The 57,671-nt window shown below is 34.8% G+C and carries 45 protein-coding genes and 1 riboswitch (1 of these 46 running past the window's edge); of the genes, 19 read left to right on the top strand and 26 right to left on the bottom strand.

The features are described 5' to 3' along the window. Nucleotides 1-56: 56 nt before the first annotated feature. The 7 genes from PL77_RS30030 to PL77_RS00035 all read right to left on the bottom strand — a co-directional run bounded on the left by PL77_RS30030 (nt 57) and on the right by PL77_RS00035 (nt 7,639). A complete protein-coding gene (locus PL77_RS30030; RefSeq protein ID WP_052444043.1) occupies nt 57-836 on the bottom strand; it encodes a hypothetical protein in 780 nt (259 codons plus the stop codon). Nucleotides 837-948: 112 nt separating this feature from the next. Beyond that, entirely contained in the window at nt 949-1,593 is a 645-nt protein-coding gene (locus PL77_RS00010) for a hypothetical protein (protein WP_044200447.1), read from the bottom strand. Nucleotides 1,594-1,662: 69 nt separating this feature from the next. Then, nucleotides 1,663-2,424, bottom strand: a complete 762-nt coding sequence (locus tag PL77_RS00015) for a hypothetical protein (protein ID WP_044200449.1) — start codon at nt 2,422-2,424, stop codon at nt 1,663-1,665. Between the two features lie 79 nt (nt 2,425-2,503). After that, nucleotides 2,504-3,103: a hypothetical protein gene (locus tag PL77_RS00020; protein WP_044200451.1), complete on the bottom strand. Its 600-nt coding sequence runs from the start codon at nt 3,101-3,103 to the stop codon at nt 2,504-2,506. A 54-nt stretch (nt 3,104-3,157) separates the two neighbouring features. Next, the gene (locus PL77_RS00025) at nt 3,158-4,066 is read right to left on the bottom strand and encodes a tyrosine-type recombinase/integrase (RefSeq protein WP_052444044.1); all 909 of its coding nucleotides are present in this window, start codon (nt 4,064-4,066) and stop codon (nt 3,158-3,160) included. A 175-nt stretch (nt 4,067-4,241) separates the two neighbouring features. Beyond that, nucleotides 4,242-5,186: a hypothetical protein gene (locus tag PL77_RS00030; RefSeq protein ID WP_052444045.1), complete on the bottom strand. Its 945-nt coding sequence runs from the start codon at nt 5,184-5,186 to the stop codon at nt 4,242-4,244. 281 nt (nt 5,187-5,467) lie between these two features. Beyond that, nucleotides 5,468-7,639: a SpoIIE family protein phosphatase gene (locus PL77_RS00035; RefSeq protein WP_172665776.1), complete on the bottom strand. Its 2,172-nt coding sequence runs from the start codon at nt 7,637-7,639 to the stop codon at nt 5,468-5,470. Between the two features lie 148 nt (nt 7,640-7,787). On the opposite strand from PL77_RS00035, the gene PL77_RS31980 reads away from it, so the two are divergent. From PL77_RS31980 to PL77_RS00055, 5 genes are all read left to right on the top strand, one after another. Continuing rightward, nucleotides 7,788-7,949, top strand: coding sequence for an ROK family protein (locus PL77_RS31980; protein WP_172665777.1), 162 nt, complete (start codon nt 7,788-7,790; stop codon nt 7,947-7,949). A 35-nt stretch (nt 7,950-7,984) separates the two neighbouring features. Beyond that, nucleotides 7,985-8,701 carry an ROK family protein gene (locus PL77_RS00040; protein ID WP_253273948.1) on the top strand — a complete coding sequence of 239 codons (717 nt, stop codon included), beginning with the start codon at nt 7,985-7,987 and terminating at the stop codon, nt 8,699-8,701. A gap of 1,447 nt (nt 8,702-10,148) precedes the next feature. Further along, nucleotides 10,149-10,706 carry a phosphoribosylglycinamide formyltransferase gene (locus PL77_RS00045; protein ID WP_044200455.1) on the top strand — a complete coding sequence of 186 codons (558 nt, stop codon included), beginning with the start codon at nt 10,149-10,151 and terminating at the stop codon, nt 10,704-10,706. Between the two features lie 121 nt (nt 10,707-10,827). Next, complete coding sequence (locus PL77_RS00050; RefSeq protein WP_044200457.1) at nt 10,828-11,559, top strand: YebC/PmpR family DNA-binding transcriptional regulator; 732 nt, start codon at nt 10,828-10,830, stop codon at nt 11,557-11,559. Between the two features lie 200 nt (nt 11,560-11,759). Beyond that, nucleotides 11,760-12,377: a hypothetical protein gene (locus PL77_RS00055; protein WP_156152190.1), complete on the top strand. Its 618-nt coding sequence runs from the start codon at nt 11,760-11,762 to the stop codon at nt 12,375-12,377. A gap of 75 nt (nt 12,378-12,452) precedes the next feature. Here the strand turns inward: PL77_RS00055 and trxA are convergent, their stop codons facing one another. Both trxA and PL77_RS00065 read right to left on the bottom strand, forming a co-directional pair. Next, on the bottom strand, nt 12,453-12,773 hold the full coding sequence (trxA, locus tag PL77_RS00060; protein ID WP_044200460.1) for a thioredoxin: 321 nt from the start codon (nt 12,771-12,773) through the stop codon (nt 12,453-12,455). Between the two features lie 165 nt (nt 12,774-12,938). Beyond that, nucleotides 12,939-13,523 carry a nitroreductase gene (locus tag PL77_RS00065; RefSeq protein ID WP_052444047.1) on the bottom strand — a complete coding sequence of 195 codons (585 nt, stop codon included), beginning with the start codon at nt 13,521-13,523 and terminating at the stop codon, nt 12,939-12,941. Nucleotides 13,524-13,694: 171 nt separating this feature from the next. Here PL77_RS00065 and PL77_RS00070 point away from each other — a divergent pair, with 171 nt between their 5' ends. Beyond that, on the top strand, nt 13,695-14,873 hold the full coding sequence (locus PL77_RS00070; protein ID WP_044200462.1) for a proline dehydrogenase family protein: 1,179 nt from the start codon (nt 13,695-13,697) through the stop codon (nt 14,871-14,873). Nucleotides 14,874-15,288: 415 nt separating this feature from the next. Here the strand turns inward: PL77_RS00070 and PL77_RS00075 are convergent, their stop codons facing one another. After that, a complete protein-coding gene (locus PL77_RS00075; protein WP_044200463.1) occupies nt 15,289-17,817 on the bottom strand; it encodes an ABC transporter permease in 2,529 nt (842 codons plus the stop codon). Nucleotides 17,818-17,930: 113 nt separating this feature from the next. Here PL77_RS00075 and PL77_RS00080 point away from each other — a divergent pair, with 113 nt between their 5' ends. Beyond that, entirely contained in the window at nt 17,931-19,334 is a 1,404-nt protein-coding gene (locus PL77_RS00080; protein ID WP_044200465.1) for a voltage-gated chloride channel family protein, read from the top strand. Between the two features lie 73 nt (nt 19,335-19,407). Here PL77_RS00080 and PL77_RS00085 read toward each other — a convergent pair whose 3' ends face one another. After that, on the bottom strand, nt 19,408-21,615 hold the full coding sequence (locus PL77_RS00085) for a caspase family protein (protein WP_172665778.1): 2,208 nt from the start codon (nt 21,613-21,615) through the stop codon (nt 19,408-19,410). A 320-nt stretch (nt 21,616-21,935) separates the two neighbouring features. Here PL77_RS00085 and PL77_RS00090 point away from each other — a divergent pair, with 320 nt between their 5' ends. Together PL77_RS00090 and PL77_RS00095 are read left to right on the top strand one after the other, a co-directional pair. After that, nucleotides 21,936-24,125, top strand: coding sequence for a 7TM diverse intracellular signaling domain-containing protein (locus tag PL77_RS00090; RefSeq protein WP_044200469.1), 2,190 nt, complete (start codon nt 21,936-21,938; stop codon nt 24,123-24,125). A 9-nt stretch (nt 24,126-24,134) separates the two neighbouring features. Next, complete coding sequence (locus PL77_RS00095; protein WP_044200471.1) at nt 24,135-25,754, top strand: S9 family peptidase; 1,620 nt, start codon at nt 24,135-24,137, stop codon at nt 25,752-25,754. Between the two features lie 34 nt (nt 25,755-25,788). Here the strand turns inward: PL77_RS00095 and PL77_RS00100 are convergent, their stop codons facing one another. The 11 genes from PL77_RS00100 to mce all read right to left on the bottom strand — a co-directional run bounded on the left by PL77_RS00100 (nt 25,789) and on the right by mce (nt 38,368). After that, nucleotides 25,789-26,622 carry an MBL fold metallo-hydrolase gene (locus tag PL77_RS00100; protein ID WP_044200472.1) on the bottom strand — a complete coding sequence of 278 codons (834 nt, stop codon included), beginning with the start codon at nt 26,620-26,622 and terminating at the stop codon, nt 25,789-25,791. A gap of 85 nt (nt 26,623-26,707) precedes the next feature. Then, entirely contained in the window at nt 26,708-27,667 is a 960-nt protein-coding gene (locus PL77_RS00105) for a quinone oxidoreductase (protein WP_044200475.1), read from the bottom strand. A 131-nt stretch (nt 27,668-27,798) separates the two neighbouring features. Next, nucleotides 27,799-28,440, bottom strand: coding sequence for a hypothetical protein (locus PL77_RS00110; protein ID WP_156152192.1), 642 nt, complete (start codon nt 28,438-28,440; stop codon nt 27,799-27,801). Nucleotides 28,441-28,531: 91 nt separating this feature from the next. Further along, entirely contained in the window at nt 28,532-29,407 is an 876-nt protein-coding gene (locus tag PL77_RS00115) for an esterase family protein (protein WP_044200477.1), read from the bottom strand. A gap of 319 nt (nt 29,408-29,726) precedes the next feature. Then, nucleotides 29,727-31,877: a methylmalonyl-CoA mutase gene (gene scpA / locus PL77_RS00120; protein WP_044200479.1), complete on the bottom strand. Its 2,151-nt coding sequence runs from the start codon at nt 31,875-31,877 to the stop codon at nt 29,727-29,729. Nucleotides 31,878-31,921: 44 nt separating this feature from the next. Next, nucleotides 31,922-33,760: a methylmalonyl-CoA mutase family protein gene (locus PL77_RS00125; protein ID WP_044200481.1), complete on the bottom strand. Its 1,839-nt coding sequence runs from the start codon at nt 33,758-33,760 to the stop codon at nt 31,922-31,924. A 144-nt stretch (nt 33,761-33,904) separates the two neighbouring features. Then, the gene (locus tag PL77_RS00130) at nt 33,905-35,218 is read right to left on the bottom strand and encodes a sodium ion-translocating decarboxylase subunit beta (protein WP_253273945.1); all 1,314 of its coding nucleotides are present in this window, start codon (nt 35,216-35,218) and stop codon (nt 33,905-33,907) included. Nucleotides 35,219-35,245: 27 nt separating this feature from the next. After that, nucleotides 35,246-35,665, bottom strand: coding sequence for a biotin/lipoyl-containing protein (locus tag PL77_RS00135; protein ID WP_044200482.1), 420 nt, complete (start codon nt 35,663-35,665; stop codon nt 35,246-35,248). An 11-nt stretch (nt 35,666-35,676) separates the two neighbouring features. Further along, nucleotides 35,677-36,051 carry an OadG family transporter subunit gene (locus PL77_RS00140; RefSeq protein ID WP_044200484.1) on the bottom strand — a complete coding sequence of 125 codons (375 nt, stop codon included), beginning with the start codon at nt 36,049-36,051 and terminating at the stop codon, nt 35,677-35,679. A gap of 12 nt (nt 36,052-36,063) precedes the next feature. Continuing rightward, nucleotides 36,064-37,626: an acyl-CoA carboxylase subunit beta gene (locus PL77_RS00145; RefSeq protein WP_044200486.1), complete on the bottom strand. Its 1,563-nt coding sequence runs from the start codon at nt 37,624-37,626 to the stop codon at nt 36,064-36,066. A gap of 337 nt (nt 37,627-37,963) precedes the next feature. Beyond that, the gene (gene mce, locus PL77_RS00150; protein ID WP_044200488.1) at nt 37,964-38,368 is read right to left on the bottom strand and encodes a methylmalonyl-CoA epimerase; all 405 of its coding nucleotides are present in this window, start codon (nt 38,366-38,368) and stop codon (nt 37,964-37,966) included. Between the two features lie 604 nt (nt 38,369-38,972). On the opposite strand from mce, the gene meaB reads away from it, so the two are divergent. The 3 genes from meaB (at nt 38,973) to PL77_RS00165 (ending at nt 41,389) form a co-directional block, all read left to right on the top strand. After that, nucleotides 38,973-39,998: a methylmalonyl Co-A mutase-associated GTPase MeaB gene (gene meaB / locus PL77_RS00155; RefSeq protein WP_044200490.1), complete on the top strand. Its 1,026-nt coding sequence runs from the start codon at nt 38,973-38,975 to the stop codon at nt 39,996-39,998. Continuing rightward, nucleotides 39,979-40,317, top strand: a complete 339-nt coding sequence (arsC, locus tag PL77_RS00160) for an arsenate reductase (glutaredoxin) (protein ID WP_044200491.1) — start codon at nt 39,979-39,981, stop codon at nt 40,315-40,317. The genes meaB and arsC overlap by 20 nt, the downstream gene beginning before the upstream one ends. Nucleotides 40,318-40,483: 166 nt before the next feature. Further along, nucleotides 40,484-41,389, top strand: a complete 906-nt coding sequence (locus tag PL77_RS00165) for an Rpn family recombination-promoting nuclease/putative transposase (RefSeq protein WP_044200494.1) — start codon at nt 40,484-40,486, stop codon at nt 41,387-41,389. Between the two features lie 94 nt (nt 41,390-41,483). Here the strand turns inward: PL77_RS00165 and PL77_RS30035 are convergent, their stop codons facing one another. After that, nucleotides 41,484-42,725: a hypothetical protein gene (locus tag PL77_RS30035; RefSeq protein WP_052444048.1), complete on the bottom strand. Its 1,242-nt coding sequence runs from the start codon at nt 42,723-42,725 to the stop codon at nt 41,484-41,486. A gap of 75 nt (nt 42,726-42,800) precedes the next feature. Here PL77_RS30035 and PL77_RS00175 point away from each other — a divergent pair, with 75 nt between their 5' ends. The 4 genes from PL77_RS00175 (at nt 42,801) to PL77_RS00190 (ending at nt 48,082) form a co-directional block, all read left to right on the top strand. Beyond that, entirely contained in the window at nt 42,801-43,658 is an 858-nt protein-coding gene (locus tag PL77_RS00175) for an N-acetylmuramoyl-L-alanine amidase-like domain-containing protein (RefSeq protein ID WP_044200495.1), read from the top strand. A gap of 64 nt (nt 43,659-43,722) precedes the next feature. Then, nucleotides 43,723-43,920: riboswitch (cobalamin riboswitch) on the top strand. A 19-nt stretch (nt 43,921-43,939) separates the two neighbouring features. Continuing rightward, nucleotides 43,940-45,106, top strand: a complete 1,167-nt coding sequence (locus PL77_RS00180; RefSeq protein ID WP_063768985.1) for an ABC transporter substrate-binding protein — start codon at nt 43,940-43,942, stop codon at nt 45,104-45,106. Between the two features lie 3 nt (nt 45,107-45,109). Continuing rightward, a complete protein-coding gene (locus PL77_RS00185) occupies nt 45,110-46,981 on the top strand; it encodes a TonB-dependent siderophore receptor (RefSeq protein ID WP_044200499.1) in 1,872 nt (623 codons plus the stop codon). A 12-nt stretch (nt 46,982-46,993) separates the two neighbouring features. Further along, a complete protein-coding gene (locus PL77_RS00190) occupies nt 46,994-48,082 on the top strand; it encodes a DUF5074 domain-containing protein (RefSeq protein WP_044200502.1) in 1,089 nt (362 codons plus the stop codon). Between the two features lie 213 nt (nt 48,083-48,295). Here the strand turns inward: PL77_RS00190 and PL77_RS00195 are convergent, their stop codons facing one another. After that, a complete protein-coding gene (locus PL77_RS00195) occupies nt 48,296-48,754 on the bottom strand; it encodes a T9SS type A sorting domain-containing protein (RefSeq protein ID WP_082026330.1) in 459 nt (152 codons plus the stop codon). A 12-nt stretch (nt 48,755-48,766) separates the two neighbouring features. Beyond that, entirely contained in the window at nt 48,767-53,239 is a 4,473-nt protein-coding gene (locus PL77_RS00200) for a di-heme oxidoredictase family protein (protein ID WP_172665779.1), read from the bottom strand. A gap of 464 nt (nt 53,240-53,703) precedes the next feature. Here PL77_RS00200 and PL77_RS00205 point away from each other — a divergent pair, with 464 nt between their 5' ends. Together PL77_RS00205 and PL77_RS00210 are read left to right on the top strand one after the other, a co-directional pair. Further along, on the top strand, nt 53,704-54,645 hold the full coding sequence (locus PL77_RS00205; protein ID WP_044200508.1) for a nitronate monooxygenase family protein: 942 nt from the start codon (nt 53,704-53,706) through the stop codon (nt 54,643-54,645). A gap of 97 nt (nt 54,646-54,742) precedes the next feature. Then, nucleotides 54,743-56,248 carry a bifunctional ADP-dependent NAD(P)H-hydrate dehydratase/NAD(P)H-hydrate epimerase gene (locus PL77_RS00210; RefSeq protein WP_044200510.1) on the top strand — a complete coding sequence of 502 codons (1,506 nt, stop codon included), beginning with the start codon at nt 54,743-54,745 and terminating at the stop codon, nt 56,246-56,248. Nucleotides 56,249-56,331: 83 nt separating this feature from the next. Here the strand turns inward: PL77_RS00210 and PL77_RS00215 are convergent, their stop codons facing one another. Next, the gene (locus PL77_RS00215) at nt 56,332-56,988 is read right to left on the bottom strand and encodes a hypothetical protein (RefSeq protein WP_044200512.1); all 657 of its coding nucleotides are present in this window, start codon (nt 56,986-56,988) and stop codon (nt 56,332-56,334) included. Nucleotides 56,989-57,098: 110 nt separating this feature from the next. Between PL77_RS00215 and PL77_RS00220 the strand changes: the two genes are divergently transcribed. Continuing rightward, nucleotides 57,099-57,671 carry the 5' portion of a hypothetical protein gene (locus PL77_RS00220; protein WP_156152193.1) on the top strand. 303 nt of this gene lie beyond the right edge of the window, so only the first 573 of its 876 coding nucleotides appear in the window; the start codon lies at nt 57,099-57,101; its stop codon lies beyond the right edge, outside the window.

Consider the following 57,671-nt stretch of genomic DNA (forward strand, 5'->3'; position numbering starts at 1 on the left):
CTGAAGACCAAACTAAGCCCTAATTATTGTAGCCAGTTTTTATTGTTCTTAATCATTTATTTATCTGTCCAATCTGGTGATTTGCAGGTACCACCAATTATTTTCCAACTCCTAGTTTGATTATCATAAACAAATCTAAAATCAGGTCTATATCCATTTGTTCCACCACAAGCAAGTGAATAATTTGCTTCTCGGAAATGCAGTCCATTTTTAAAGAAAATTCCTTTTTTTACTTTTAATGCTAAATCCCCGAAGTTTATATCAACCGTATCTTTTGAAATCTGTTTATGTGTAACTCTATATAACTTTAATGTCTTGCCATGCTTATAGGCATAATCAAATAATTCATCGTCTGAAAGAAATTTATAAACACTATTCTTGTCAAAATCATTCTTAATCCTATCAGTCTGCTCATTTGGTTCAATGAATTTTTGTCCGCTCGATAATAGCAAATCAAATCGGCTGTTTAAAGCTTTTATATAGATACTATCCAATGTCAGTTTGTCAATTTGCTCTTGATTATTCGGAAATTTTTCAAGCAGTAATTTAATCTCTTCGAAATGCTCTGTCTTAGGATAAATCAAAACAATTCCATTACCGTTTCCATAAATATTTTTTTGCTCCTCACTTTTAATTACTTCAATTTTCTCTATCCAGTCTGGATTAATTGAATCTGGAACAGTATCTAAAAGATATTCTGTTTTGTCCATTTTGATTACAAACTTGGGCAAAGAATCAGGTGGTACATTAGTAATTCGAACAGCAAAACCATCCAAATCCTGTCCAAAAGTTAAAAATGAAATCGAAAAAATCAGTATGGTAAATATGTATCTCATTTGCACTTCGGTTTCTTAAATTGGCTACAACGTAATTGCTAAACTACGACCAGCGGGCGTGTCGACCGGTGGATGGAGATTAGCTAATGTTATAGCCTTTTTAAAATTTAAATTAATCTTGCGAATCATATAACTCATTTTTAATTTCCCAAATACCATTCACTTTATTTAGAAATACAAACTTTCCAAATCCACACATGCCAACACAATTATTTTGAAAATAAAGGCAAGCTTTATCCTTACCCTGATTATATATAATTCTTGAATAAGTAATTATTTTCTCACCAAATTTTCGTTTTACACTTTGATTAATATCTACTGGAATCAGTTTATAATCCCCGATATTATTAATTCTTTCTACATCTAGTTTAACACTAAAGTTCTTTTTTAAGGAGAACTCTTTCCCAAGATTCCTAAATTCTATGTCATCTAATTTTAATAAGCGTTCTTCAGATATTCTTAGTTTACGATGTCTCTCTAAACTATCTAAAGTTACTAAATATTGAGTGAAATATATCTTATAACGGCCATCTTTTGGTAGATCCTTCTCGTCATATAAAAAGTTATCATAACCAAATTCTCTTTCAATTCCTTCAAGAGTTACAGGAGCAGGAATAGTCAGATGCACAAAAGTCGAATTGATAATTTTATAATCATCTTCACTTGGAATATAAACATTATTATTTTTGTCGTTGTCAGAATTTGAGTTACAACTCAGTAATATTAGTGCACTAAAAAAAAATAGATAACTTCTCATTTTATATTTATTGGCTATAACGAACCATGTAAAAGCAGTTAGCTATCCCACGGGGTAGCTAATTGACTTTTACAATTTGTTATGCTTAGTTTTTTTATTTGATGGTTTAATTTCTTTTTCAATTAATTTTCCATATTCATCAAAGTATTTTACAATTTTTCTTTTCTTCCTCCTTTGGTAAACTTCTATCTTTTCTATATTTCCAAGTGAATCATAATATTCTATTTCTTGTTTTCTTGGTGAGTTAATTTTCAATTCTTCAAGACTTCCAGAATCATTATAATATTCTGCTTTTTGAAAATCAAAATCACCAACTTTATAATAATACTTACTATAAATAATTCCATTTCTTCTGTATTCAACTAGCTCATATGGTTTTCCATCTATGAATTTACCTTCAATATGTTTGTTACCATTGAAATAATAACTAATTTCTTTTCCATTGCTCAAATTATTACAATTAAAATAATTCCAATTTGAAGAATGTAGAGCAGTAGAAAAAGTTCGACGAATTTTTGGAATACAGACTGTATCAGTGTAAAAGTTTGTGTCCTCAATAAACAAAAAACTATTAGACTCACTTATTACATAACTTAAATAATCAGTATCGGTACTGACAATATTAGCATCAAGCATATAAAATCCTTTTGAGGGCAGAATTACTTTAAATTCATTGGATTTATAAGTAGAATCATTTGCAAAATCATAAATCTCATACTCAAGGTTTATAACTGAGTCTAAACATTCGTCCCAAAAAGATAATTCAACTTCAACTTGAGCATTAGTAGAAGTAAATGAAATTAATAATAATATAGTTAATATTTTATTCATAGATTAAGCATAACGTGATGACTAAACTCGTGAGCGGTTGCGTCAACCGTGATTGGAGTTTAGTTGATGTTAGCAATATTTACTTTTCAAATTTGTTTTTAAGTTTCTGAAATTCTGTCCAAGTATTGTATGAGTCATCATAAGAAAGATTAATACGTTCAAAATTATCATTTATGTTTGAATCTCTAAATCCTAACCTTGCAGAGTATTTTCGACCCGCATGAAATGGAATATCAAATTCAAGACTTTTTTTCATTAATTTTTTTAAATATCGTTTAAAGTATCGTGTTTTATTTTTTGATACTATATATGTTTTAGAAGTAATCACTTTTGGTTTTGGATAATTATTTTCATCACAACTTTTTGAATATATTGTTATTTTAGTTTTAAATTTTTGATCCTCTCTAAATAATTCAATCACCTCTTCATGTCCCCCAAATTCTCCACAATCGTCAAAATACCCCTTTAAAGTCAAAATATATCTATCAGTAATAGATCCAAATGGATGTTTTTCTATTTGAGAAAATGCTTGAATACTTATAAGTAGAAAAATTAATGTTTGTATAGTTTTTTGCATGATAATTATTGCTAACATTTGATAAACACCACTGTTCACTTTATTCCCAATAATGTGACCTAGTGGCGTATATACAATAGTAAAATAGTTTACTTCTTTCAAGGTAGGAAAGAAATTCTAACAATCAAACGCAATACATTATTATTCTAATACATATTACAAATTATCAAGAGGACTTTGTATTTCACGTACTACTTTAGTACTCACGTGAGTATAAATCTGTGTTGTCATTGATGAATTGTGACCTAATAGTGATTGTATGTATCTTAAATCGACTCCATTTTCTAACAAATGTGTTGCAAAACTATGACGAAGAGTATGGACCGTCACTCGTTTCTGAATTTTGGATTTTATGACAGCACGTTTAAGGATTTTAGATACTGAAGTTCTACTATATTTCATTCCTTCCTTTTCCCCTTCAAATAGATACTTTTTCGGACGATAATTTTTAAAATACTCTCTTAAGATCAATAAGTTCTTTTCAGAGAGAAGTGTATTTCTATCTTTATTTCCTTTTCCTTCTACTACCCTTATCAACATCCTCTTTGAATCGATATCCTTTATCTCCAAATTGATTAACTCTCCTATTCTCAGGCCTGCAGAATAAATAGTCATCAATATCGCTTTGTGTTTAATATTTCTTGTATTCGTAAAAATTGATTTTATTTCTCCAGTACTCAATACAACGGGTAAACGTTCTTTTTTCCTTGGACGCTGCACATTATAATAACAATAGTCCCTTTCCAGCACCCTTTCTAAGTAAAATTTTACTGCATTCAGTGCTTGATTTTGGTAAGAATCAGATCTTTTTTCAACGGAAACAATATGAAAAAGGTATTGTTCTAATAGTGTCTTTGATAATTGTCCATCTTCTATAGTTCTTATATCCTGATATCCTTTACGGTATAAATGATCGAGGTATTTTTGTAACATTGAAGTATAAATCTGAGCGGTATTTAAAGCATATCGATACAATTCAAGCTTTTTGACTAATGCTATCAGATGTATTGCTTTGTATTTGGGATAGAGTTTGGGAATTTTCTTGTAGAATGACTCATAACTCAACTCTTCAGATTCAGTTAAAGCTTCTTTGTTATTACTCTGAAAAACAGCCTTTGTATCTACCCATGCTATTCCTATAAAAGTAGTAAAAACAGAAAGATACTAAGAAAATAGACTCTATAGCATTTATATTATTCAGTAGTATATCAAAACAGGTTTAGATTGTTAGGCACTAACTTTATCTACTTTCTAGTTTTTCTAATCTTTTTTGAAGTTTAAGAAGTTTTTTTTCGAATGTTTCTAACTTCTCAATTTTTTTAGCTTGTTCTATAATTTTCTTGTCTTGTTGAATTATATATAGAGTCAATTCTTCAATTTTCTGTAACAGCTTAGAATCCATCTCTCCTAAAAGAATTCCATTTTCTTTAACTTCACTCTCACTCGGAATATCTTTTAAATGTCCTTTTTCTTTAATATGGCTTTCAACCTCTTGAAGTGTTGGTAACTTATAATTTTCATAAAAAACAAAGTCAGACCATCCCGTTTCAACTTTAATTTCTTTAGCTCTAATTTTTCCATTTACAGCAAGTTTCCATATACCTGGATTATAAGTACCTATTCCAACATTTCCATTTTGTTGTACCCATAAAGTATATTGGTTATCATCTGTCCCCAAGTAAATACCTCCATCATTAGCTGTCCCATATCCTATGTGTGCTTTTTTTTCTAAGCCAATTCTCTCAAAACCAATAAATTTAGTATTCCCATTTTTAATTGATAATTTAGTTGAATAATTTGTCGTTCCAATTCCTATAGTTCCACTAAAATAAGTTTGGGTAGAATAAATTTGAAAATCGTCTAGATTACCAGACGTTGTTTGATATTTTGAAATCCTTAATTTAGACAATGCTACACCTCCAGATTGAATGTAAGCATACCCTGTACTATGACCACCCCATAATTTCAAAGCAGGCATCAATGAATTGTTATTATCTCCAATAATTATATTTGTTCCACCACCAAAAACATGAAATTTAGCCTCTGGGTTATTTGTTCCGATTCCAACATTTCCATTTTTATAGATAAAATCATTCTTTAATCCAGTTTCAGTCTGAATTTTTTCTTGTGCTTTTATTTTAAAACTTATTCCTATCAAAGCTATTATTATAAGTTTTATTTTCATATTTTTTAAAATTTAGTTCTTGATGCTTGTACCCAATATTTAATCAACACCATACTCCACTTTATTCTAAATAATGTGAAAGTGGCATTTGTACAACAATAAAATAGTTTACTATCTTGAAAGATAAAAAAGATACTCTAACTTTCAAATACAATATTTTACTATTCTATTATAAATGACGGAGGGTGTGATTTTTGAAATAATGTTATACTACATTTAGTTATATAGTTCTAATCTTTAAAAAGGTCCTATTTATATAAGAATACTTCAAAAAAGAAAAATTAAAACTTGATACCAACGATCAACATATCATCAACTTGTTCCCAATTTCCAATACTTCTCCAATTATTGATTGTAATGCCTAATTCTCTTTTCTGTTCTTCTACAGTTTTCGAGGATACTTCCAATAAAGTTTCTCTAAATTTCTTCACTAGAAATTTTTTCGCATTTGGTCCTCCGAATTGGTCTTGATAACCGTCAGTCGCCATATACAAACAATCTCCGGCTTGAATTTCCCAATGATGCTCTTCGTAAGAAAGGTTAAGCTCACCTCCGATTGATTTTCGGGTGGCCTTCAACTTGTGGATTTCGTTGTCACGTACCAAATAGATAGGGTTTTTGGCTCCTGCACAATACAATTGATTCCCATTAACGGCAATGATAGACATATCCATACCGTCATTGTTCATTGTTTTTTCTTGTTGAAGATTTCTAACTACAATATTGTTAAGTTCCTTGAGAATTTCTGAAGGAGAAAATATCCTTTTTCCTCTGACAATTTCATAAAGTGAACTTGCTCCCATCATGGACATCAGTGCTCCTGGTACCCCGTGACCGGTACAATCGATACAAGCATAAATTTTCCAATCATCTTGTTCTGTAAACCAATAGAAATCGCCACTAACAATATCTTTGGGTTGATTGAAAATGAAATTATTAGGAAAGGCATGATCAATCACTTGTTGCGACGGTAATATAGAAGACTGTATCAGAAGGGCACTTTTGATACTATTAGAAATTTTCTGATTTTGATAATTTAATTGTTTTCCTTGTGCCTCAGAGTGTTCTAATGTCTCTTTGAGAATATCATTTTTCTTTAATAATTCCTCATTCACATTTTCGATCTCAATATTGGCCATCTCAATCTTATCCAATGCTGAAGTCAGCTTAAAGTTCAGCTTTTTGGTTTTCCTTTGATTGAGATAAATATAGTAGAGAAAAACTAATAATATCAGTACAATAATAATGGTAAAATAGATGAACTTTTGCTGAGCATCTAAACGATTACTTGATTTTAGTTCAATTTCTCTCAATACATCATTTTCATCTTTCTGATCTTCCACTTCGTGAAAGGCTTGCATATCAGCGACAGCTTCACTCTTTTGAATATCAAATAAACTATCAGAAAGGATTATACTTTTCTCGTAAAAATATATAGCTTGATCTTTATTTAAACTCTTCAGTGTTTCGGCTAACTTCAATGAGACATCGTATTCAAAATCCAATAATTTGTTTGATTTCGTGATCTTGTAGGCCCTTTCAAACACCTCATACGCTTTATTGAATTGTTTTCTTTTGAGATAATAATCTCCAATAGCTAAATAAGAATTTAATTTCGGTAATGGTAAATCTTTCTTATTTGCTTCTTTTACGGTGATCAAAAATATTTTTCTAGCCAAAGAGTAATCTCCCTGACTCATTGCAAGCTGTCCTTTTAGAATGGAAAATAAAACATAGGATTCAAAGTCATTATTTTTAGTAAACAACTTCAGGTCATTAATCCTTGTCAATACTTTTGACAGTTCATCGTATTCTTTAAATACAAGGTGTATATCAGCAATGTTCAACAAAGCAGTGCCTTTTATTCTATCTAAATAAACGTTCGTCGAATCGATTTCCAGTTTTAATATATCTTCAAAAACCTCAAAAGCTTGAACATATTCTTTATGCTGCAAATAAATGTAACCAATGTTATTCAACGTATAGGCTAGATCTACCTTATCTTCTCTTTGCTTATCAATTTCATAAGCAATTTTCAAGAGGTTTAGTGCAGTAGCTGTTTTTCCTTGAGCCGTATAAACGGTAGCGAGGTTGGTATGCCCTGATGAAATCAATTGAAGTTCATAGGCTTCTTCTGCCACATCAATGGCTTTTTCACAATAATATTCAGCAGTATCAATTGCCCCTAAATACTCATAGTAAGCACATAGATTAGAATAAAAGTCAAAAATCCGATGATGATCATTTGAAACCTTTACACAGTCCGACTCTATGTCCAACCAAGCCTTGGCACTATCTAGTTTACCTAGAGTTAAAGATTCACTAATTTTTCCTGCTATATATTGTCCCTCGTCAAAAGTGGAGTCATTACTTAAAAGTATACTATCATCAAGTTTAGCAAAAGAACATATATGAACGAATAAAAAAAATAGTAGTACTGCTACTTGTTTCAAAAATTTCTTCAAGAACATATTTTAAATAAGAGTATCAGCCAAAAATACGAAAACACATCAATAATTCTGTATAATCCACGAGGAAAAGTAAAAATGATTTATTAAAATTAACCTTAAAGAATTTTAACGTGATTAAAAGTAATTGATTATGAAGCAATTTTTGGGTGTAGACATCGGTGGTACAAACGTCAAATTTGGTGTTGTAGATTCCGATGGCAACATTATTAAGAAAAAAAATACCCTACTGCGGAAGTTTCTGAAGGTGGTGACTTCTGTGGTAATTTCTCAAAATTACTCGCCAAAAGACTAAAAAAATACCCTGATATTGCTTCTGTAGGTATAGGTATACCTGGTACTATCTCAGCAGACGGAACTTCAACACTTGATTTACCCAACGTACCTGCGTTAGGTAATCAACCTTTAGTGAAAATCCTGAAAAAGGATTTCCCATCACTTCCTATTGCTATGGACAATGATGCCAATGCAGCTGCTCTCGGTGAGCTTCACTTTGGTCTGGAAAACATCCCTGATACTTATCTATTCATCACACTAGGAACTGGTGTTGGTGGAGGTTGTGTAATCAACGGACAAGTGTTCAAAGGTGGTGATGGCAACGGACTTGAAATTGGTCATGTGATGTCCAGTACAGGACATACAATTGAGCAAAACATCGGTAAAGCGGGCATCATCAATATGGCCCAGGATTATATACAAGAAGGGAAACTTTCGACGACTTTATCTGGTGAGTTTGATGCCAAAATGGTCGCTACTGCCGCTCATGAAGGCGATGAACTTGCCTTACAGGTTTATCATGATATGGGTAAATATGTTGGTGAGTTGATTGTTTCCGTGGTCAGAGTGTTAGACATCAAAACAATTCTTATTGGTGGTGGTGTTTCTGAAACTTTTGATTATTTGAAAGGAAACATGTATGAAGTCATCAATGCTTTCTTACCTGAGTATTATACCAATGCTTTAGATATTCGTTTGGCTACTCTAGGCAATAATGCAGGTATTTTAGGTGCAGCTTCATTAGGTATTAATGCAATTGAACTAAAATAATAGTTACTACATTAAAAACCACGATTGATTGTTGATGATAAATTTCGTTCAATAATCAATCGTGGTTTTAATGATTCATTTGAACATTGTATGTAACATCATTATACATAACTATTATTCGAACCTCTATTGCTAATACACTGTAAACTAAATTTCCGTCAATTCATTTAATTTCTCTTATAAAGGATAAATGGTAGTGTATTATGGTTCGCGAGGACGTTTTACTAAAACGTCCCTACATAACTACATTTTAGAAGATGATTAAAAAACCTTTGTCTTTTGACATGTAATCAGACATCGTCTAGTAGTATCTCCCTCGGCCTTGAAGGGAAAAGCGTTAAGAATTTCATGAATTGAGCTGTTAAAAATGATTTTCTTGTTTGAGCAAAGCGAGTTTAAAATCATTGAGGCGAGAGGAATGTAATTTAGCTTTTGACTTCTAAGCCTAGGTTTTTTGCTTCGTTTTTCATCAATGGAAAAATGAAGAAGAAAGAAGCTTGAAAGTAGATTCTATAAATGTTTTTATAAATATCAATTGAAAGTTGACGAAAATTTATGGCATTTAGAAATCAGGAGATTTCTGATGATCTGAATGACACGAATGACGCTATCGCTTAACATTCGCGCCAGTGGTCTTTCTACTCAATTCGTTAGGTAGTACTTCCTTTGGCCTTGAAGGGAAAAGCGTTAAGAATTTCATGAATTGAGCTGTTAAAAATGATTTTCTTGTTTGAGCAAAGCGAGTTTAAAATCATTTAGGCGAGAGGAATGTAATTTAGCTTTTGACTTCTAAGCCTAGGTTTTTTGCTTCGTTTTTCATCAATGGAAAAATGAAGAAGAAAGAAGCTTGAAAGTAGATTCTATAAATGTTTTTATAAATATCAATTGAAAGTTGACGAAAATTTATGGCATTTAGAAATCAGGAGATTTCTGATGATCTGAATGACACGAATGACGCTATCGCTTAACATTCGCGCCAGTGGTCTTTCTACTCAATTCGTTAGGTAGTACTTCCTTTGGCCTTGAAGGGAAAAGCGTTAAGAATTTCATGAATTGAGCTGTTAAAAATGATTTTCTTGTTTGAGCAAAGCGAGTTTAAAATCATTGAGGCGAGAAGAATGAAATTTAGCTTTTGACTTCTAAGCCTAGATTTTTTGCTTCGTTTTTCATCAATGGAAAAATGAAGAAGAAAGAAGCTTGAAAGTAGATTCAATAAATGTTTTTATAAATATCAATTGAAAGTTGACGAAAATTTATTTTACAGTGCATTTAACTTTTGAATTCAAAGGCTTGCAGAAATTTCAATTGATGGTGTACGATAATTTACCCCAAAAAGGTGATTTACCCTTCCTCCTTCTCCTCACACCATAAACTATCAAAAGATAGTACTCAATTTACTGTGTTTAATTGAATACCTGTTTATCTTTGCAGAAACTAAATTAGCACCATGAAAAAGATAGGTATTTTTGCATCAGGTACAGGATCGAATGCTTTCAAAATCATCAAACATTTTGAAGGAAATGATAACGTTGAGTTTGTTGTTCTTTCTAATAATAAAGATGCAGGCGTATTAGAAAAAGCGGCCTCACTGGGAATCCCTCATTATAGTTTCTTGAAAAAAGAATTTTCAAATGGAACTGTTTTAAATTTTTTAAAGGAAAACAATGTTGACCTCATTATCCTTGCAGGGTTCCTTTTATTAGTAAGTGAAGATATTATAGATCACTATCCTAATAAAGTCATTAATATCCACCCAGCACTATTACCAAAATATGGTGGCAAAGGGATGTATGGCATTAACGTTCATCGTGCAGTTGTAGAGAATAAAGAAAGTATTTCTGGTATTACCATTCATTATTGTAATCATGAATACGACGAAGGACAGTTTATCTTACAAGCTACAACACAGTTAGCGTCTACAGATACTCCTGAGGAAGTGGCTGCTAAGGTGTTAAAGTTAGAGCATTTTTATTTTCCAAGAGTGATTGAAAATATCCTAGGATAGTATAAAAGGTAAAGGCACTATTTTGTATCTCTATTGAAAGTTTTAAATTAGTGCTTTCAAAAAAATAACGATTTACTTTTTGGTACAGCATTATTCCAAATTGTAATAAAAAAATAAAATAATGGGAAGAGCATTCGAATTTAGAAAAGGAAGAAAATTAAAAAGATGGGCACATATGGCAAAGACCTTCACCCGTCTAGGTAAAGATATTGTAATTGCAATTAAAGAGGGTGGTTCTTCCGATCCTGATTCCAACTCAAGACTACGTGCGGTATTACAAAACTGTAAGGCTGAAAACATGCCGAAAGAGAATATCGAACGTGCCATCAAAAGAGCAACAGACAAGGATACTTCTAGTTATGATGAAAAACTATTTGAAGGTTATGCGCCTCACGGTATTGCTGTTTTGGTAGAAACTGCCACTGACAACAATAATAGAACAGTAGCTAACGTTCGTAGTTACTTCAACAAATGCAATGGTAGCTTAGGTACTTCTGGCTCAGTTGAATTTATGTTTGAGCATAAATGCCACTTCAAAATCGCCAAAGGCGAATTAGATATTGAAGAACTTGAGTTAGAATTGATCGACTTCGGTGCTGAAGAGGTTTTCGTTGAAGAAGCGGAAAACGATGAGGATGTTGAGAAAATCATGATCTATGGGGAATTCAAAAGCTTTGGTTCATTACAGAAAGCATTGGAAGATATGAGCATTGAAATCATCAGTTCTGGTTTAGAAAGAATTCCAACTACAACGAAGAAGTTGACTGCTGAACAAGAAGAAGAAGTAGACAAACTGATCGAAAAACTAGAGGAAGATGATGACGTACAACACGTTTATCATACAATGGGATAATTTTGTAGTATGAATTAAAGAGGTAACGTATATACATACCTCTCACATTATACACACCTTAAAAGCCATCTTTTTATGAAAATAAAGGGATGGCTTTTCTCATATTCAGAATCTTATGGATTTTTCGAAGAGAAATACCACTTTTTATACCACAGTTCTCTAAATTTCAATTGCTAAATATTAATAACCCATTTTTAGTTATGAAAATTTTAAATCTATTAATGTTGATCGGAATCTCGATCTTTGTACTTTCTTGTAGTGATGATGAAACAACATCTGGGAAAGACGTCAATCCTATCTATTTCTCTTTCGGTGAATCACTAACACTAAGTGATGAATTAGATATTGAAAACATCCAGGTATCATTTGATCATAGTACCAACAAAGTACGTATTGTCTCTCAGCTTACAACAACAATTGATGAAGCAAGCGTTGATGTAGTTTTTGATGCAACACTTAACCTAACAGGTTCGTCAAAGACAGATGATTACAAGTACACTATCATGGCTGATTCTGGTGCTACTTATTCACAAAGTTTACAGCTAGCTGCTGGTTGTTTGAATGTCAACCCAGACCCAGGGTTTGGTGTTGGTGTTGTACAAGAAGACTATGTGTATGAAAACTTTGTACAATGGGATGATTCTGCTTCGAAGTACTATATTTCTACAGCAGAGTTTATTGTATTCATGCTTGGTTTAGTTGATCCTGAGTTCTCATTACCTCCAGGAGTAGATCCAGGTTTTGGCCAATTCCCAAAAATCTGGCAAGCAGATGGATCGATTAAAGGATGTAGTGAACTACCTACTCTATTCAATTAGGAAATCCGGTTAATGGAGCAAAAAAAATAGCCTTAGTTTAAAAACTAAGGCTATTTTTTTTGGATATAGTTAAAACTAGATTTGAGCAGTTACTTTTGCTTCTAGTTCTTTTTTCGCTACTGCACCAATGATTTTATCCACTGGCTCACCACCTTTGAATACTAACATTGTAGGAATAGAACGGATACCGAATTTAGCAGCTGATTGAGGGTTAGCATCAACGTCTAATTTACCGATTACTGCGTCTGTCAATTCTACCGCTAGCTCGTCGATTACTGGAGCCATCATTAAACAAGGTCCACACCAAGTTGCCCAAAAATCAACTAAAACTGGTTTATCTGAATTTAATACAACTTCTTCGAAGTTAGCATCTGTGATTTCTACTGCTTTTCCCATTATAATATTATTTTATGTATGAACAAATTATCATATTTTCAATTACGTATATATAAAACGACGCTTACGTAATTTGGTTGCACAAATGTAGTAAAAATAAGAGCATAGTTACAAAGATTAAATCTATACCCTTATAGTTTTTATTTATACAGAAATGTAAGTGGTTTATCTTACCCAAGTTACCTTTTCCTCGATATCTTTTCTCTTACCAATTTTATTTTCACTAGGTATCTTACCCATATAAAATAAACCTAAAAACTCATCCTCTTCTCCCAAACCGAAAAACTCTTTCGATTCTTTGAATTTGACCATTCCTCCTGTACTCCAATAGCCACCATAACCTAAAGCTGTTACCGTTAATGCCATGTTCTGTACCGCACAAGCTACTGCTTCAATTTCTTCTACTTTAGGAATTTTGGGGTTACTTCCTCTTTTCATGATAATAGCAATCACATGTGAAGACTGTAAAGGCAACTTGACCAATTTTTCATAACGTGCCTGATCAAACTCTTCTTCTGAAGTATTGTCTTTATATATATTCCCTTGTGCCTCAGACAAAGCCTTTAACCCCTCTTTTTCAAAAACAAAGAAACGCCAAGGTTCAGTCAAGCCATGATTAGGAGCCCAATTTGCATTTTCTAAGATTAAATCAATGTGTTCATTAGGTATTTCTCCCTCTATATATTCATGAGGATAAAATGATCTTCTATCTTTTATTAGATTTGAAATGAGTTCAACTTTATTCATCATTAAGTTTTATTGTCAATTATTAGCTTAAAATTGAATACAATATTATAAATATATTTAAATGATGTATAAAAAAACTCTAACATTATTCTATTTTTGTTGTTACAATACACATACTATGGTTTGGAAAAAACCGACTACTTCTTGCATCGAAATATATTTAAACTTAAAAAAATGATAGACACAACTACCGTAAATTTTGAAGATACAAAAACGGCTTTTGAGTGGAGAAATGACAATGAATTGAAGCAAACGTATGCTTTATTTGCAATGATGCACTCCCCTGGTTTGGTGAAAGTTGGCACAACAATGTTGAACCTTGCTTTCAAATTAAGTTTACCTATTAAAGGAATAGTAAAGAAAACCTTATTTAAACAATTCTGTGGTGGAGAAACAATCCAAGACAGTAATGACACTATTGCTACATTAGGTAAATATAATATTGGGTCTATCTTGGATTACTCTGTAGAAGGTGCTCAAAATGACAAAAGTTTTGATACCACTGAGGCTGAAATTATTGAAACAATAAAAAAAGCAAGCCAAGATAACAATGTTCCTTTTTCTGTTTTTAAATTAACAGGTATTGCCGCTGTAAGTCTTTTAGAAAAAGTACATGCAGGCGAGGTGTTATCAGATGAAGAAGAAACACAATGGTCCAAAGTAGTCAAAAGGGTTGAAAACCTTTGTAAAACAGCTTATGAACATGATGTACGTATTTTCATTGATGCTGAAGAAACTTGGATGCAAGGTCCAGTTGATCAATTAGCCTACGACATGATGGTAAAATACAATAAGCAAAAAGCAATTGTTTACAATACTTACCAAATGTACCTACACAGCAAATTAGGCCAATTAAAATCTGATCTGGCAAAGGCTCAACAAGAAGGTTTTATTCTTGGTGTTAAATTGGTAAGAGGTGCGTACATGGAAAAAGAGGGAGAAAGAGCTCAAAAAATGAACTACCCTACTCCTATCCAACATACAAAGGAAGCTACTGATAGAGATTTCGATAAAGCACTTGAATTTATCATGGAAAACCATAATGATTTTGCTTTATGCGCAGGTTCTCACAACGAGAAAAGTAATCAACTATTAGTAGAACTAATGAGTAAATATAATGTAAGTGACAACAATCCGAATTTCTTCTTTGCTCAGTTATTTGGAATGAGTGATCACATTTCGTTTAACCTTTCTAAAGCAGGTTTCAACGTTGCAAAATATTTGCCTTACGGTCCTGTAAAAGAAGCGTTACCTTATTTATTCAGAAGAGCGGAAGAAAATACTTCAGTAGCTGGTCAAGCTAGTAGAGAATTAACTTTAGTTTCAAACGAGATAAAAAGAAGAAACCAATAGTAACTTTCTTAAGCAGTTGTACAATTAAAATTGCTTATTTGGAGTGTTGGGCAGTTGACGTTAACTTTTTGAAGTTCGACAGCTTTGACCTTCATATAGAGTACACATTGGACTTGTCTTTACATAAATTAAACTCTTAATGGGCTTATTAGGCCGATTAAGAGTTTTTTTTACATTTTTAAACACCTCAATGTTAATATTTTAATAAATAATTATATATATTGCTGATGATTATTAGATTAACGCATACAACTACTTACAACATGAAAGCAAAATTACTATTTTTTTTCGTCGGCTTATTTTTTTTAGTCTGTGCACATCATATAATGTCTGCCAAAAATTCTGAAAACGAGCAGAGTGAAGCCAATGTTAAAGTAATTTCTTTGGATCACAGTACTACTGTTCAAGAGTAGGTTTATTCTTCTTTCAAGACTTCTACTGAAGGAACTTTCGAAAGTGATCGCATAAACAATACTCCTATCAATATCGTCATAAGAATAACAATTCCACCCAATATTATGCTTTCCTTGAATGCAATATAAAAGGGTAAATCAAAGACAAAATACGCTAAGCACCAGGATCCAATCCAACCTAATATAATTCCTGTCAGGGTTGATATACTTCCAATAGAGAAGTATTCAATCAGGGATATACGTATTAGGTGTTTTTTCTTTGCACCTATCGCTCGCAGTACGCCGGCTTCTTTCTTTCTTTGGTATTTTCCGATGGACATAAAGCTCCAAAGTACCAGCAAGCCTGTAAATATACATAGGCCTCCCAACCAACGGAACACAAATGATACCCTGCCCAATATTTCATTGATTGAATTAAATATCAATCCTAAATCAATGGCTGACACGTTAGGGAATTGAGCAATTACCCTATTCTGTATTTGAGCAATTTTTGCCTTTTCTTTTATATTAAGTGCAAATACATAAATACTTGGTGCAGCTTCGAGAACACCTGATGGAAATAAGACTACAAAATTGGCTTCCATTCTAGCAAAATCCACTTTCCTGACATGTGCAATTTTAGTTTTCAATTCAAAACCTTGTACATTAAAGATTAAGATATCTTCAAATTGCAATCCCGAAGACTCCATAAAACTTTCTGACACTGAAATAGGCACCACTTCATTGATACTGGACTTCCCTACAAATTCGCCTTTTACGGTAACCTCATTTGGTTTTAGGTGATCACGATAAGTCACTCTATATTCCCTGTCAAAAATCCATCTCTTGATATTCTTCGTGGAATCTTTTAAAGCTACCTTCTTTGTTTCTCCATTAAGGTATTCCAATGACATGGTCACTACCGGAGCTTCTTGTTCTACAGCTAGTTTTTCGCTATTAATCATATCCAACAGCTTTGCCTTCTGTGATTTTTGAACATCATATAAGATAAGGTTTGCACTTCCATCATTTCCTACATCACTTACTTTATCCATTAAAATTCCTCTGATGGAAAGCATACAAATAATCAGAAAAACACCTAAACCTATGGTAGTTCCTAATAAAAGCGTCTGATTGTTGGGTCTAAACAATTGAGAAATTCCATATTTTAAGCTAAAAGACAATTGGTTTAAATCTCTCTTTTTCAAAACGGTAATTAGAGAAAAACAGATTCCACCCAAAATCAAAAGTACGACCAAGATCGCAAATAAAAATAGGAATGATTTGGTAAGATCCTCTAATAACCAATAAGAGAAAAATAAGACAAAACCACTAATGGTGACAAATAAGAGAAATGTCAACTTTTTATTATGCACTGTATTTCCTTCCAGAAGAAAAGACCTCAAGACATAGATTGGTGAAACATTTAAGATTTGCAATAACGGATACCAACCAAATAAAATAGAAATGATGACACTCAATAATATTCCGATGGCAATAGCTTTGAAAGAGATAGAGTTACTCAATTCTACCATCAATAAATCTCCAAATAATACAGGAAAACTAAATTGTGCTACAACACCAATAGCTGAACCAATCACCCCGCCAATCAACCCTAAAAAGAGAATCTGAAGTAGGTATATCATAAAGGTTTCCATAGCAGTGGCACCCAAGCAGCGTAATATCGCTATGGATTTCAGCTTACTTTTGACATAAATAAAAATTCCACTCGAAACTCCAATACAACCTAAGAGTAAGGAAACAAAAGATATTAATTTGAGAAAAGCATCAATATCGTTAAAGAAACGACCAATCCTTGCCGTATTATTTTCAGAAGTAACTGCTCTCACACTTTCTTCCTCCAATAAGGCATCTTGCTGATTGATCAAGTTTTGAATATTTGTTGTATCATTATAGGCTAAAAAATAACGATAATTGACCCTACTTCCTTTTTGGATTAAGCCCGTTGAATCCAAATATTTAAATGGAAAGTAAACAATAGGAACAGCGGCCGCCATAATGGCACTTTGTCCTACCCCTTTTTTTATAGTTCCTGCTATTTCAAATGTTGTCTGTCCAAAACGTAAAGAATCACCAATAGACAGGTTCATTTGATACAGCACAGCACTATCTACCAATGCAATTTTCTCTTCGTTTTCCCATCTTTGCCATGCCGATAGAGGGGAAAGTTCAATATTACCATAAAAAGGATATCCCAATTCCAAAGCTCTTAAGTCTACCATTCTTGAGGCTTGACGTTTGGGAGAAAAAGCCATGGAAGCGAAGTTGTATTGTTTGGCTAATTCACTTTCTTCTTTCTCAAAAATTGTAAGAAGGTCGTCTGATATAAGATGATTTGCTCTTAATTCTAGGTCGGCCCCCAACATTTCTTTCGCTTGACTATCAATATCTTTGACCACATTTTCAGAAAAGTTGATCATGGCAACAAGAGTGCCTATTCCAATGATGATTGAAATGATAAAGGGTCCTATTTTATAAATGCTATTGAGTAAATCTCTTCTAGCATTGTTAATTACAAATTGAATTCTCACTTTTATTTGCTTAATGAATCCTCAAAAAAGATAAATATTCCAATTATACCACATAAATTGTGACCATAGAATAATATGACAGTTTAATTTAAATAAAATTTAGTTAAAAATTTATGGCATCTTTTCTTGGTTACACCCATGAAGACCTACCTGATTGGGTAAAGAAAGTAGAGCAATTTCCAGTGGTCTTGTATGTACTCAAGTGGGCATTAATCGGTACACTAGTTGGTGGTTTAACCGGTATTGGTTCAGCTCTTTTTTTATGGGGATTACATGCGGCTACCGAATGGAGAGAACTTCACAAATGGATCATTTTTGCACTTCCCGTAGGTGGTTTCTTAATTGGAGCTTGTTATTATTACTTAGGGCAAGATGTTGTAAAAGGAAACAATCAACTATTGGATGAGATCACTAAACCGAATAGAATCATTCCTTTGAAAATGGCACCTCTTGTAACAATTGCTACTATTGCCACTCACCTCTTTGGTGGTTCTGCCGGACGAGAGGGCACTGCTGTACAAATGGGTGGAGCGATTGCAGATCAGTTTACCAAAATATTCAAATTGGATAAATATGATCGTAAAATCTTGATTATTTCGGGTATTGCAGCTGGTTTTTCTTCAGTTTTTGGAACTCCACTTGCTGGGGCTATTTTCGGTTTAGAAGTGTATATTATTGGTAGAATGAGATATGAAGCGATTTTCCCTTCTTTCTTTACTGCCATCGTCGCTAATTATGCAACTCATACTTTTGGTCATCACTTAGGAATTACACATACCGAATATCATATTCCAATTGTTCCTGAGATGACATTACAAAATCTATCTTTATGTGTAGTGGCAGGTATTGCTTTTGGTTTGACAGGGATGTTGTTTTCAAAAGCTTGTCATTATTGGGGAGGTTTATTTAAATCGAAGATCTCATATGCACCTTTACGTCCTGTAATTGGAGGTATTGTATTAGCTTTAGGGATTGTAGCGGTGAACTATAATCACGGTCTCGACTACAGCAATTATGATTTAAAATACTTTGGATTGGGTGTACCTACTATTGTTGCTGCATTTGATACTCAAATGCATTGGTATGATTTCTTGATGAAGACATTAACGACATCATTTACTTTAGGAGCTGGATTTAAAGGTGGTGAAGTGACACCTCTATTTTATATTGGTTCAACATTAGGCTCTTTCTTATCCAATCATATCTCTTTGCCAGTTGCTTTATTAGCAGGAATGGGCTTTGTGGGTGTGTTTAGTGGTGCGACCAACACACCAATGGCTTGCACTATGATGGGTATTGAATTATTTGGTGCCCCTTCCGCAGTCTTCATAGCAGTAGCATGTATTACAGCTTATATGTTCTCTGGTCATACTAGTATTTACTCCTCACAAATTGTTGGTTCTGCCAAAAACCAAGTCAAAGAACATGAGAAAGGAAGTACGTTATCTGAAATTGAAGTGATACGAGAAGCAGAGAAAAAACATCTAAAGAATAGAGAAAAAGGAGAAAATAAATAAACTGCATTCTCATTTCTAACATAAAAAAACACCTCATCATTTAGCTTGATGAGGTGTTTTATTTTATAGTAACTTATTGTGCATTTGTTCCGAAAAAAGTATGTCTTTCCAAATACCAATTGCTTTGATGTGAACTTCTTTCCTCTTCTTCATCAATTAATTCATCAAGAGCAAATTCTCCACTTCCACGCTCTCGAACACCATCTTGATTAAAAATAGAAGTATCCGTGATTGCGGTCACAGTACTTAACATTAAAATATTATCAGTGGTGTAAGGAGGCGAGACACTCAAGAGATCAGGATGACCGATTAATATTTCATTTTTATAATCACCACTGCCATCTTTCATAATCTGCTCTGTATTGTTTTCTACTGAAGAATTCGTGGCTGGGAATAATAGTTTCATTGAGCCATCACTTGTCAATAAGAATATATAAAGATAACGGTCTTCGTAATTCCAGTTTTTATAAAGGTTTTCATCTTTATACAATGCTAAACCATACTCTTCTCCTTCTAATAAAGCTCCATTTTTAACAAGGTCTCCATTTGAGTTTTTCTTCAAAGCGAACTTAAATGGGAAATTTGCATTATTAGGCGGTACTTCCAGAGTCAACCAACTTTTTAATTCACCCAATCTTTCAGCATAATTTGCCAGGGCAAATGTTCTATGAGGTGCGACCCAATCCGTAAATGAGGGTAATGGATTTTGTTCCTCATCTTTTTGGGCTCCGTATCTTACCCAAGAATATTCTAATTCACTTTTTTCATTAAACCTACCAATCAAACGGTAATCAAATTTTTCAGAAGGCTTAATTGGTTCTATTTTTGGCTGCCCTGAGAGACTTCCATTCAACTCTTGAAATACAGCAGTGGTTGGAGGAACTTCTACATAAACTTTGTTGTTAGGAGCTTCCATTTTTGAAAAAATCTTTTCTAGTTTTTCAAAAGTAGGAACGGAATGCCCAAATGATACTGATTCTGACGAGGAGTAAAAACCCTTCCATTTGTCGTCTACTTTTCGAACTACCAAGCCGACATGTTCTTCGTAAGGAGCGTATTCCATTACACCTTTATCGATTAACAATCTGCTTAATTCTTTTAATGAGTTGACTTCAATATCTGAGATTCCTATTTGACCAAAATCTACTTTTAAACGGTTCTTATTATAAGGTGCCCATTTTGTGACTTTCACCAAATCCCCTTCTTCCAATGCTTTACTCCCTTGAATTACTTTTCCATAGCAGCCGTTTACACCGAATAAAGCCGTCACTTCAATAACGACTTCTTTTTTAACATGTGTCAGTTGCGTACCAGGTACAATCCCTACTGCACTACCACCATCTAATGTAATTTTATACTTATTTTCAGCATCTACAATACCAACTTGCACACCAATGGATGGATCTGCTACTCCACCAAACAAAGGTTGTTTCATTCTTTCCTCTTGTCCTTCAATCACAGGATCTTGTCTTGGAACAGCATTATAAAGAATGATAGAGTTTACTCTCTTAAAAATATCTTCAGCTGATTCATTTACAGAACTCATTTGCATGGCTTTCATCAAAGCATAAGTGAAAACACCATGTGATTGCCCTCTATTATCTTTGTATTCTTTGGCTAACTGATAGTCTTGTGCAGCAGATACTACTAATGCACCACGTTCTGCTGCCGACTTTTGTTTTTTATAAGTTTGATCAATATCTATATCACTTACAGGCACATAACGCGACTGCAAACTATTAAGATCAATAGCACCACGGGTACCTGATCCACTAAAGCAGTTATCGAAGATGACCGTTAATTCAGCTTGTTTATCTAATATTCTATTTAGAATTTCATTGATTTCAACATCCAATAAAAACTCATTTGTTCTCAATACATCAGACGGGACAATTGCTTCATGCTTTTTATCTAATTCATAAAATTTTGAATTTCGAATTTGAGCGCCATGACCTGCATAATAAATGCAAACTTGATCACCTTTACTCGCAGACTTGACCAATTGATTGAATGCTTTTACTATTGATTTTTTGGTAGTCAATTTTGGAGAAACTAGTAATGTCATATCTTTTGTACTAAAACCATACTTTGATTTTAGTAGATTGTACATTACAGTAGCATCATTTACAGCTCCATCAAGGTCTTGCCATTCGGCAAATCGTTCTTTATCTGAGTCATAATAATGATCTATTCCAATCAATAATGCTTTTTTTTCAGAAGAGTATGAAATATGACAGATTGTGAACAAACAAAAAAACAAAAAATAATTTTTCAGTTTCATTCTCATTTTTTTCTCTTTATTGAATAATATATAGTTGAATATTAAAATTTGTAACTTAAAAATGCTATTTTGTATAATAACCACTCAAAAATAATTTTCTAATATTTTTCGTTTTCGATTACTTCAATGCATAGTACCCAAAAATAAATACCCATTAAAATATCCAAACTCAATTGAGGATTATCTCTATTAGAATCAATTGATTAAATGGCAATAAATACTCAAGAACAGAAGGTTACTTTCATCCATGTACTTAATAGGAGAATATTAGAAAACAATATAGCACCTTTTTTCAATACGAACACTACATTAGCTTTTATATGCGAGTTTTATACATCTTACTTTTTCTACTTTCTGCTATTATAAACCCGACTTATGCTCAAAATACTACACCTGCTGTCAATTTAGATGAACTAGTAGAAGAATTGAAAATAGATCACAAAATCCACTATTTTCTTGATAATCATGATACTGATTTCAATAAGTTAAAGTCAACTCCTGAGGATTATTTTATCAAATCAGACAAAGACCTTAACTTCGGTTTTCTTGAAAAGACTTTATGGCTAAAAATACCTATCGAACATGATGTTGAGCACAATAAAAACTGGTATTTTGAAATTGCCAATCCAAATATTGATTATTTAAAAGTCTACTTAACAGAGGAAGGGCAAAAAAACTATATCTCATGGGAATTGGGAGATATTTTCCCTTTCAATACAAGAGTGATTAATCATAGAAATTTTGTGGTCCCATTTGAATTAAAAAAAGATACTCAATACAATGTTTATCTAAAAGTCTACTCAAGCAATGGGATACATTTGCCCATGAAAATCTACAGTTCAGATGCTTTTCTTGAGTATAGTTTATTTTCTGAGATGCTATATGGTATCTATTTTGGGATTATTTTAATTATGGTTTTATATAATTTAATGATCTTTTTCTCATTGAAAGACATTAATTATTTACTGTATGTATTGCCAATTGTAAGTAATGTAATTTACTTTTCAAGCTATAGTGGTCATAATTATCAATACCTTCACCAATGGAGCCCAGGTTTACAAAAGTTTGTGGGCCCTATTGCCATTAGTTTATGGATTGTCACTTCTTCCATTTTCACGCTCTCCTTTTTGAAAGTGAGAAACTACTCCAAATATGTTTATGGCGCCTTAATAGGAATGATCACTTTGGGCGGTTTGTTGTTTTTGTTCTCCTTTTTAGGGAACTATCAAACCGTAATGGAACTTTCTAATAAAGCCACCTCGATTAATGCTCTAGTCTTAATTTCTTCTGGTATATACATCTACAGAAAGGGGAATAAATTTGCTCGTTATTTCATATTAGCATGGGCCTTTTTTACGCTTGGAATATTAACCCACACGCTCACCACTGAAGGAATTACCCCTTCTAATATTATCACTAGAAATGCATTGGCGTTTGGTACCATTATGGAGATCATGCTTCTTTCATTAGCACTAAGTGATAAATATAAATTTATTCAAGAAGATACGGAACGTATTCAAGATTCATTGATTCAACAGCAAGAACGAGATCGAAAAACATTAGAAAGAAGAGTAAAAGAACGCACTCGACAATTGGATAAAGTTTCTCAAGAAACGGACCGTTATACTCGAAAAATTGAAGACGCCTATGGAGAAATTCAATCAATGAATGCTTCACTTGAAAAACAAAATGAAGAAATTGAAAACCAAAAAAAGGAGCTTTCGAAAAAAAATGAGAAAATCACCGCTAGTATAAATTACGCTCAACGTATTCAGAAGGCCATACTACCTTCCACTCAAGCAATACAGCATTCCTTTCCAGAATCTTTTATTTTATTCAAACCAAAAGATATTGTTTCTGGTGATTTTTACTGGCATTATGATACTCCTACACACGCTTTTATTGCTGCAATTGATTGTACTGGGCATGGAGTTCCGGGTGCTTTTATGTCTATGATTGGCGAACGTCTATTAAAGCAGATTGTAATCGCCGACAAAACGACAGACCCAGGTATTATTCTAGATCATTTGAATTATTATATCAGAGTAGAATTACATAAACAGGTTGAAGGAAAAGGAGCTTTGAAAGATGGAATGGATTTATGCATGTGTGTGTATGATAAAAAGGATTCTCTTCTTACATTTGCAGGGGCAAAAAACCCACTTTACTATATTGAGAAAGATAATTTCGGGCATATAAAAGGTGATAAGTTTAGTATCGGCTCGGCAGATACCGATAACTTTGAATACACCACACATGAGGTGAAAATTACTTCACCGACAGACTTTTATATTGCCACAGATGGTTATCAAGATCAATTTGGTGGTCCTATCAACAGAAAAATTGGAGGTAAGAAGTTTAGGGATTTACTAGAGATGATTCATAAACTTCCAATGCAGAAACAAAGTATGGCTTTGGAACAATTTTTAGAACGATGGATGACCGGTGAAGGTAAAACAGAACTTCAAATAGATGATATACTAATTATTGGTTTTCATCTTAAACCATAAACTTCAACAATGCTAAAATTTTTATTTCCTCTAATTTTATTGACCTCACTATTCAATACAGCCTATGGTCAGTGGAAAAACGAAAACCTTAAAGGAAAATGGATTGGAACTGCAGATTTTGATCTGTACCCCGACTTGATGTTTGTTGATATAGATTCAGCCATCAAGGTCAAACTTTTCTATCATCAAGAGGAAACAGATAAAGTAAATGACTATGTAGAAACCTCTGATTCTTTAAAATTTATTATTGACACTCCATCAATGGCCGCTTCATACAGAGGTGAAATTTTAAATGATTCTACAATCATGGGAAAATTTCAAGTAGGCTACAAAGAATTTGATTGTAACCTCATCCGCCTTTCTCCGATTCATATCGCAGATTTAGGCAACCTTTTGGGGTATTTTAGCTTTGAAGATGGTAGAATTATACAAATTGAGCCCTTTTACATAGACGGCTCTATTAATCCATTGAGAGTATTGGACTTTAAAAATGGTAAACAGAGAGTACTTTACCCTACTTATAAAGATGAGCATCAAATCACTTTTGCCGCGGGACCTAAAATGGCATCATCATTCCCTACTGATTTCACCATCACACTCTATAAAAACGAAAATGGTGAAGCCGAACGTCTACAATATGATTCTTACACTGAAGGCACTTCACTAAAAGAAGGTAAGAGGCTTCAAGAACTTAGTGATTTTAAAGATATAACAGTCAAAAATGACAATGTGGATATTGAAGGCACATTGACTTACCCTAACGTGGAAGACAAAAATGTACCTCTCGTGATCTACGTACCTGGCGCTGGTGAACAATTCAGAGGAAATATTTTTGATGAATATGTAAAAACACTTCCTTATTATGGCATTGCAACTTTTGTCTATGATAAAAGGGGTTGTGGCGTTTCTACAGGTGATCGTAAAAGTGCCGACTTTAATGATCTTGCATCAGACTTGAAAAAAGTTATCCATAAGCTCAAGAAAGCGAAACGTATTGATGAAAAAAAAATCGGGTTAGTCGGTTTTGATCAAGCAGGATACGTAATGCCATTGGCCATTGAAAATGAAAGCGACATCAAGTTTATCGTAAATATTTCAGGTGCAATGTCTAAGTTTGTTGATCAAGAAAGACAGGCATTAGAAAAACGATTAAGAGCTGATGAGTTTACCGAAGAGGATATCAAAATTACGTTGGAATACCAAGATGAATTGATCAAGTACCTTGCTTCTGGAGAACAGACAGAGGCGTTAACCAAGGCTCACGATCAAATTTTGGTGACACCAATGATCGAATATGTTACTACTCTAGATGAAACAGAATACATAGAGTGGTGGAAAAAATATTATAAGTTTGATGCAAAACCTGCGTGGGAAAAAGTAAGAGTACCTGTTTTGACTTTGTATGGAGCAAAAGACAATTTGCTTGATCCCGTAATGAATCAAAACAGAGTACAAACATTTAAAAATAAATCCCACTTCGATACACGAATACTTCCTAATGTCAACCACTTACTGATCAAAGGGGGAAAGCGTGGAGATGTCCAATTAACAGAAATAGAAGGTTATCATCCTTTCCTATTTAAAACTATCAATGAATGGATTGGAGCCCAAGTTGGTTTGATCAAATAGATATCATGAAATCACTTCTTTTAGTCATCAAGCTTTAGAAGTGATTTTCTTTTTCTAACTCAATATCTCGAATGCTTGAACGTATTAAATTCATTTTAGACAGCATCCCTCCCGACAAAAACTTTACAAACCAATTTTCCTTTAGTTCAAGTGTCTTAAAAATTTCGTTCTCATTCAAACCTTTCTGATATAATTCATAAACGGAAGAGTAAGCAGATTCTAAGAAATTTAATTTTTCTCTAAGCTTCACTTTCGGGTTTTTCAATTGTGGATTATGATTGCAAAACATGACCTTGAAATCATAATTCAATATTTTTTTGATTGATGTTATTTGTTGTGCGATACTTTCACTATTCAAAAAATAACCGATATACGAGTTAATATAGAGATCTGCTGAAAACAACCATTTTTTATCCGGTTCATATAAGGCGACCATATCAGATGCATGCCCTGGAATTGGAATAATCTCAAAGTGATGTTCTTTTGTTTGAATATGACCTTCCAAGGGAATCAAATCATGATAAACTTCTCGATCACCCCAAGTTATTTTTTGGGCAAAACTCAACGAAGGAGGGCTATGCATTAACGCTGCACACTTTTCGGAACTGTAAATAGGACATTGAAATTTTTCTTTTAGAGGTATAATATTCCCTGTATGATCTTCATGGTGATGCGTTATAAAGACCTGTTCAATGGGCAAATCATCCAGACTTTTGAGCAGTACTTTTCTAACTTTACTTTGTCCTGTATCAATCAAAAGACCATCAATAAAATAGACATAAGCAGAGAGTTTGGGTTTCCCGAAAGGGTGATATCCAAATCGATAACCCTTTACATTTTCATAGTTTAGTTCTTCAGTAGTAATCATTTTAGGTGTTGTTTATTCATTTCAATTCTCAATAAACGAAATTATCATTAGAATTAAAATGAATAAACATTTTTGCAATAAACACCTAAGGGGTAAGTAAAACTTTACTTGAGCTTTGGCCTCCCTCTAAATATTCATGTGCTTTCATACCATCAGAAAGTTTAAAAGTAACAGGTTCTTTGATTTTGACAACACCTTTTTCTATCAATTCAAAAAGAGCATTTGCTCTTGTCACCCTCTCTTCATGACTTACTAAATAACTCCAAAGATCTCCACCTGTGAGAGTTTTACTGGTATCCATGAGCATTCTCGGATCAATAGCCACTGGATCTCCTCCACTCATGCCATAAAATACAACTGTGCCTGTATCTTTAGTGACTTCAAAAGAATCCATGATTGTAGCTCCTACACTATCATAAACGACATCGACTCCTTTTCCGTCAGTAATTTCTTTTACTTTATTTACCCAATCATCATCCAATTGCAATGCATGATCTGCTTTGATCTCCAATATAGTCTGAAGTTTCTTTTCACTTCGAGTGAGTCCAATGACTTTAGCCCCTTTTGATTTACAGATTTGAGATAAAATTTGTCCCACTCCCCCCGAAGCGGCGTGAATTAATACCGTCTCGCCTTCACTCACTGCATAACTATCATTCGCCAAATAATGAGCTGTAAGGCCTTGTAATAAAACTGAGGCGGCCAATGAATAGTCAACCTTCTCAGAAATAGGAATTACATGATCTTCTGGTACAACAATATATTCTGCATTTGCAAAGGGAACATCAGTGTAAGCAATCCTATCTCCCACTTTATATTTATCAGAATTTGATTCAACCACTATCCCAGCACCTTCATATCCTGCAATAAATGGTGGTTGACCTTTTAAATGATAGTTTCCTTTTCTTCTGTAGATGTCAGCAAAATTCAGTCCGATGGCTTTATTCTCCACCAACACTTCATTGGTTTTGATTTCTGGTTTTGGCACCTCCATGTATTCTAATACCTCAGGTCCACCAAAAGATGAAAAAGTAAGTGCTTTCATTAGTATATTTATTCGATTGGAAGTAAAAAAAGTATACCATGGTTATTGATATACTTTATGCGAATGCAATACTAATAAAATTTAGAATTTGAACCTATAGAACTGGATCGAAGAAATTCATGCTTCAATGATTACGAGACATTCTTTTTTTGTTGAAGTTGTATTGCCCTTATCCCCGCAAATGCACCCCAAGTGGATATACACATAAAGAATGGGGGAATCATACTACTCAGCACTTCTTTCCCATATACAACTGACATATAAATGATTAGTACCAAGTAAGCCAAACAAAATATCCCCATACCATTGACGAGTAATTTTGAAAGTATTTTTTGCTTGGCACCTAATTTAAGCTCTTTTATAACCTCATTAAAGTGTTGAATAAAATCATCATAGCTTTCTTGAACTGAAGGTGACTTTTTAGGTGGATGAAATAAAAAGCTTAGGTTTTTGAACTTTAGGTGAAGTGGATTTTTTTCTCCTGACATTACTGATGCCCTTCTAAACTCATAACGCTCCAAGTCTTTAAAACTCATCTTTTGCCCATTAATAGAGATACTTTCTTTGTCTAACTCAATCTTTAAATCCACCCAATGTATTTTACTAAAATTCAAGTAATAGAGAATACATAGAAGAGCGAGTACCAGTAGCATTGATAAAGTATACACATTTAATCCATAGATAAGAGGAAAAAATAATGAGGGGCAAAACACGGCCATAGAAAAATAAAATACAGACATTGGGTATTTGATAGAGTGAAAGTTGTAAGTCATTTTTGGTTTAATTTTATAGATTTTAGTTTATAAAAAATAACATGTTACAAAATAAATTATAACATGTTATTTACCTAAATAATAATCAAATTTAATACTGATGGAAAGACTTCGTGACAAATTCTAAGACTGTTGGTAAGGCACTTCTCCAATAACTCCAATTGTGTCCTCCATCTCTCATTCTAAATTCATGAGGGATCTTTTTATTCGTCATCAAGATATGCATTTTACTATTGTCAATTGATAGATGGTCGTCATCTCCACAGTCAATATACCAACGGATTCTGTTGTTCCACTCTATTTTTTCAGGAAGCTGTTCCATCAAAACTAAAGGATTGTTTTTGTCATAATGGGCTTGAATTTCTTTCTTTGATTTACCATCATAATAAGGAGCCATTTCCTTTTTCCTTTGCTCATAATTAGCTTCTCCAAACCAAGCACTCAAAGGACAAGCCGCTGCAAATAATTCAGGATGACGTAATGCATAAATGAAAGTTCCTCCACCTCCCATGCTCAACCCTGCAATGGCACGATAACGCTTTTCATTCCTTGTTCTGTAAGTCGCTTCAATATGAGGCATCAATTCTTTAAAAAAGAAATCCTCATAATTCCACTTTCCATCAATATTGTTCGTATAACCTATTCGATCTGTATCAGCATCTGGCATTACAATGATCATTGGTGTTGCTGTACCTTCCTTTATGGCTTGATCAGTGATACGTTGAACCTCTCCAAACTGTACCCAACCTGTATGGTTATCACTATAACCATGCAGCAAATACAACACCGGATAACTTCTATCTGAAGTCTCATAACCTTCTGGTAAATAGATGGAATACTTCTTCTCTACTCCCAAAATATCACTTTTAACAACTTTCGTTTCAAAGACTTTTGATGTTTGGCTGAAAAGTGAAAATGGTAATGACAAAAGAGATAGTGTTAATAATATTTTTAAGTAGTAATTCATTCGTTTGTAATTGATACGTACCAAGACAAAATTATTTAATACTAATTCATTTTATTGTTTTGCAGTTACTTCCTTCAAAAAACGGTAAATAGAATTACTATTGATACGTTTTTTAGTGTGGTACTCACAAAAAAATAATTAAGCGTTAATGATAATCAATTTTTGGATTAGTACTTAAGTTTTAAAAACTTGAATCTAAATAGTTTTGCGTAACGGGGCAAGAATTAAAAAATTCTGACGATATAAAAAAAGGAGCGCCGTAATCGCAAACGGCACCCCCTCATTATCTCACAAATTATATTTGGTATATAATTTCAGCTTAACCTTCCACTTCATCTTCTTGTAAAAGTAACGTAAGTACTTTCTTCGCTGAATATGGAACTCTAGTACCAGGTCCGAAGATCGCTGCTACTTTGTTGTCATAAAGGAATTGGTAATCTTGCTCTGGAATTACACCACCTGCAAATACCATGATATCCTCACGACCTAATCGTGCTAACTCTTCAATTAATTGAGGAATTAACGTTTTGTGACCTGCTGCTAATGATGATGCACCTACACAGTCTACATCATTTTCAGCTGCTTGACGAGCCACTTCTTCTGGAGTCTGGAACAATGGTCCCATATCCACGTCGAATCCGATGTCTGCGAATGAAGTTGCAATTACTTTTGCACCTCTATCGTGACCATCTTGACCCATCTTAGCGATCATTACTCTTGGACGTCTACCCTCCAATTTCTCGAATTCATTCGCTAATTCTTTTGCTTCAGCAAACGCTTTGTCACCTGCTACCTCATGAGAGTAAACTCCTGAGATATTACGGATTGTAGCTTTGTATCTACCAAAATCTTTTTCCATAGCATCTGAAATTTCACCAAGAGAAGCACGGCATCTTGCTGCCTCAACTGCTAACTCTAATAAGTTGCCTTCACCTGTTACTGCTGCTTTTTCGATAGCTTCAAGTGCTGCATTTACTTTATCAGCGTCACGCTCTTCTCTCATTTTCTTTAAACGAGCAATTTGACCTTCACGAACTACAGAGTTGTCGATTTCTAATACGTCGATTTCAGTCTTCTCATCTGAAATATACTTATTTACACCAACAATTGTGTCCTGACCTGAGTCAATACGTGCTTGTTTTCTGGCAGAAGCTTCCTCAATTCTCATTTTCGGAATACCCTTCTCAATTGCTTTCGCAATACCGCCATGCTCTTCTACTTCTTCGATAAGTTTCCAAGCTTTTTGTGCGATCTCATTCGTCAAGTACTCCACATAGTGTGAACCTGCCCATGGATCGATTACTTTACAAACGTTCGTCTCGTCTTGGATGTAAAGCTGCGTGTTACGAGCGATACGAGCCGAGAAGTCTGTTGGTAATGCAATTGCCTCATCTAGTGCGTTGGTGTGCAATGATTGAGTGTGACCCAATGCTGCACCCATTGCTTCAATTGCTGTTCTAGCTACGTTGTTAAAAGGATCCTGCTCCGACAATGACCAACCTGAAGTTTGAGAGTGCGTTCTCAAGGCCATTGATTTCGGATTTTTAGGGTTGAATTGTTTTACAATTTTCGCCCAAAGCATACGACCTGCTCTCATTTTTGCAATCTCCATGAAGTGGTTCATACCGATTGCCCAGAAGAACGATAAACGAGGTGCGAATGCATCAATATCTAATCCAGCTGCTTTACCAGCTCTTAAGTATTCTAAACCGTCTGCAAGTGTGTAAGCCAACTCGATGTCTGCTGTAGCACCTGCTTCTTGCATGTGGTATCCCGAAATAGAAATAGAGTTGTATTTCGGCATGTTGTTAGAAGTATAAGAGAAGATATCTGAGATGATTCTCATTGATGGTTTTGGAGGATAGATGTACGTGTTACGTACCATGAATTCCTTCAAAATATCATTTTGGATCGTACCACTCAATTTCTCTTTTGATACTCCTGATTCCTCAGCTGCAACAATGTAGAAAGCCAATACTGGAATTACCGCACCGTTCATTGTCATTGATACTGACATTTTATCCAATGGAATATCATTGAATAAAACTTTCATATCTTCTACTGAATCGATCGCAACACCCGCTTTACCTACATCACCAACTACACGTGGGTGATCTGAATCGTAACCACGGTGAGTCGCCAAGTCAAAGGCTACTGAAAGACCTTTTTGACCTGCTGCTAAGTTTCTTTTGTAGAATGCGTTTGACTCCTCTGCTGTAGAGAAACCTGCATACTGACGGATAGTCCAAGGTCTCAAAGCGTACATTGCTGAGTAAGGACCTCTTAAGAATGGAGGAAGACCTGCTCCGAATTCAAGATGCTCAGCACTTTGAGTATCTTCTTTTGAAAACTTCTGCTTTACTTCGATTCCCTCCGCAGTTGTCCACAGCTTACCTTGCTCTTCTACAAGTTTCTCTGCTGAAACAACTTTGATATCATTTATATTTAATTTTGAAAAATCTGGTTTCATTTCCTTCGTTTTTTAAATTGAAAACATTAATTCAAGAAGACCAATTAAGCGATCTCTAAATCAGCTTGGAATTGGCTTAACGCTTGAATGGCATTCGTTTTCACATGAACAAATCCATCAACACCTGCTTCTGTATAAGCTGCTTCGAATTCACCTGGGAATCCTGCTAAGATTAATTTCTTACCTTTTGCTTCAGAAGCTTTGAATGCTTTAGCAAATGCCGCTACATGCTCTTGGTATTCTGGATCCGAAGAACACATCACTACGATATCTGCATCTGTTTGGATAGCACCTTGGATTGCCTCTTCTACTGAGTCAAAGAATTGCTCTTCAGAGATAAATCCTGCAGTACCGAAGAAGTCCATTGCGAAAGTTGATCTTGCTTTACGCATAGCCAAGTTACCGAACAAAGTATTGAATACTTTAGGACGAGTACCGCCATCATGAACATATTTCTCAGTCTTAAGACGAAGGTTCTCAAACTGTAGCGTTGCACGTTGTGGTAATAACAATTCTACCTCAGCCACTGTATCGTGATTTACTGAAACACCTTCCGGGTTCACCACTTCTTGTTGGTTAGGGTATCTGTTCGTACCAACGTAAACACTTCTACGTTGAGCGATCAATTTTTCTTTTTGATCTCTTGTTTTTTGGATTAAGCTTTGAATTCCACCTGATTTGAATGAAGCTAAGAAACCGTCTTCTGATTCAATAGTTTGGAATAACAATAATGCTGCATCCAATAACTTTTCAGTTAATGTATCAATGTAGTATGATCCTGAAGCAGGGTCAGCTACTTTACCCAAGTAAGCCTCTTCTCTCATTAAGTGAGAAATGTTCAAGGCCACTCTTTGAGATTGTGTTGTTGGCTTTTCGTAAGAAGCATTGTGAGCTTCGATATTGATTGCATCAACACCACCTAATACCGCAGACATTGCCTCTGTAGTGTTACGAAGCATGTTTACGTTTGGATCATACAATGATTTAGACCAAAGTGAAGAGTTACCAACGATTACGATATTGCTTGCATCAAAAGACGCATCGTAAAGTTTAGCGATTTCTAAAACTAATAATCTAAATGCTCTGAATTTCGCGATTTCGTGGAAGTAGTCACCTCCTACTGTCGCTTGGAAAATTACATTGCTTAATACTTCAGTTGGCTCAACGTCAAATTTAGATAATTGATCGATGTACTCAACTAATGTATTTAAAGAGAATGCTAACTCTTGAACGTGGTTTGCACCAGCATTAACAAAAGCATCAGAAGCTACTGAGATCACTTTGAAGTTAGGCATTTCAGCAGTGTAAGAAATTAATCTTGATAAACGCTGGAATCCTTCCTCATCCATCGCTCCAGTTGTAGTGAAGTCATGAATTGGATCGAAGTTAATGTAACCTGCTACTTTGTCTAAAGAAACACCATGGATGTGTAGGTAACCTACATAATCTCTCATTAATGTTCTTGGGTGTTTTACATTTTCAAAACCAATACTGATCATCTCAATACTGATTCCTTTTAATGCTTGCTCGATGTCGAAGTCTTGAATACTATCTACATCAAACACTAGACCTTCAACACCGCGGTCTAATAAATATAAAGCGTTAGTGTTTACTTCAGCATTATCTTTACCAACTACTCTCTGGAATGATTTCCAATCCATTCCTTCGTTTTCGTTTGACGGTAAGATATTCTTTAGTTCACTTAAAATTTCGGATTTATTTTCTCTATCCTCAGAGTTAAAGTATGGAGGAATTGTCATTCCGTTTTCAGTTTTCCATACTAGCTTTTTGTCGAAGTCAGCTCCTTTTAGGTCAGTGATAACTTTTTCTTTCCAAGTCTCTTTACTGATCGGCTCGAAGTCTGAAAATAATTTTTCAGCCATATTTATGTAATTTTGTGTGTATTGGTGATACAATAATAAAACAAATCTCTTGGACTATACCAATTTTGGTATAGTTGAGCATGTTTGAAGTCCATGTCCGGCTAAAGTATTGGCTCCAAACATACTCTTATCGCTATTGGAGAATTACATCCCTCCAACTTGCTGGAAGTAAGACAGGAAGCTAATCAAAATACCCGCTGCTACTGCTGAACCAATTACACCTGCTACGTTAGGTGCCATGGCATGCATCAATAAGTGGTTATTTGAATCGGCTTTTAGTCCTTCCTGCTGTACTACTCTTGCTGAGTCAGGTACTGCAGAAACTCCGGCTGCTCCAATCAATGGGTTGATTTTGTTATCACCTTTTAAGAATAAGTTCATCATTTTGGCGAAAGCTAACCCTGAGAATGTTGCAATAGCGAAGGCAACGGCACCTAAAGCGAAGATTTTCAATGAATCTGTAGTAATGAAAACACTTGCTTGAGTAGAGGCACCTACTGTTACTCCTAGTAAGATTGTAATGATGTCGATCATAGAAGTTCTAGCAGTGTTTGCTAAACGTTCAGTGTGACCTGACTCTTTCAATAAGTTACCGAAGAATAACATACCTAAAAGTGGTAGTGCACTTGGTGAGATAAATGTAGTTAAAATTAAACCTACCAATGGGAATAGAATCTTCTCTGTTTTTGTCACCGTTCTTGGTGGCTTCATACGGATTTTTCTTTCCTCTGGCGTTGTCATCAAACGCATGATTGGTGGCTGTATCACAGGTACAAGTGCCATGTAAGAGTATGCTGCAATGGCAATTGCTCCTAGTAAGTGCGGTGCTGATTTAGAAGAAAGGAAGATGGCCGTAGGACCGTCAGCTCCACCAATAATACCGATGGCTGCTGCTTCACTTAAATCAAATCCTAATGAAATAGCACCGATGAATGTTAAGAACACACCTACTTGAGCGGCAGCTCCTAAAAGCATCAATTTCGGATTGGCGATCAAAGAAGTAAAATCGGTCATCGCTCCAATTCCTAAGAAAATAAGCGGTGGATAAATACCCTTTTCAACACCAAAATATAAGTAACTTAATACTGAACCTTCTTCATAAATACCAATTTGGTTACCTGCTACAAATGGTATGTTACCAATGATAACACCTGCTCCAATTGGAATCAGTAAAAGTGGTTCGTAATCAAATTTAATAGCTAAAAATATAAATAATAACCCCACACAGATCATTACAAAGTTTGGCAAAGTCAAGTTTGCAAAACCCGTCATTGACATGAAGTTCATCAGACCGTTCATTGCCAATGCATTAAAATCTTGTGGTGCACCTGTTGCGACTGCTGCTTGAGTCACTTCACCAATTGTCTGATTTGATAAGCCTGCCGCTGATGCAGCTGCCCATGAAATCATAATGGTTGCAATGGCTCCAAAGACGATAAATAAGCGTTTCGTATTCATAATAATTATTGTTTAGAATGAAACCACTTACGCCATTTCTACAAGAACCTCTCCTTGTAATACTGACGTTCCTTCTTCTACTTTAATGCTTGCAATAGTACCGTCTGCCTCAGCCAATACATTGTTTTCCATCTTCATTGCTTCCATTGTCATCAAGACATCACCTTGCTTCACAGCATCACCCTCTTTGAAGTTGATCGTCATCACAGTACCAGGAAGTGGTGCTACGATATTTGATTTCTTCGCTGAACGAGTAATTGCTTTTGGTGCTGCTGTTCTTGGAGCTTCAGAACGCATTAGTTTTGGAGTTTTAGAAGTTTTCACTTCTTTATCCATCTCTACTTTATAAGGAGTACCATTGACTTCTAGCTCAATCGCCTGTCCTTCAACTCCTTTTATTGTAACGGCATAGTTGTTACCGTTAACTGTAAAATTATAGTTTTTCATTTTATTCGGTATTAACGGTTGAGCTGACTGCCATGAACTGAATAGATTTTCGAACTCCATGGTGAGTAAGCTTTCTTCACTTTTTGGATTGTTAGGATCGTTGACTCTTCATCATGTGCTTCTGCCATATAGTGGTAAACTGCTGCAGCAATTGCTGCATTGACTTCACCAGAAACTTTAGTGGCATTGATAAGCATTTCTTCATCATCCTTTTTGATCACAATCTGCTTTGGCTTGTTGATCTTTTCCATAACGATCGGCACCAAATAGGTGAATGAGATAAAAAGAAGGAATAATAAGGTTAATGTAAAGAATACTAGTCCTACTCCAACCAATGTGATCACTAATCCTTCGGTCAAGCCGAATTGTGTTACTTGATCTTCCATATTATTATTTGATTAAAGTGGAATATTAGAGTGCTTCTTAGGAGGATTAACTTCTTTCTTCGTCGCTAATACTTCTAAACCTCTACAGATTCTGAATCTTGTATTTCTTGGCTCGATTACATCATCAATAAATCCGTACTTAGCTGCTTGATAAGGATTAGCGAATTTCTCAACGTATTCTTCCTCTTTATCTTGCATGAATTTCGCTCTCTCAGCTTTATCTTCGATTGAACGAATTGCTCTTCCTTCTAATACCTCTACAGCACCTTTAGCACCCATTACTGCAATTTCGGCAGTTGGCCATGCGTAGTTGATATCACCTCTTAATTGTTTAGAACTCATTACGTCGTGTGCTCCACCGTATGATTTTCTAAGTGTAATAGTGATTTTTGGAACTGTTGCTTCACCGTAAGCGAATAATAATTTGGCACCGTGAAGGATAATACCGCCATATTCTTGACCTGAACCTGGTAAGAAACCTGGTACGTCTACTAATGTTACGATTGGAATATTGAATGCATCACAGAAACGAACGAAACGTGCAGCTTTTTTCGATGCTTCAATATCAAGTACACCCGCTAAGAATGAAGGTTGGTTGGCAATAATACCTACTGGACGACCGTTGAAACGAGCAAAACCTGTAATAATGTTTTTCGCATAAGCTCTGTGCGTTTCTAAGAATTCCTCATTATCAACAAGTAAGTGAATAACATCTAGCATGTTATATGGCTTGTTAGGATCATCAGGAATTACCTCATTCAGTTTATCCTCAATTCTTTCGATTGGGTCATTACAAGGGATTTGTGGTGGCTCTTCAAGGTTATTTGAAGGTAAGAAACTCATCAACTTACGGATTAACAATAATGTCTCCTCATCGTTTTCAGTCATCATATGAGCTACACCTGATTTAGAAGCGTGCATGTTAGCACCACCCAAATCTTCTACAGAGATCACCTCACCTGTCACTGATTTCACTACTTTAGGACCAGTTACAAACATGTATGATGTTTGGTCTGTCATAAGAATAAAATCCGTAAGCGCTGGAGAGTATACCGCACCACCTGCACAAGGTCCTAAGATTGCAGAAATCTGAGGTACTACACCTGATGCCATGATGTTTCTTTGGAAGATTTCAGCGTAACCCGCAAGAGACCTAACGCCTTCTTGTATACGAGCTCCACCTGAATCATTCAAACCAATAACCGGTGCTCCTACTTTCATTGCTTGATCCATTACTTTACAGATCTTTTGTGCAAATGTTTCTGAAAGTGAACCTCCGAATACTGTGAAGTCTTGTGCGAATACATAAACAACTCTACCGTCAATAGTACCGTGACCTGTCACTACACCATCTGATAAATATTGTTGTTTTTCCAAGCCGAAAGATTTCGTACGGTGCGTTACAAACATATCGTACTCCTCAAAACTACCTTCATCTAAAAGAAGGTCAATTCTCTCTCTGGCTGTTAACTTACCTTGACTATGTTGCTTGTCAATTCTTTTTTCACCACCACCTAAGCGGGCTTGTGATCTTTTTTCTACAAGTTCTCTAACCTTATCTCTGTTAGTTCCCATTGATAATTCCCAGCGGGTATTTGTCAAATATTTAACTACACTTTTTACAGTGTATCTAATTCATTTTACTGTGATGTAAGAAAGTCAAGGCAATAACCGTCCAGCCCTGTATTTTTACAGGTTTAGAAAAATCAATTTTAATCTACTGTTAAGATAGCATCGTTAAGCCTTTATGGGAGAACGATTACTGCTCATGACGTGCCTTAGCCTCTTTTTCTTACTTTTAGTAGTCGTATCATTTAACTACTGAGGTTTGGGTAACTTTCTTTTATTTGTAAGAGGTCACCCATTTGGTTACACTACTTTATGTACTTGGTAGGTATTCAAAAGTAATAGCTTATTTCTTCTCGCAAAGTTCAGTAAGAACTCCATGAGTTGATTTTGGATGCAAGAAAGCAATATCTAATCCCTCTGCTCCTTTTCTTGGTGTTTTATCTAATAAACGAACGCCTTTTTCTTCAGCATCTTCAAGATTCTTTTCGATATCTTTTACTGCAAATGCTAAGTGGTGCATACCTGGCCCTTTTTTAGCGACGAATTTTCCGATTGGACCATCTTCTGATGTAGACTCTAAAAGCTCAATTTTAGTATCTCCTACTTTAAAGAAAGCAGTTTTCACTTTTTGCTCTTCTACTTCTTCAATAGCATAACATTTAAGCCCTAATACTTCTTCGTAATACTTAATTGACTCTTCTAAGTTTTCTACTGCTACACCAATGTGCTCAATGTGTGATATATTCATTTCTTGTTGCTTTTAATAGTAAGTAATAAAAAAGGCGTGATAAGCTTGTTGACCTTTATTATGTATCGTAAAAGTCATACAAAAAGAAATTGTTTGTGATAACATTCATCATCTAAATAAAGATTAAAATCATAAAAACTGTTTTCTCTCAAAAAAACAAACGATTTAAACATATTTATAAATCTGAATATCAACTAATTACACTAGAGACAAATATCATCTTTCGGCTTATTTAGAAATAGTAAAAAAAATTAAAAAATATTAGAAATTGTATTATGAACACAATTAATACCTTTTTAGAAGAATTGTATGTAGCTTTGTAAAGGTAAAAACAGTGATAGGCTTCTTCTCATTTATTATAAAAAAAATAAATACCCAGTTCCTAATTTATAACATATAAATAGATTGGGTTAAGTACAAAATCAAAATTATCTAATTCTATTTATTGTTTTGCGATTACTTCCTTCAAAAAACTTTCAATAGAACCACTATTAATACGTTTTTTAGCGTTGTACTCACAAAAAATAAATTAGAATTAACTATGATTTATTTTTGACTTTGTACTTAAATGAATTATTCAACATAAAACCGTTCTTCTTTTACCATGAGATATAAAAGAAAAAAAAGACTTAGTGCACAGGAATATGCTGATGGCATTATAAATGGTAACAGAATAATATTAAGTAGAGCCATTACAATTATTGAAAGTAAATTACCTGCTGATGTTATTTTGGCAGAGGAAATACTTGAACTCATTCTTCCTCATACTGGTAATACACTTAGAGTGGGTATTACGGGAGTTCCTGGTGTTGGTAAAAGTACCTTTATTGAATCTTTTGGGAAATATATCACTTCAAAAGATATGCAATTGGCGGTATTGACCATAGACCCAAGTTCACAAATCAGTGGAGGTAGTATTTTGGGGGATAAAACCCGAATGGAAGAATTATCCAATGATCCATTAGCCTATGTTCGTCCTTCTGCTGCAGGAAGTGCTTTAGGAGGCGTAAATCATAAAACAAGAGAAACGATGTTGCTTTGTGAGGCGGCAGGTTTTGATGTTATTCTTATTGAAACAGTAGGTGTTGGTCAGTCAGAAACTACTGTAAAAGGAATTGTTGATTTCTTCTTGCTGTTAATGCTTGCCGGTGCAGGTGATGAACTGCAAGGCATCAAGAGAGGTATTATGGAAATGGCTGATGCGATTGCCATTACTAAATGTGATGGAGACAACGTACATCGTGGTAAAATGGCAAGAGCGAGTTATCAGAATGCATTGCACTTATTCCCTCCTGCTGAATCAGGCTGGGCTCCAAAAGTAATGACCTGTTCTTCTGTACAGAATGAAGGTTTGGATGAAATACTAGAGAATATCTTGAAGTTTGAGAAAGAAATGAAAGAGAAAGGCTTCTTCCAATCCAACCGTCAGAGTCAAAACTTACATTGGATGCACGAAACTATCGATAACCACCTAAAAAGAGCTTTCTATACCAACGAGTCAGTGGAAGGCAATCTAAATCATTTGGAGAATCAAGTAATTCAAAATAAATTGCCGGCCATTGCAGGTGCAAGAAAATTATTGGAATTATTTAACCAAACGAGAACAGAAGATGATAAAGATATGGCATAATCCAAGATGCTCGAAAAGTAGAGAATCTTTGAATTTATTGAAGGAAAATGGTGATGAAGTGGAAGTAAGAGAATATTTAAAAGATACTCCTTCTAAAGCTGAAATTGAAGAAATTCTTTCGATGCTTAACATCTCACCTTTAGCACTTATCCGTAAAGGAGAAGCCATTTATAAAGAAAATTTCAAAGGCAAAGAACTTACTGACGAGGAATACATCAATGCCATGGTAGAATATCCAAAATTGATCGAAAGACCTATCGTTATTAAGGATAACAAAGCAGTTATCGGTAGGCCTCCTTCATTGGTATTGGATTTATAAAAATTTTTAAAGAAAAGGTTCAAGGGTTTGCTCTTGAGCCTTTTTTGATGGCTATTTTGTGATTTGATCTAAATAAATCACGGCAAAAGCAAAGTACATTTTCACATTTCCCTATTCCATTTTCATTCTTTTAATTCGTACATTTGTTCAAAAGAAAGTTACAAAGATGCTACAAGAAAAATATATTAATCCTTTTACCGATTTCGGCTTTAAGCGCTTATTTGGACAAGAGCCAAGTAAAGCTATTCTTATGGATTTTTTAAATGAGCTTCTTCGTGAACATGAAGGGGAAATTAAGTCGATGACGTATTTGAAAAATGAACATTTAGGAAGTGGTGAAATTGACAGAAAAGCTATATTTGACTTGTATTGTGAGAATGAAAGAGGCGAGAAATTTATTGTTGAACTGCAAAAAACAAAGCAAAATTTCTTTAAAGACAGGGCCTTGTATTATTCTACTTTTCCGATTCAGGAACAAGCTAGAAAGGGAGCAGAATGGAACTATGAACTGAAAGCTGTTTATACTGTTGCTATTTTAGATTTTGTCTTTGAAGAAGATAAGGGTAAAAATAAATACAGATACGATGTGAAGCTAACCGATATAGAAACCCAAAAAATCTTCTATGATAAGTTAACTTTTACGTATTTGGCTATGCCTAATTTTAATAAAGGTTTATCTGAATTAGAAACCAAATTTGATAAATGGCTTTATGTCATTAAAAACCTCTCCAAATTAGATGAACGACCTAAAGAACTAAAAGGTAAAATATTTGATGCTTTTTTTGAGACGGCTGAAGTTGCTAAAATGACTAGAAAAGAATTGATGAGTTATGAAGATTCTTTAAAATATTATAGAGATTTACATAATTCGTTGGATACGGCTAAGGAAGAAGGTATTGAGGAAGGAATTAAAGAAGGAATTGAGATTGGAGAGAAAAGAGGAATTGAAATCGGAGAAAAAAGAAAAGCTATTGAATCAGCAAAATCAATGCTTCTAGATGGGCTTGATATTGATAAAGTAGCACTATATTCTGGTTTATCTATAGAAGAAGTAAAGAGTATTAAACTCTAATTCGACTACAGTGACAAACTATTTTTCTTAACAAGAGCATAAAAAAAAGCCAGTCCTATTTCAGAACTGGCTTCAATATTTTAAAGAAAATATCTTAGTCTTCCTCTACATAATTGTAAGATGGTGTTGCCGGTGCAGTCATTTGCTCTTTTTTAAGCAATTCTAACTTCTCTTTCTCTTCTTCAAGCTGATAACGAATTTCACTCTTCTGTTTAGCTAATTCTGCATCTCTTTTTTTCTTCTCCTCGCATGTACCTGCATACCAATGTCCCACTTTGGCCTTATTAGCATTGTAAGGGTTTTTGTAATCTTCTCCATCACAACCACAAACTGGATCTTCAGAGAAGTTGTACGTTACTTTTCTATCTTCCCCTTCTGGTATTTCACAATTAAAGCTTCTCAATGTCTCAATGTCTTTCTGAGCTAAAGGAAGAGACGTTTTCATTGTACGAGTACACTTCGTTGGGTAATAGACTGTTTTATCAAATTGATAAGCATGGGCGTAAACCAGGAACTCATCACCCTCAAAATAAACAAAATCACATGAGGAGTATTCAGCCCTCAGGTATACTTTTCTTGATGGGTATAAAGAGCCTTTCCAATATTCTGAAACGACCATACCTATTCGATCGTAACCTTCTTCCATGGCTTGTACTTCAAATACTTTTCCTACAAAAACGGCTTCAGATTCCTTGTATGCTTGCTCAATTGAGACACTTTCTCTTATACAATCACAAGGAATAAATTTATCATCTACCCATTGTCCTTGTTCAGTATCACCATTAATGTAAAGCATGATACCTTTTCCGTTTCGCTTTCCTTTGGACCAGTTTCCTATGTATTGAGATCCATTAGCGTAGTAGTGAATACCTTCACCACTCACTTCATTTTGGATCCAAGTTCCTTCGTGTCTTTCACCTGACTTAGTAACTAAAACACCTCTACCATGCATTTTTCCATCTAAGAAACCACCTTGATAGATATCTCCATTTGCCCAAAGGTAAACACCCAATCCATACGGTACTCCTTTATCAAAATTACCTTCGTAACTATTACCGTTTGCGAAAACAAGTTTTCCTTTCCCCTCCATCATATCATTTCTCCACTTTCCTTGATAGACAGTGCCGTCTTCCCATGTATACGTGCCGTATCCGTGTCTCTTGCCATCACCATTAAACTGCCCCACATACTTATCTTTATCTGGATTCTCACTAATCTGAGCTTCAACATTAGAGAATTGTAGCGTAAATAATATTGATAGAAGTAAAGGGAAAATCGATTTTCTATTTGTAAAAATAAAATCTAAAGAGGTTCTTTGTTTATTAAAGATTGTCATAATTTAGTATTGATCGATATTTAATGACGATTGAAATCAAAATATTTCATTCTGCTAAAATGCTAAAAAAATAATATGTTCAGATATTTCTTCTCCTTTATTATTACATTATTTATCACTTTTTCACTTCAAGCTCAAATTGTTTGCTCAAATGCCAGCAAAATCGCTTTGGATAAAAGAATTGAGGAACTTAATAAAATGAAAGTAGACACTTTTAATATTCCTCTAAGGGAAGGTAATATTGCCCGTATTTTTTTAGACACTCCTTATTTAGAGAAGACACTCGAAATAGGAAAAAAGGAGGAATTGGTGATCAATTTTGTAGGTTTTGATTGTACAACTTTTGTTGAAAGTGTCACAGCAATGAACTTACTTTTTAATCATGCACCTTCATTAAGAAACTTAAATCATTATGCTTCTATCCTAGAACGTTTAAGGTATAGAAATGGTCAATTGACAGGATATGGCAGTCGATTGCATTACTTTACAGAATGGGTATTAGACAATCAGAAAAAAGGCATTTTGAAGGATATGACACTGGAGATTGGTGGTCAAACTTATGATAAAAAAATCAATTTTATGAGTACTCATATTTCCTCTTATAAACGATTAATTGATAATGACTCTGCCCTCAATACGATAAAAGTTGCCGAAACCACGATTAACCAACACCCACTATCTCAAATTTACATTAAAAATATTGCTTCAGTTGAGGCTAAAATTAAAGAAGGTGACATCATTGCTTTGGTCACTAAAATTAATGGTTTGGATGTCTCTCACGTTGGAATTGCAGTGAAGAAGTTAGACAGAATTCACCTGCTCCATGCCTCACAATCCTCTGGTAAAGTAGTCATTACCAATAAACCACTAGCAGAATGGTTAAAAAATAGTAAGCTAAATACAGGTATAACTGTTGCTAGGCTCAACCCCTAATTTAATATTCATTAATATATTTTTATTAATAATTATTGATCAAAATCACTCCAAATAATAATAGTTACAGATAGGAAACTAAAAATCTATCTTTCATATTTGCACATGTAAACAAAGGGAATTTGGTGTAAATCCAAGACAGTCCCCGCTACTGTAATTCTTACCTATTGGGTTAGGTTGATGATTGGCCACTTTCATTTTTGATGGGAAGGCACATTGTAAAAGAAGAGTCAGGATACCTTTTTTACTGTTTTATCTTCGGGTGCAAAGTATTTTTTACAATGAGTCAGTTATCCAATAAATTAGTTGTTATAATCGCCTTCTTATTTACATTAAGTTGTAATACTACCGAACAAGGCAACACTAATTCTGCTAAGCAACAACAAGAGACAGCGTCTACTATCAGTAGTCCTGTACAATATGCAAAAACATTCAACCTAGAATATAAAGAAGGTTACAAACTCCTTCAACTCATTGACCCCTTCTCTGAATATAAAAAAACAAGTACGTTTGTTTTGCTTCCTCACGGTGCAAAAACTCCACAAGGATTTAAGAAAAATCAAATCATAAGAGTTCCTGTCAAGAAGGTAATCACGACTACCACTGCTCAAACCTCAATGATGGAAGAGTTAGGTAGTATTGACTGCATCAAAGGTTACATTTCAAAAGACTACATGTATAGTCAAACCGTTGTAGACCGTATGGAAAGTGGAGAAATCATCACAGTGGGCTACGACATTGCGAATAACACCGAGAAAATCATTGCTTCAAGTGCTGATTTGGTAATGGTAGTAGGCAGTAGCACTACTAATTCTTCTTCCTTCCCTATCCTAAACAAAGTCAATATTCCAGTATTAGCCAATACGGATTGGCAGGAAAACCATTTATTGGGCAGAGCAGAATGGATTAAGGTATTTGGTGCACTTTTGAATAAAGAAAAAGAGGCCAATGCGATTTTTGAAAAAGTAGAGCGTCAATACAAGTCTTATTTAGAAGTTGCAAAAACGGCTAAAACACATCCTTCTGTTATTTCTGGCTTACCTTACAAAGGAATGTGGTCAGTGCCTGGAGGAAAATCTTATTTAGCCATTGCTTTTGATCAAGCTTCAGCAGATTATCCTTGGGCTGCAACTACACAAACAGGAAGTATTCAACTTGATTTAGAAGGTGTTTATGCCAAAGGCGGACATGCTGATTATTGGTTAAATGTAGGTCAACTCACTACGTTAGAAGCACTTCAAAATAGTGACTCAAGGTATTTGAAATTCAATGCCTTTAAAGAGAAAAATGTTTATAATAACAATAAAAGGTTAAGAAACGGAATGGCTAACGATTATTGGGGTACAGGTATGGTACACCCTGAATTGATCATTGCCGACCTTATTAAAATCCTCCACCCTGATCTTCTCCCGGATCACCAACTTTTCTTCTATCATAAATTAAAGTAGAAAATGAAATTCTATATTTTCATGACATTCCTTCTGCTATGCTTTTCTCAAAGCTATAGTCAGACCTATAAATTGCCAGATAGGGAGTTAAAAGAAGTTGAAATTGTATCGAAATCCATGAAATATTACAGTCAGGGTTCGAATATTCAAACCATTGATAGTACAGAGATTCAATTTCACAATGAAGGAACTCTTGCTGCTCTATTGAGAGATAAAGCTTCAGTATATATCAGAGAATATGGTGCTCCTGGGCAATTGACAACAATCTCTATGCGTGGTATGTCTCCCACAAATACTGCAATAATGTGGAACGGTATCAATTTGAATTCCATGACATTGGGGCAAACAGACATGTCAACAATCAATACATTCTACTTTGATAATGTTGATCTTCAATACGGTGCTAGTTCTGCTCAATATGGTACTGGTGCAGTCGGTGGTTCTATTATTTTAAAAGATAACATTCATTGGGACGCTCAAAAAAATCATTTTGAGGTACAATCAGCTTACGGAAGTTTTAATCAACAATTTTATGGTTTTAAAGGAGAATACGGAGGGAAAAAGTGGCGTCACAAAACTGTAGGACTCTACCAAAAATCAGACAATGATTATCGTTTTTATAATGAACATGATAAAGAATATCAAAACGTAAACAATGCTGATTTTGAACATTACGGTATCTTACATGAAACACATTTTAAGCCGACTGAAAATCAAGAGTGGTCTATAAACCTTTGGTATACCAAAGATGATAGAAGTATTCAACCTATAATGAATGAGAATATGTCGCCTAATGACGGTTTTACGGAAAACACGGCATTTAGAGGGCTCATCAATCATCAATTACATACTGAAAAGTGGACACATGTAAGTAGTGTAGCCTATATAAAAGATAAGCTTTTCAGCGGAAGTGATGATATCATAGCAACAGAACGTATACAAGCAGATTATAGAGGAGAAACTTCATTGAGTAATTCTATTTCATTGCAAACAGGCTTTTATGTGATGAATATATGGCCCGATGTATACAAATATGATTCCAAGACTGAAGAATTCAGAGCTTCAGTATTTTTAGCCTTGCGTTTTGACATCACTAATCGATTTACAGTATCTACGGTCTTAAGACAAACATTCGTATCGAGTTTAACTCCTCCATTTACGCCATCCCTTGATCTTTCATATTCGTTATTGAACGTATATGGTAAATCTCTAACATTAAAGGGTTCTGTAGGTAGAAGTTATAGAGTGCCAACTATGAACGAGAGATATTGGGGAGAAAATTCTAATCCTGACATTGAACCTGAGGATGGCTTTAATATTGACTTAGGTATTGATTATTCACAAGATTTCCCCGGAGTTACGTTGAATGCTAATGTTACTGGTTTTTATCTTAGAACTTATAATAAAATTCTTTGGGTACCGGCTAACCCTACCTATGCCAAGAATATTAAAAATACAAGGTCATTTGGTGTCGAATCTAATGTAAATGTAAGTAATCAAAATACAGATGAATTGTTAAAATGGAAAGCTGGAATAGCTTATACGTTTACGGATGCTCAGAATACTGATAAAAACAAGCAATTAATCTATGTCCCTAAACACCTTTTTAAAGCCTTTGTTAGCCTCAATTATCATGGATGGGGATTAAATGTTGATCACAATTATGTTGGAAAAAGAACGACATCAAGTGATTTTCATAATTTAGATGCCTATCACCTTATCAATCTTGGATTCAGTAAGTTAATTCAACTACAAGACAATAATTTAATGTTGACATTAAAGGTCAACAATCTCATGAACGAGACTTATCAGAATTACGAAGAGTACCCAATGCCGGGGATCAATTATATGTTAAAAGCAAATATCACTTTTTAATAAAGAAAGAATATGAAAAACAATTACAAATTTCAACTCGTCTTTGCGTTTATCGCTATCCTTTTCACATCATGTATTGAAGATAAGGAAACAACTCCTTATGTACCTGGTTCAGAAGGATTCCATGTAGGACACTCAGGTGCTTTTGGTAAACCAAAAACATCATCAGTATCTGCAGTTTCAATGAGTGATAGTGATACGACATTTTCACACTTAGCCTATATGAGTGCAAATGGTGAAGAATTAGGCGGTAACATTGAAGGTTTTGATTCAAATGGTCAACTTACGGTGATCACAACTGCCTCAACAAGTCAAATCATTGTATGTGACACGAAAACTTTAGAAAAGAAATTTGTTGTAACAGATAGTGTTGACAACCCAAGATATACTGCATTTGATGGTAATAGAGCTTATGTTACAGTTTGGGGTCCTATTCAACCTGACTATAGCTATATTAGACCAAAAGTATTGGTAATCAATCTTACTACTGGTGAACTAGAAAATTGGTTTTCTGTTGGTTCAAATCCTGAAGGCATTGCTATTAAAGATGGAAAAATCTACGTAGCCGCTTCTTATACTCCAAATGTAGAAGTTTATAACCTTTCTGATTTAACTGCAGCTCCTGAATTAATCACTATTGACGCTTCTCCTCAACACTTTGCATTTGATGCAGATAATAACTTATGGGTATCAGCTGTAAGTGCTTGGAGCTTCCCAGTTGAGAGTGAAAACATTGGTTTAGCAAAATTGAACACAACTGATAATTCTTTAGAGACTTTAATCAACTACACTGGTATTGGTGGAGATGGTTACATCAAAGCTTCTACTGACGGATCAACAATCTTTGGTATTGGTGCAGAACCATGGCCATCTTCAACAACAGAAGTTGTTGAGTTTGATTTATCAGGAAAAAAATATGATACAATTATTTCAGGTGAAGGCTTTAAAGGAGTGGGACAAAACCCTGCTTCAAAAGATATATATGTTGCAATCACGCCTGATTATGAAAATAGTGGTTTAGTGAAAGTATATTCTGAAACTGGAGCTGAAAAAGCATCAATGGAAGTTGGTCTTGCTCCTTTCCACTTTATTTTCTACTAAAAGATATTTTGTCAAATATTAAGTGTATAAGAGCCTAGGGGTTTTATTCCTAGGCTCTTTTTATTACACCACCTTTCAAACTCCCACCACTTATAAAGTGATGAGAGTAAAAGATGAAACTTATTGATTTGTTATATCAAAATTCTGTTTAACGTTAGTGTTCTACTGTTTAGAATAATTGATACTTTACAAGCTTAATTATTGTCAACTTGATTAATAGCTCACTATTAACCTTTTGGTGATTGTTTTGCCTGTTACACTGGTGAAGGTCATGACATAAACACCGGAAGGCAATGTCATTTTATCCCCAATCATAAAACTTCTCTTTTCATTGATTTCAAAAGATGAAATTAACGTACCCAAAGGAGAATAAAGTTTTACGTTTCCACTCAGTGCGGATAATGATTCAACATTAAACTTACCAAATCGATTGGGATTAGGGTAAATATTTAAATCAAAAGCATTTAGGTCTTCTGATTCACCACTACTCTTTATTCGAGCAGAAGAAGAGGCACAAGCTAAATCAGCTTCCGCTTGTGTTTCAAAACATTGATCGCACCCTTGTATTGGTCTACAAGGAGGGCATTTCACTGTGATTGAGACAACATCTTGGGCAACAACAGTTCCAATAGTGCTCATCAAGAAAATGGAGAGATATATTATTATTTTCATTATTGATATCGATTAAAGAGATTCTACAAATTTTACTACCGCTTGTTTTTCTTCAGTTGTCAAAGCCTCATAAGCTGCTCTAGCTCCTGCTGCTTCACCTCCATGTTGCATAATCGCTTGATCTGTTGTGGTAGCTGATCCATTGTGCATAAACAAGAGGTTTCTACCATTTCGTTCTAGAAGTTGTAAGTTGTAATACAATCCCCAAAGAGCAGGTGTTCTGTAAGATCCACCTGTACCAACATCGTGTAATTTCATATCAGTGTAAGGACGAATCACTAAGTCTCTTAACTCTTTTGGAGCATCATTTCTCGTTTTCTGAGTTTCAGTATGACAGCCTGCACAACCCGCTTCTAAGAATTTAATATGACCTAATCCTACTGCAGGATCATCATAAACACCTTTGGATCTTGTCGGTACAGTTAAGAATTTCGTGTAGGCCACAATTAAATCGACATCCTCTTGTGTAATCTGATTTGGATCACTCGCATCAATACCATGATCATTTAACAATGCTGCTACTGTCTGACTTTCTACCGTAGGTTGAGAACCATCCCAAGTTAATCCTACCTCTGCACCTGCAATCCATTGGAGTAAACCAACCCCATACACTGGTGGTGGAAGTAACATTCCTTTTGGTGTGCTGACTAATTCTGAACCTCTACCATCTCTAAAGTGACATGTTCCACAAGTTGTAGATCCAATTTTCACCTCTCCCAGTACTCTATTGTCTTGCTGACCATCACCTTGTCCTCTATGTCGTACACCATGGAATAAGTGATGCCCTTCCAAGAAATCATCTACATCATCATCGTCCTCTAAAGTGATTAGATGTTGAGTAAATACTGCATCCTGTTCCTCTTTCGTAAACTGTCCAGAACCTGATAAAATCATATTACTAGAGGCTTTCCCTGCCATAGATAAACGAGGATCTCCAAATGTATTGAAACCTTGTCCTACCACATAGTTCTGGAATGTATTGTAGTGTTGTGCTCCTTTACTCCATGGCACTCCGTCTACCAAAGCAGTAACTGCGGTAATTTCATAAGAAATGATATTACCATAATTCACGGTATTAATATCTGACCAAGGGTAAAGATCTCCTCCTTCATCCAAAGTTGGACCACCTGGTGCTATATATGCAGAATAAGAAGGTGTTGAAGCACCACCTTTCGCCAAAAACTCCATTCTTCGGACAGGGATTCTGTTTCCTCCTTCCCAAATCAGTTTATCTTTATCAGGTAGGTTGTCTTGATCTTTGTGACGGATGGTATAATCTTTTGTAGAATATAAGAACTGCTCAAAACGGACATTATCTGAACCGTCTGTTACCACTGTTTCGTATCGATCCAATGTTCTTAATAATGAGCCATTGTGTGAGGCATCAAAAATAGCCTCTGTAATACCATCCTGAGGATGAGGGTGTCTAAAACGCATCCAACTTGCTCCCTTTGAAGTGATTGTTGGTCGATTATCAGGGTCTACTCTTTCTCCTTTAGTTGTAAATAAACCTGAGTAATGCCAAATATCAGCTGGATCATACGTATTCATCTGTGTATTACGCTTATAACGGAAGAAGTAGTAATAATCTCCTGCTCCTACACATTCTTCTGGTACTTTTGCTTGGAAATCATCTCCCAATTCAGCGGTGTAAAATGTTACTTGGTTACATGAGCAATGCATTTCAAAAGAACCTGCATTAGTTTGCATCTGATCCAAAACACCTGGGCCAACATTTACTGAAACCTCTGTTAAATCTTCACTCAAATCAAAAGACCATCCATGTTCCCTAGCAGGGCTTCCAATGGTTGGAGTCGGTAATGCTGGTGCAGGATAAACCACCAATGGTATATCTCCACAAGGGTCTTCTTCACAAGGTGCACAAGGTCCTCCACAATCTACTCTTGTTTCTCCTTGATTTCTAATACCATCATAACAAGTTGGTAAAGGTCCACCTTCTTTAATGGTAACTTCTCCCAAGTTAATTGGACATTCTCCTCCATCACCCCAACGTACAACTATATCATAGGTACCTGGTGACATATCTGCTAAAGTAAACCATTGGGAATCATCTTGTTTTATGTGAGGATAAGTTACACCTCCATCTAAAGAGAATTCCAATACAGCTCTTCCCTCTACATCATCAAAAGCAAAAGTGATCGTACCATCATTCTCGTTTTCAAATGACTCATTTGTACTTGAAATGGTAGCATTTGGATTGGGTGTGCCATTACAGACTAGATCACATGAGATACATTCACTACCACCACAATCGACACCCGTCTCATCTCCATTCTGAATACCATCGTCACAAGTTGGACATGGCGCACAACTCAATCCACCACAGTCAACACCCGTCTCGTCTCCATTCTGAATACCATCATTACAGGTTGGAACAAAATAACATTGTGTCACTTGAGCTACTTTTTCTTGCTCATTACTACCTTGTACTTTAATAGTATAGTCCACTCCTGCACTTACAGTCACATTTCTTTTATAATATCCATCTTCTTGAACATCTGGAGGGTAACAACCTCCATTCAAACACAAGTACAACGCAGTTCCTGCTTCTTCACTAAAATATAAAATGCCTTGTCCATCCACGATGGTAAGACCAAATTCACTACATGTTCCTTCTCCAGTTCCACCTGATTGACAAGGTGTACATGAACCTCCACAATCTACGCCTGTTTCATCACCATTTTGAATACCATCTGAACAAGTATCTACTACTTCCTCTTTCACTATCCACCAAGAACCATTGGCTCCTTCACCATTGATATCTCCTTCGTTATTATCTCCTGAATAATAATAAAGGGGTTGTCCATTGAGTGTCAATTGTAATTGACCATCACAAGTACCACTTAAACCAAATTCACCAGTTACTCCATTTGGTAAACGTGATGGTAAGTTTAGATTCAGTTTAGCATCTGTCACAACATAAGGCCAGCTTTGAGCACATCCTCCTGTACAGTTCGTAAATTCACTATTATCACTTGTCCATGTATAAATCGTCTTGGCAGGCTGATCATCATATTTGGCAATTAAATATTCACCGTATTCAGGTGAAGTTGCAATAGAAATAACAAGTTCTTTTGTTGGTTCAGGGTTTACACATTCCAAACAAACTCCACCACAATCAATACCAACTTCATTTCCATCTTTCAAACCATTTTCACATGATCCTACGGCAACTGTTCCCAATTGGATTTCACATTCATCATTTGACCAACGTGCAGTCAGATTATAAGCACCGGATGCTTTATTATCAATTGTCAAAGATTGTTCTGTCAAAGCCACAGTATAATCTGTATTATCTAAATTAAATGTAATGGAGTCATAATCATTATTTACATTATCAAAATTGATAGATACACTACCATCTAAAGCTCCATTAGAAGTTTCATTGATCGTTGATACACTTCTAAAAACATTCGAAAGGTCATTTAAACCTGTACATGGTTGGGGTTCCCCTACTACAAACTTCACTTGATCAATATTAAGTGCATTATCTCCTGTTTGATATACAATAGAGAAATCATCACCAGCATTCATCACCTCTTGGATCACAATACTCTGATAACTATTGACCCATGCTCCTGTCGCTGTAAAAGTTGCATTTCCTTTGTCAATACCATTGATAAAATAAGAAATTGCTCCGCTTTGTTCTGATGCATAAACGATTTCTACTGAAATAGCATTAGGCGTATTTTTAATTTCAAAACCAGCTCCTTGTGATGAAATATAAGCCACACCTTGACCTCCTGATGCTGACAAGTCACTATATAAACTTGCTCCTCCTAAAATTGTCGCTGCTTCGGCTTCAATAATCACCTCAGTACCTGAATCGACCTGACAAGGTGTACAAGACCCGCCACAATCAATACCTGTTTCATCACCATTCTGAATACCATCATCACAAGTCGGTAAAGGTTCAGTTTGGCAAGGTGTACATGATCCGCCACAATCAATTCCCGTTTCATCACCATTTTGAATGCCATCGTCACAAGTTGGTAAAGGTTCGGTTTGACAAGGTGTACATGATCCACCACAATCAATTCCTGTTTCATCACCATTTTGAATGCCATCATCACAAGTTGGTGTAGAAGCCCCCTCTTCTGTAGCCACTACAGTATAGACGGGCGAGATGAATTGACCGTTAGACGCTGCAATTTTAATTTGAATATCATACGTATTACCTGCTGTAATATTGGAAGTGGGTCTTTCCCATCTATTTCCAATTTTTTCACCGCTCCTACAATCTGCCCCCAAGCAAATGTAATTCCACCCACCGGTCCATTCGGGTTGATGTTCAAAATAGATCACGGCATCGCCAGATGCTTTCACTTCTATTCCATAACCTTGGGCAAAGCTTGAGATGTTGAAAGAGAGTAATAGTAAAACAGTGCAAAGAGAAAACTGCTTTAAAAGTTTGAGTAAAGAATATTGAACCAACATGGAACAATATCCTATAAAGTTTTTCATCAACATAACTGATTTTTAATTCATTAAAAAAGATTCCATACCACTATTCATAGTTAAGTGTTGCTGAAAGGTAGCATACGAGAATCCTTTTCGAATTATGTTGATGTACTACAAATCTACTGATAATAATACGTTAATAGTACACTTGAAAAAACACATCCTTTTTACACAACGTCACTTAAAAATTTCAATTACTTCAAATCAGATTGAGTAGTTTAAAAATGGAGCTACATGAGAAAAAGGGCTTTTTTAGACGTATATAATACGTTTTAATCGAATATCCAGAGTATTTGACGTAGTTACACAATTACTTCTATACCAAAAAAGAGAGGGAATTATCAATAAAAAATTACTTCTTTGATGACGTTTGTTCCCAAATTATTCACACTATTTTAATTACTTTCACCTCCAAAGAAATCAAAGAACATGTTTAAAACATGTATCACTAAAATCATAAACATCAAATGAAAAACAGAATTTGTGAACTTTTTGATATTCAATATCCAATTATTTCAGGTGGAATGGTATGGTGTAGTGGCTGGAAATTAGCTTCTGCAGTGAGTAATGCAGGTGGCTTAGGATTAATTGGAGCAGGATCAATGCATCCTGAAACTTTTTTGGAGCACGTTCAACAATGTAAAAAAGCAACTGATAAACCTTACGGTGTAAATATTCCTTTATTCTATCCTGAAGTGGATAAACTAATGGAAATTATTATTGACGAGAAAGTTCCTATTGTATTTACATCGGCAGGAAGCCCTAAAAAATATACAGCATTTTTAAAGTCACATGGCATCAAAGTAGTACAAGTTGTGTCATCACTGAAGTTTGCCTTGAAATCTCAGGATGCAGGCGTAGATGCGATTGTAGCAGAAGGATTTGAGGCAGGAGGTCACAACGGTAAAGAAGAAACGACAACACTTTGTTTGATTCCACCGATTGCTGAACAATTGGAAATACCTGTCATTGCCGCAGGTGGTATTGGCTCTGGAAAAGCAATGTTGGCTTGTTTTGCTTTAGGTGCTGAAGGTGTACAAGTAGGGTCTCGTTTTGCGATTACCAAAGAATCATCTGCTCATGATAACTTTAAAAATAAAGTAGTTGAAGTCGGTGAAGGTGAAACGGTCTTAACATTAAAAGACTTAACCGCTGTAAGATTAATCAAAAATAAATTCTATGAGAGAGTTGCGGAAGCGGAAGCAAGAGGTGCCTCGAAAGAAGAGTTAGTCGAAATTCTTGGTAAAAGAAGATCTAAAAAAGGTATTTTTGAAGGAGATTTAGATGAAGGTGAAATTGAAATTGGACAAGTTTCCTCACAGATTGATTCTATTAAGTCAGCTGGTGAAGTGGTCTCTGAAATGATGGAGGAATTTAATACAGCCAAAAATCAATTAATAAATGGGTAATTAATCCATTTATGTTGTAAATTAATATTCTAAGCATGTTTTGAGTATTCTCTTGAAACATGCTTTTAAGTATAACACAACACTGTTACTCATAAATATGAAACTTTTTACAGCTGAACAAATCAGAGCTTGGGATAAATACACTATTGAAAATGAGCCCATATCAAGCCTCGACCTTATGGAGCGAGCGGCCACAAAACTGACAGACTGGTATTTGGAAAACTGTAGTAACTTCAAGGACGTTACTCTCTTTTGTGGTGTGGGAAACAATGGTGGCGATGGTCTCGTGATGGCTCGATTGCTCAGTAACGAAGGTTTCAATGTCACTTGTTATATCGTCCATTTTTCTGATAATCCTTCGAAAGATTTCAGTGAAAATTTAGAGCGATTACCTCAAAGAGTAGCATGCTATTCCATTAAAAATGAAGATGATGTACCGTCTTTGTCGAAGGACACAGTAATTATTGATTGTATTTTTGGTTCTGGTTTATCAAGAGCACCAAAAGGAATCACTCAAAAAACAATTATCACAATAAATCAATCTAATTCGCCCGTCATATCTATTGATATTGCCTCAGGTTTATATGCGGATCACTACTCTAGCCACTTTCAAGGGATCATAGAAGCAGATATTACGCTCACTTTAGAAACACCTAAACTTTCCATGCTTTTTGTAGAAAATGCTAAAAATGTAGGTGAAATGATCGTAATTCCAATTCATCTTCATCAGGAATACATTAACGATACAAATTCTAATCATTTCTTTTCTACGGATGATGTCATCAAACAAATTTATAAACCAAGAAATAAATTTGATCATAAGGGGAAATTTGGAAATACCCTGTTAGTCGGTGGTTCAAAAGGAATGATTGGTGCTATTCAATTAGCTACAAGAGCTGCATTAAGATCAGGTACTGGAAAAACCACTTCCCTAGTTCCATCTTGCGGTTATGAAATTATGCAAGCTACCCTCCCGGAAGCAATGTGTATTGCAGACCCTTCAAAAAATCATATTGTTGCTTCTACGTTACTTAAAAATTTCACGGCTATAGGAATTGGCCCCGGACTAGGTCAGCATGATCAAACGAGAATTGCTATTCGATCTATAATTGAAGACTTTGAAAAGCCAATTGTGCTAGACGCAGATGCATTAAACCTTCTAGCTCAAAACGAAGAATGGTGGGATTTTATTCCTGAAAATTCTATTCTTACTCCTCACGTTGGTGAATTTGAAAGACTAACGGGAGTACATTATGTTCAGTCTTTTGATCGAGTTGAAGCAGCACGTAAAATGGCAATACATCGTCAAATTATTATTGTTTTGAAAGGTGCTAATACTGCTGTTTGCCTTCCAAATGGAGAAGTTCATTTTAATTCATCTGGCAACCCTGGATTAGCAAAAGGAGGAAGTGGAGATGCACTATTGGGGATCATTACGGGTTTACTCTCCCAACAATATTCACCAAAAGAAGCGGCATTACTTGGCGTTTATTTACATGGTAAAGCTGCCGATATTGCGGTTCAAGATAAAGGTTATGAAAGTTTGATTACTTCAGATGTGATTGATTCCCTAGGAAAAGCATTCATCAGTTTATTAGAGTAAGCCATAAAAATAACTCGACATAAAAAAGCCACATTCTCAAAAAATGAAAATGTGGCTTTATAATTTTTATAAATATATTTTGCTTAACGAATATCTAATAAACCATTGATTTCATCCTGATTCATATCCGCTTTACTTGCTAATTCTTTTCTCAAATCTTCTTTTACAATTCTTTCAGCCTCAGCAATTGGATATTTGATTGACATTGTGATATATGTCAAACCGTCTACCTTTTTTAACATTACAATTGGGGTTGTTCTACCTAAACGTGCTGAAACATTGTTTTGGTAAGCACCAATCACCTCAGTGACAGAAGCTGCATCAGACATCCCTTCTGAGTTCGCCACGTTTGATTTAATTCTACCTACAATCTCAGATCCTATTTGTGAAGCAATATCAGTCAAACATAATTGCATAGCTGCTTGTTTTGCCGCAGCAAATGATTCTGCTTTTGACTCCTGAGTAGTTACAAAAAACTTAGGGTTACCCATATCATCAGTTGACAAACGTGCTAAATATGAATTTTCAATTTGCATATCCATCGGTAAGTCACCAGGAATTTCAGAATATCCTTGTTTCCTAAGACCTTTTGCAGCTTTTCTAGCATCTTTAACTGCCTTGCCTTTTAATTCTTTAAGAGTAGCTTTTTTTTCTTTTTTGGTTTGGGCATGATTCTCATTTGCAATAAAAAACATTGAAGCTAAAACAAGTAAAAAACTTAAAGTGAATTTATTTCTCATAGTTTAATAAATTAAAAAAGTAATTGTCAGTTACGAACTTAAATATATAAATAATATAATTTAAATTGACAGATCAAATTAAAAAGAACAACTAATACTAGTAAATTAATATGAAAAAGATTGTTTTCATTACCTTTTTTATTAGCCTAACAATGTACAGTTATGCCCAAAAAGCAAAAAAGATTAAAGGCAAAGTCACTGAACAATTGGAAGATACGCATACCGTTGGTGAATTTAAGGAGACGTTATTACGAAAAGCTCAAATTATGGCTTTGGCAGATGCATTCGGCACCAACCTCTCTTCTGCATCTGATCTACGGTTAGGAAATACTGCCATGGAACTTCAATCTCTTAATACTGCTACCGTAAAAGGAGAATGGATTAAAACAGAGGATGTAGAATACACTTGGCACCTTACCACTGAAAACGACAAACAAGTGATTTATTTAGAGTGCGAAGTAGAAGGTAAAGGCAGAGCGATTGATGCACCAGAATTGAATTTTAAGGCATCAACTTTAAATTGTTCAGGGGCCAATTGCGAAACAACAATGTTTAAAGAAATGTCTCATTTTTATACTTACTTTCAATCTCCTAAAAGTGGGTTTGTGAGTATTTATATGAGAGAAAACGACAAGGTATACCGATTATTTCCATATTCTACTATGCATGGAGATCATGCTAAT

The organism is Flammeovirga sp. OC4, from assembly GCF_000812565.1.
GTDB lineage: Bacteria > Bacteroidota > Bacteroidia > Cytophagales > Flammeovirgaceae > Flammeovirga.

Bases quoted from the DNA above. Each gene is read 5' to 3' on its own strand.
- PL77_RS00200 (WP_172665779.1), bottom strand. From the start codon at position 53,239: ATGAAAAACTTTATAGGATATTGTTCCATGTTGGTTCAATATTCTTTA.
- mce (WP_044200488.1), bottom strand. From the start codon at position 38,368: ATGAATATATCACACATTGAGCACATTGGTGTAGCAGTAGAAAACTTA.
- PL77_RS00055 (WP_156152190.1), top strand. From the start codon at position 11,760: ATGAAAATTTTAAATCTATTAATGTTGATCGGAATCTCGATCTTTGTA.
- PL77_RS00010 (WP_044200447.1), bottom strand. From the start codon at position 1,593: ATGAGAAGTTATCTATTTTTTTTTAGTGCACTAATATTACTGAGTTGT.
- PL77_RS00145 (WP_044200486.1), bottom strand. From the start codon at position 37,626: ATGGGAACTAACAGAGATAAGGTTAGAGAACTTGTAGAAAAAAGATCA.
- PL77_RS00135 (WP_044200482.1), bottom strand. From the start codon at position 35,665: ATGAAAAACTATAATTTTACAGTTAACGGTAACAACTATGCCGTTACA.
- PL77_RS00175 (WP_044200495.1), top strand. From the start codon at position 42,801: ATGTTCAGATATTTCTTCTCCTTTATTATTACATTATTTATCACTTTT.
- PL77_RS00015 (WP_044200449.1), bottom strand. From the start codon at position 2,424: ATGAATAAAATATTAACTATATTATTATTAATTTCATTTACTTCTACT.
- PL77_RS00070 (WP_044200462.1), top strand. From the start codon at position 13,695: ATGATAGACACAACTACCGTAAATTTTGAAGATACAAAAACGGCTTTT.
- PL77_RS00065 (WP_052444047.1), bottom strand. From the start codon at position 13,523: ATGATGAATAAAGTTGAACTCATTTCAAATCTAATAAAAGATAGAAGA.
- trxA (WP_044200460.1), bottom strand. From the start codon at position 12,773: ATGGGAAAAGCAGTAGAAATCACAGATGCTAACTTCGAAGAAGTTGTA.
- PL77_RS00100 (WP_044200472.1), bottom strand. From the start codon at position 26,622: ATGATTACTACTGAAGAACTAAACTATGAAAATGTAAAGGGTTATCGA.
- PL77_RS00105 (WP_044200475.1), bottom strand. From the start codon at position 27,667: ATGAAAGCACTTACTTTTTCATCTTTTGGTGGACCTGAGGTATTAGAA.
- PL77_RS00215 (WP_044200512.1), bottom strand. From the start codon at position 56,988: ATGAGAAATAAATTCACTTTAAGTTTTTTACTTGTTTTAGCTTCAATG.
- PL77_RS00140 (WP_044200484.1), bottom strand. From the start codon at position 36,051: ATGGAAGATCAAGTAACACAATTCGGCTTGACCGAAGGATTAGTGATC.
- PL77_RS31980 (WP_172665777.1), top strand. From the start codon at position 7,788: ATGAAGCAATTTTTGGGTGTAGACATCGGTGGTACAAACGTCAAATTT.
- PL77_RS00080 (WP_044200465.1), top strand. From the start codon at position 17,931: ATGGCATCTTTTCTTGGTTACACCCATGAAGACCTACCTGATTGGGTA.
- PL77_RS00205 (WP_044200508.1), top strand. From the start codon at position 53,704: ATGAAAAACAGAATTTGTGAACTTTTTGATATTCAATATCCAATTATT.
- PL77_RS00210 (WP_044200510.1), top strand. From the start codon at position 54,743: ATGAAACTTTTTACAGCTGAACAAATCAGAGCTTGGGATAAATACACT.
- scpA (WP_044200479.1), bottom strand. From the start codon at position 31,877: ATGAAACCAGATTTTTCAAAATTAAATATAAATGATATCAAAGTTGTT.
- PL77_RS00185 (WP_044200499.1), top strand. From the start codon at position 45,110: ATGAAATTCTATATTTTCATGACATTCCTTCTGCTATGCTTTTCTCAA.
- PL77_RS00030 (WP_052444045.1), bottom strand. From the start codon at position 5,186: ATGAAAATAAAACTTATAATAATAGCTTTGATAGGAATAAGTTTTAAA.
- PL77_RS00165 (WP_044200494.1), top strand. From the start codon at position 40,484: ATGCTACAAGAAAAATATATTAATCCTTTTACCGATTTCGGCTTTAAG.
- PL77_RS00180 (WP_063768985.1), top strand. From the start codon at position 43,940: ATGAGTCAGTTATCCAATAAATTAGTTGTTATAATCGCCTTCTTATTT.
- PL77_RS00050 (WP_044200457.1), top strand. From the start codon at position 10,828: ATGGGAAGAGCATTCGAATTTAGAAAAGGAAGAAAATTAAAAAGATGG.
- PL77_RS00090 (WP_044200469.1), top strand. From the start codon at position 21,936: ATGCGAGTTTTATACATCTTACTTTTTCTACTTTCTGCTATTATAAAC.
- PL77_RS00045 (WP_044200455.1), top strand. From the start codon at position 10,149: ATGAAAAAGATAGGTATTTTTGCATCAGGTACAGGATCGAATGCTTTC.
- PL77_RS00195 (WP_082026330.1), bottom strand. From the start codon at position 48,754: ATGAAAATAATAATATATCTCTCCATTTTCTTGATGAGCACTATTGGA.
- PL77_RS00095 (WP_044200471.1), top strand. From the start codon at position 24,135: ATGCTAAAATTTTTATTTCCTCTAATTTTATTGACCTCACTATTCAAT.
- meaB (WP_044200490.1), top strand. From the start codon at position 38,973: ATGAGATATAAAAGAAAAAAAAGACTTAGTGCACAGGAATATGCTGAT.
- PL77_RS00085 (WP_172665778.1), bottom strand. From the start codon at position 21,615: ATGAAACTGAAAAATTATTTTTTGTTTTTTTGTTTGTTCACAATCTGT.
- PL77_RS30035 (WP_052444048.1), bottom strand. From the start codon at position 42,725: ATGACAATCTTTAATAAACAAAGAACCTCTTTAGATTTTATTTTTACA.
- PL77_RS30030 (WP_052444043.1), bottom strand. From the start codon at position 836: ATGAGATACATATTTACCATACTGATTTTTTCGATTTCATTTTTAACT.
- arsC (WP_044200491.1), top strand. From the start codon at position 39,979: ATGATAAAGATATGGCATAATCCAAGATGCTCGAAAAGTAGAGAATCT.
- PL77_RS00130 (WP_253273945.1), bottom strand. From the start codon at position 35,218: ATGAATACGAAACGCTTATTTATCGTCTTTGGAGCCATTGCAACCATT.
- PL77_RS00190 (WP_044200502.1), top strand. From the start codon at position 46,994: ATGAAAAACAATTACAAATTTCAACTCGTCTTTGCGTTTATCGCTATC.
- PL77_RS00115 (WP_044200477.1), bottom strand. From the start codon at position 29,407: ATGAATTACTACTTAAAAATATTATTAACACTATCTCTTTTGTCATTA.
- PL77_RS00125 (WP_044200481.1), bottom strand. From the start codon at position 33,760: ATGGCTGAAAAATTATTTTCAGACTTCGAGCCGATCAGTAAAGAGACT.
- PL77_RS00110 (WP_156152192.1), bottom strand. From the start codon at position 28,440: ATGACTTACAACTTTCACTCTATCAAATACCCAATGTCTGTATTTTAT.